The sequence below is a fragment of the Waterburya agarophytonicola KI4 genome (genome assembly GCF_020640915.1).
In the GTDB taxonomy this organism is placed as follows: domain Bacteria; phylum Cyanobacteriota; class Cyanobacteriia; order Cyanobacteriales; family Xenococcaceae; genus Waterburya; species Waterburya agarophytonicola.
Genome location: NZ_JADWDC010000028.1, coordinates 1 through 48,685, shown reverse-complemented (window position 1 = coordinate 48,685; position 48,685 = coordinate 1). Strand labels below are relative to the sequence as shown.

The window sequence follows — 48,685 nt, the reverse complement described above, 5'->3', positions numbered from 1 at the left end:
GGTTCGGGTGCTGGTTTAGGTTCGGGTACTGGTTTAGGTTCGGGTACTGGTTTAGTTTCGGGCTTGGGCTGAAGTACTGGTTGGGGTTTTTCGGTAGGTTCGGTTTTTTCTTTCGCTTTTTCTGCTTCCTCTTGTCTGCGAATTGAAGGGAGAGTTATAGAAGGACAAATTTCTGCATCATACTCATAATTAACAGTCACTTGATAAGGCTTTGGTTGTTCCGTATCGTTATCCAGAACGCTTTTAATAATTTCTTCTCCTGCTGCTTCGTCGAAAACAGGATATTTTGCTCCCTTAATCAAATCTAAAGCAACTACGTTACCTTCCCTATCTACTACTACACCATAAACGCTGGTGCCTTTGAGCCTTCTAATACAAGCATCTCTAGGATAAGTACCTTTTACTTCTATACTTTCTGGTTTTACGTCTTCGACTTTGGTCAACCAAGCAATATAATTTTTTCTAGCTTCTTCATCACTCGTACCGTCTTGATTCTTTTTGAGGCTTTGACTGAGTTTGCGAATGCGTTGCTGACTTTGAATAACTTTTTGAGCAGCAATTTGTTCTGGAGTAAGTTTCGGAGGCTGGTTTGCTTGAGGTTTATCTGTTGGTTTGACCTCAGGCTTGGTAGCTGTTTGATTGGGGGTTGTTGGTTGTTTTGGCTGTTGGGTTGGAGAATTGGTTGGTCGATCTGGTTTGTTCGTGTTGGATGGAGGTAATTTAGCAGGATCTATTTGAAAATCTTCAGGTCTAATTTCTGGAGGTAAGGGAAGATCAGATAGATCCCCCAAAGGAGGTAGGGTGATATCTGTTATGGGTGGAAAATTATCAAAATTAGGGGGAGGAGGAATGAGTAAAGGACTTAGATCCGAGGGATTTCCAATACCAGGAATTAAATCCCGAGGTATGGCAAAAGGTGCTGCGGGTTGACTATTATCCACAGAAGGCAGATTGCCAATATTTGGTACTGGTAGATCGTTACTATTTAGTTGCGGATACAAATCAGGTAGACGAGCCTGTTGTTCTGGATTGAGTTCAATGACAGAAACTTCTCTTTCGCCAGAATTATTATTAAATTCTATTGTTGGTAAGCCAAATTTGAGAACCAATAAATGTAAAGCAATAGAAAGCAATAGACATAACTGTGCTGGGTTGATTAATTTGCCAGATTTATGATCTAATTTCGATTCGTAAGACATAACCCGCAACAATAAAAATAAAATCTAGTCTTCTAGTTTACAGAAAAAAACAAAAAAATAAGATGATTACAGAATCAGATTATGCCCTATTAGCAAAGATGGCAATCTTTTTTAGTAAAAGCTCGATCAAAAGCGATCGCTATGTTCGCTAACAGACAGACAGACTAAAAAATGCAATGTCCCCAGGCAACCGTATATACCCAGGGACAGGTTTGTTTCTAAGATTTACTCTTGGGAACAAACCCAATAATTTTAAGCTAATTAAGGCGATCTTGTAAAATATTTTAACTTTTAAGAACTGGGGGAATCCAGCAGTCGAGATAAGAAATGTATTAATAACGCCAATTTTGATGTTGAAATAAATACCGCGATTAATTACAAGGGTTCAAATAGCGATCGCATACCCTAATAACTCGATCTGCTAGGATTTTCATTTCAAAAGGCTTGCTAATAATTTCTACATCTCATTGATGGTAACTCTCTTTAGGACCACAACTACTAGATTGAATCCAGCGATGGGTAGACAAGGGAGTCAAGGCAACCAACTCTAATTCTCCCCCAGCATCGATGATAGTTGCTGTTGCTTCTTTCAAAGGCGTAGGTAAAGAAGCAACTTCGGCTTTCTCCTGTTTAACTGGTCTTAAATCATACCAAGTTGCGCTCAAAGACTGAGTTTGATATGGACTACTAGGAATTCCGCCATTACCCGTCACCGCAAAGGTATTTTCATCACTTATAGGACAAGAAGCGCTAATCAATCCTGTAGGGTCTTCAATATTTTCTGGGAGGATAGCAGTATTGAGTTCTTTATCTGATTCAGGACTGCTAATTTCTACGACTCCATCAAGTCCAAATTGGGATGAAGCGTCAATATCGCTAGTTAAATCAGTAAAAATTAATTCCGTAGAAATATCAATATTACCTCCAGGACCAAATACAGCATTGGCTCTAATATCGCTATTATTTCTCGCCAAAATCAGATTCGAGTTATCAATAGTAATATTTCCACCACCACCATTACTATCTAACACGCTAGTACTGATTAAACTATTGTTTCGGAGACGGATAGATTTACTAATAACATTAATATCTCCACCACCAGTTTGTTCTGAGGTAGCAGTAATAAATCCTTGATTAGCTTGAATTTGATTGCTATCTAAATTAATATTTCCTGCCTGTCCTTCTCCAATACTGCTAGTAGTAATTTCACCTTGAGAAGCAAGTTGTAATAAATTACTAGTTAAAGCGATAGTTCCTCCATTCCCCGAACCAGCGGTACTAGTATTAACCGTAGCTTGCTTACTGAGTTGAATGCGATCGGCATCGAGAGTAATTAATCCGCCTTGTCCAGAAGAATCAGCCGTAGCTTGGCTAAATATACCTGTATTTTCATCTGTTAAATCAATTTTGTCAGCAGAAACCTGAATTGTACCTGCATCCCCAATATCACTGGTACTAGTACTAAAAAAAGCACCGTTTTCTAAATCAAAATTTTTCGCTAAAACTTGAATTGACCCTGCTGTACCTTCTCCTTGAGTTTCCGCAGTAACTCGACTATTATTTAATGCCGTAATTGAATCAGTATCAAGAATTATATTGCCACCACCTGCATTGAAAGTGGAAGCAGTAATGGAAGATTGTTCGTCCGCTAACGTACTGTCTAACAAAATAGATTTAGCTTGAATTTCAATATCGCCAGCTTTTCCTTCTCCTGGAGGAAAATCAGGGTTACGAGTTGAGAAGTTGCTAGCTGAAATAGTTGCACCTTCTTCAATTACTAAATTATCACTAATAATTTGAATATCACCACCATCTCCTGTTCTCTCAATAGCAGAGGCTAGTATGGCACTTTTAGCTTCTGCATTAAATCCTTGTAAACTTAGATTTTGAACATTAATATTAATTGAACCACCGTTACCAAAACCAGAAGTAGAACTTTGAATTTGCGCCCCATTGCTAATACTCAATTCATTTGCCGTAATATCGATAGCTCCCGCATTACCTAAAGTATCCAGGTCAGAAGTACTAAAAATACCTGTAATAAAATCTTGAGTAGGGTCTGTCGAACCAACTAATTCAATAGTATCGGCATCTAGACTAACGATTCCTGCATTTCCATCACCAAAAGTCGTGGCAGAAATTTGTCCGCCATCAACTAAAGATAAATCATTTACTTGAATATTGACGTTTCCGGCATTCCCAAACGAAAATGCTTCCGCATTACCCAAAATCCTCGCAAATTCGGTAGCGGAAATTTCTTGTGCGTTAATATTAATATCACCAGCATTCCCCTCACCCCAAGTTAAAGCTCCTATTTGAGCCTCGTTAGTCATGTTGAGGGTTTGAGCATCGATATTGATATCGCCTCCCCTACCAAAAGCGGTAAACTCTGCTGTGGTATAGATTCCGCTACTACCGAGTATCCCCAATTCATCCTCATTAAAGCCACTAAGATTAATATTTTCTGCAGTGACATCAATATTTCCCCCATCACCTTCACCATAGATAACGCTGGTAATTTGCCCTCCATCAATTAAGTTCAGGTTGCTGCTATTAATTACTATCTCTCCACTCTTACCAGTGCTACCTTCCACACTATCAGCCAGAAAGCTCGTCCAAAAACCTGTATCGGGATTATCTCGCAGTAACTCTAGATTATTAGTAGCTCGTACATCTAATAAACCACCATCACCATCACCCAGAGTTTCTACAGCAACTAGCGAACCATCAGCCAGACTAATATTGTTGCCTCTGAGTTGAACTGTTCCCCCTCCATCACCACTGACATCAACAGAAGCAGCCTCCGTAAAGTTTATATCTGCAAAGTTTTCGATATTTTCATAGTTAAAGGCAATGCCCGTGTCAGTTTCAGCGATGGTTACTACTCCAGCTTGATTGACGCTGCCCAAATCAACTCGACCCTGTTCGGCAGTAAGATTCCCTCCTGCTAATGAAATACCATTACCCACTAAACCCAGAGTTTGCCCCGAACTGACTTCTACCCCCGTCGGACGTTCGATGACTGGAACAAAAAAATCAAAATCAAAAAAACTACTATTCCCAGTTCCTTCCACTACTATTTCTCCTGCATTCCCACCCATATTCAAACCAGCAGGAGCATTAATAGTTAATAGTGGAGGAGTATTGGGATTAACTGCGCTAAATTCACTGCCATCTTGGAAAACAATACTATTAGCGGTACTTCCTATAAATGAACCGCCGATATTTAAAGCTGCATTTTCACCTAAAACAATACCGTTGGGATTAATAAAAAATAGGTTGGCCGAACCATTAGCATTGATTAAGCCATCAATAGTAGAAATATTATTCCCTGTAACGCGAGTCAGTATATTTTGGATATTTGCCAAATTATTGAAACTGGCAATATTGCTTTGAGGCAAGGAAAATTCTTGAAAAGAATGAAATAAGTTATTGCCAACAGTAGTTCCCCCTGTGATTTGCACGTCAATACCAGAACCTGTTGTTAAATTATCTGCATTGGGAGTAACTACAGAATTATTCGGTAATGTATTGTCAGGAATAATTTGGGCTGTGGCAGAAGAACCTATTAAAGGCAGGGACAAGCATACTAAGTAAGCTAATACAGATCTGCTGTTAACTTTGAGGCAAAACATTTCTAAAAATTGTGGCAGCATTATCATTTCTGGAAATAATTGCAGTGCGTAGAATCACTATGTTTTATAGAATGCCCAAAACCAGCTAATAAATTACTATGGAAACTCAAATCAAGCCTATTTTACTTACAATAATTTTAATTTAGCTTTATCAACAGCCTAGATTGTTTATCAAATATTTATTAAGTTTACTTCCAATAAATCCGTGTATTTTAAGTATCAAAAGCCACAAAAAAACATTGTACCTTTACCTAATAACTTGACTTGTAACACACAATAGTTGGTAATCAAGAAGTTTTTAAAATACACATTGTTTTAAATTATGGTTTCTCTAGCTAGCAACGAAGTAAATTGGCAAGCAGATCAAGATATTTCTGCCACTAGTCTTATTTTTATTGATACTAATTTAAGTAATTATCAATCGCTGATTCCCGATGGTAATGAAAATCAGGTCATTCTAATAGACTCTCAGCAAAACGGCATCGAACAAATCACTAATGTTCTAGAACAATACAGTAATTTAGCAAGTATTTCTATTTTTTCTCATGGTGACGAGGCAACAATTCAATTAGGTGATGCTTATTTATCTACTGCTAATTTAGATAGCTATCAAACTGATTTAGCAGCTTGGGGAGATGCTTTATCTCCAGAAGGAGATTTATTGCTTTATGGCTGTAATGTAGGAGCAAATAATGCAGGATTTGATTTTATTAATCAAGTTTCTAGTTTAACTGGTGCAGATGTAGCAGCTAGTGATGATTTAACTGGTAATTTCGATTTAGGTGGTGACTGGACTTTAGAAGTAGTTACGGGAAATATTGAAACGCCAACTTTCATTGTAACTGAATATGGTAGCTTATTAGACCTAAAATTCAACTTCACCTACGATACCAATGTCACTACGGCTCAAAAAACCGCTTTTGAATATGCAGGTAAGGCTTGGTCTAATGTTTTAAGTGATAATGTAACAGTTAATCTCCATGTCAGCATGGTTAACAACAGCGATTTACCCAGCAATACTCTTGGTGGTGCTGTTCCCTTTTTCCATCAGGGTACAAGTTATACAAACTTCCGAAATAAATTGCAAAGTGACATCAAGTCTAGTGATGATACAACGGCGGTCAATAATTTAGAAAATGCCTCTCAATATCCAGTAAGAATGTTAACTGAAGCTCCAGATAGCATTACTTCTAACACAGGAACTCTAGTCGGCATGACAAGCTATAACTTGAACCAAGTGGCTATGACTAGGGCTAATGCAAAATCATTGGGGTTGATTAATGCTAATGACAGCACTTTAGACGGTATTATTGTCATGAACAACTTAGTAGGCACTAATGTTGGTTGGCAATACAATTACTTCAATAGCCTTGGTTCTAATCAAATTGACTTCACCACTGTAGCGATTCATGAAATTGGTCATACTCTCGGCTTTGTTTCCTTAGTTGATGGTATAACCAATGAAAACTATCAAAATAGAGAAATGCTTAATAGCAGTGCTACCAGTTTAGACCTCTATCGTATTCAGAATCGAGATTATAGTCATCTTTCTCCTTCATTCCGAACCAGAATGGAAAGTCGTCCTCATAGATTTATTGGAACACTCGACAGTAATTTTTCCCTCGATAATAATAAAACCTCAATTGCCAAATTCTCCATAGGTTCTGAAGATATTGGAATCAAAACATTTGGTGGTACATATGATCCTAATTACTATAGTGATAGTTATCAAGGTAGTCATTGGCGCAACCAAGACAACGCAGGAATTATGGATCCTCTTCTAGAATTGGGTGTGAGACGAGGAATTGCTGAAGTTGATTTGCGTGCTTTAGATGTTATTGGTTGGGATCGTAAATCAGCATCTAGTTCTTCATCAAATTTGTGGTCACAAGCTCAAACGGAAGCTAATGCCACAGGCAATATCAATCGCAACGTAGAAGTAGGTCAAATGCTGAAAGATTGGCGCTGGGCGCGTCGGGGAAGCAGCAATAGATTACGCCAAGAAGGTAATATCGCTCAACTCCTGGCACAAGAAGGTTTCTTCAGCGTCGGTGCCTTCCGTGAAAGTTTTGACTTTAGTACTGTTAATTCCCCAACGGAATCAAATTACCGCACAATTGTCGATAATTCATCCCATGTTCCAGTCTGGGAATTTAACTATGACTCTAATGTAGAAGATTCTGAGCCAAATTCTTCATCAATTGAAATTCAGAATATCGCAACAGAAAATGAAGGTTTAGATTATGAACAAATGCTTGCCATAATAACTGAAGAGTTATCGGAAGATGAATTAAGCCAATTAAGTTTAGAAGATTTGAGTAAACTGATTGAACAACAATTAGCAGGTTCGCTGGTTTAAATTAAGGTTTAATTAAGCAAAATATTTGACCAACTTGATTTTCTCAATTAATTAAAACTTAGAAAATTATAATCTATCTCTCATAATTAAAGAGGAGTTTTAACAATAAAGCTTCTCTTTTACTGTTGAAAATATTTTAGATTAGGAAGTATAAATATGACTTAATAAAAATACTTAGGTAATTAACTAATTCTTTATGAAATATCAAATTACAAATACGTTTATTTTAAGTATCAAAAGTCACAAAAAAATATAATAGCTTTACCTGATAAGTCGTTAACCAATACATAATAGTTAGCAATAAAGAAGTTTTTAAAATACACATTGTTTTAAATTATGGTTTCTCTAGCAGACAAGGAAGAAACTTGGCAATCGAGCAGAGACGATTCTGCCAATAGTCTCATTTTTATTGATACTAATTTAACTAACTATCAATCTCTGATTCCCGATGCTAATAAGAATCAGGTAGTTCTCATTGATTCCCAAGAAAATGGCATTGAACAAATTACTAATGTCCTGGAACAATACAGTAATTTAGCCAGTATTTCTATTTTTTCCCATGGTGATGAGGGAACAATTCAATTAGGAGATACTTATTTATCTGATGCTAATTTAGATGCTTATCAAAGTGATTTAGCAGCCTGGGGAAATGCTTTATCTCCAGAAGGAGATTTATTGCTTTATGGCTGTAATGTCGGGGCAAATAATGCAGGATTAGATTTTATTGAAAGAGTTGCCAGTTTTACTAGTGCAGATGTAGCAGCATCTAATGATTTGACTGGTAACTTTAATTTGGGTGGTGACTGGACTTTAGAAGTTGTTACGGGAAATGTTGAGACTCAGACTTTTGTTTTGACTGAATATGGTAGTTTACTCGCTATTAGTCGTTCTGATAGATTAACAGGAATCACTGCCGACTTTAATGGGGATGGTAAAGCAGACTTGTTGCGTCAAGAAAAAGGAGATTGGGATGATGATGATTCTGAAACAGCACAGCTTTTAATTTCTACTGGAAATAACTTCACTCCTATCAATTTGCCAGAAAGTTTGATGCTTAAAGGGGACTATACCAATCTCTATGTGGGAGATTTTAATGGCGATGGTAAAAGCGATATCTTGCGTCAAGAAAAAAGTGTTTGGGATAATGATAATTCTTGGACTGCTAGTTTATTGATCTCCAATGGTACTAGCTTCAGTAATATACATCTTTCTGAAGATTTATATCTCCACGGCGATTACAACAACATCTATGTAGGAGATTTTAATGGCGACGGTAAAAGCGATCTTGTCGCTCAAAAGAAAGGTAGCTGGGATAACAATCATAATGATAGTTGGAATGCTAAGTTGTTAATTTCTAATGGTACTGGTTTTACTCAGTATGCAATAGATCCAGGGGGAAGTCACTCTTTAAGAGGAGATGACACTAATCTATATGTGGGGGATTTTAACGGCGATGGCAAGAGCGATTTGCTTCGCCAAGAAAAAGGCGGTTTTGACGACGATGATTCTAATACTGCCCAACTTTTAATCTCAACAGGGACTGGTTTTAATATAGTTGCTGTTTCTGAAAGCTTTGGTTTGAAAGGAGATTATACCAATCTCTATACAGGGGATTTTAATGGTGATGGTAAAACTGATGTCTTGCGTCAAGAAAAGAGTACTTGGGACAATGATTCTAACAGCACCGCCCATATTTTACTCTCTAATGGCAGTGGCTTTAATGCCTATGGACTGTCAGAAAGTTTAGACCTTAAAGGAGACTTAACCAATCTTTATGTAGGAGACTACAACGGCGACGGTAAAGATGATGTTCTGCGTCAAGAAAAAGGAGATCGGGATAATGACCGTTACAATACTGCCAATTTATTAATATCTACAGGGACAAATTTTAATAAGATAGTTCTTTCAGAAAACCTTAATATTGGCGGAGACTATACTAACCTCTATGCAGGAGACTTTACTGGTGATGGCAGAACAGATTTAGTTCGCCAAGAAAAAGGATGGTTCAATTACGATGACAATATAACTGCCCAACTTCTAGTTTCTACAGAAAGTAATTTTAATATAACCTCTATTACTCCTAGTTCTGTACTTAATGGTAACTACACTAATCTGATTACCAATAATGCTATCACCAGATATTTAAACTATAAAGACGATGGCTTGAAATTTAATTTCACCTACGATAACAATGTTTATTGGGAACAGAAAAAGGCTTTTGAATTTGCAGGTGAAATGTGGTCAGAAATGATTACAGACAATGTGACGGTTAATATTCATGTCAGCATGGTCAACAATAGCGATTTACCTGACAATACTTTAGGTGGCGCAATTCCTTTCTTCCATCAAGGTACTAGCTATACAGAGTTTAAAAATAAACTAAGTCAAGACGTTGATTCCAATCAGTCTAGTGCTAGCGGGAATAACGACGACCAAATAGCAGTGAATAATTTAGATGCTGGTTCTACTTTTAGGGTTGCCTCTCCCAATGATACAAACTCTGGAACTTGGCGAGATTTTGATAAGGTAGCAATGACTAGAGCTAACGCTAAAGCTGTGGGGGTTTTGGATAGTGATAATCCTATGTTAGATGGCACAATTGTGATGAATAATCTAGTTGGTACTCCTGTTAGTTGGCAGTACGATTATTTCAGCAACAGTGTGGGTAGTTCTAAAATTGATTTCACTACCGTTGCTATGCACGAAATCGGTCATACCCTCGGTTTTGTTTCTGTAGTGGATGGCTTAAATACTAGTAATTATAAAGATCAGGCAATACTGAATGATAGTGTCACTGCTTTGGATTTATTCCGTTTTCTCCAAGGTTCTCAAGGAGTAAGAAGTATTCGTACAGGTTATAATTTCCTTTCTCTTGATGGTGGTACAAATAATTTAACTAGAACTTCCAACGGTGTTAATAATATTGGTGGTGACTACTATGCGGATGGTTATCAAGCTAGTCACTGGAAAAACGAAGATAACGCAGGAATTATGGATCCCGTATTGGAAACTAATGTTAGAAGACAAATTGGCGAACTAGATCTTCGTGCTTTAGATGTAATTGGTTGGGATCGTAAGTTTGCCGCCAATTCCTTGGATACTTTTGCTTCAGAAGCTTGGAATAAAGCTGATGATACAGGTAATGTCAATCGCAATGTGGAAGTCGCTGGGATGCTTTCAGATTGGCGTTGGGCGCGTCGGGGTAGTGCGAGTACATTGCGTCAAGATGGTAATATAGCTAACTTCTTAGCACAAGAAGGTTTCTTTAGTATTGGTTCTTTCCGCGAAAGTTTTGATTTTAGTTCGGTAAATGCTGTTATTAAAAATGATTTTATAATTGTTGTTGATAATCACTCTTTACCTCAAGGATTTGAAACTAATAACGACTTGGATCTAGAAAATGACTCAGGGGTTATTTTAGACATCAATCTTGAAGATGTTGTGACCGAAAATTCAGGCATTAATTACGAGGAGATGCTCGCTTTAGTTACGGTCGGATTATCTGATGATGAGTTGGGTCAATTGAGCCTTGATGATTTAGCTAAATTAATCGAACAACAATTAGCAGAGCCTGTAATTTAGTCTTTTAGCTCAAAGACTTTTATTGTTCTTGCCACAAGACAGCGCGATCGCGTCCTTGTTCTTTGGCTTGATATAAAGCGCGATCGGCACATTCAATCAGTTCTTCGGGAGAATGAACTACACTAACAGTGGTGCAGGTAACACCGCAACTAATACTGACATATTCGCTGGCTTGAGAACTGACATGGGGCATTTGTAATGACTTAAGGCGATCGCAAATTCGTTGGGCGATCGCTATTGCCGCATCTGGAGGGGTATCGGGCAAGACAGCGACAAATTCTTCTCCACCATAACGAGCAGCCAGATCGCTATCTCGTACTGATTGGGCTAAAACTTTTGCTACCTCTTTAAGACATAAATCTCCTGCTTGATGACCATAGGTATCGTTGTATTTTTTGAAAAAATCTACGTCGCAAAGGATAATTGATAAACTTCTTTCTTTTTGTCGGTTCTTTTGCCACTGTTCTTTGAGAAATTCATCAAAGAAACGACGATTAGGTATTTCAGTTAAACCGTCGGTGAAAGCCAGCTTTTTTTGCTGTTCTTCTTGATTTGTTTTGCAATACCAACTAATTAAGATTCCTGAGACTGCTACAGAAAATACAGGAGTAATTATAGGCAGCCACAAACCACCTAAGAACAAAAGATAACCACTACCAACAATAGCAAAACAGGTCATGAAAGTAGCGAAGGGAGCAGAGGTAAAAATATTTTTTTGACCATCGGATTGACGATCAAGCAAAACTATATTCAGCATTGATACACTATAAGTCCAAGCAAAAATCCAGATCCATTCCAAAGGTTCATTAACAGTTTTAATTGAATTTCTGCCATCTAATGCACTGCTAATAATTTGACTAGCAATATTAGCGTGAATCAGGACTCCAGGTAAATCTTTAACTAGGCTCTCCCTAGAATCACTATAAGGAGTCGGAAAAAAATCGTTTAAGCTAGGAGCAATAGATCCGATTAAAACTAGGCGATCGCTAAATAGATTATCGGGAATTCGATCGTTTAGCACATCGTTAATACAAATGCGATCGAAACTAGTTTCTGTGCCACGATAATTAATTAAAATCTGGAAGCCTCCAGCATCAGCGCGAACGTATCCACCGTCATTACTGTTAAAAGGTATTATCCTTCCTTTTCCCAAAGCTAATGTTCCCGTTTCACCAATAGGTTCGGGTGCAATTCCTGCTGGTGCTAAATACATTAAAGCTAACCGAGTACCCAAACCAAGTTTAATTTGACCGCTATCTAATTCAACGGAAAGTAAACCCCGTCTAATTGTGCCATCTCCGTCTCTAACTAAATCTGATAGAGCAGTTTGATTTTTTTCTTGGAGAATTGGTGATGGTTGAATTTTTTCGCCAATAATTTTTTCGACCCCAACTAAATTAGGGGTAGACCGTAAAACCGTTTCTAATTCTTTAGTTCCAGGGGCAACAGGCAAATCGCGATAGATATCTAAACCTATAGCTCTGGGCTGCTGTTGGTGGATTTTGTCGATTAATTGACTCAGAGCAATATCAGACATTGGCCATTGTCCGAGTTTGCCAATATCTGATTCGTTAATAGTCACGACAACAATGCGCTTTTCTTTGGCTTCAGTCGAACGCAGCCGAAACCAAGTATCGTAAGCTGACCATTCTAGGGACTGAAATATTTTTAGATAGTTTAAGGCGATCGCTAATCCTGATATACCAAATGTTAGAAATAACACAAAGATGAATAGCTTAGTCTTATTGAATTTTTTGAATTTCATGCTTATTTTTCATAGATTATCTATTCAATTGAATGAAAAATTTAATTGTTATTCAATATGACTATCTTGCCTATTTTTTAAGGGCGCATTTATTTAATAATATTGGTAATTTTGCATATTGTCAGGCACAAATTAGATTGAATTACGATAATTACAGAGAGATTATCCTGACTCGAATTATCTGTATGTTTCTGAAAGGGATGTCGCTAACATCTTCACAAGTTCCTCAAATTATTAATTTACAAAGTAACTATCAACTTCAACGGATCACCGAATCTGTGCAATGAGGCAAATAGTTAGGAGGAACTAGAACTTATGGTCGTAACCGCAGATCTCAATCTCCACTTAGAGGTACTCACCATGATAAACAAAATCCTAATCGCCGTAGACCGAACTCAAAACAACAAATTTGTCTTTGATACTGCCGTATCTTTGGCTCAAACCACAGGAGCGGACTTAATGTTGCTGCATATTCTCTCTAAAAAAGAACCAGAACACCCCATAGCACCAACTTATACCTACTATCCCATAGTAGAAGAAATGAACTACGAAACCTATCAACAAGAATATGCCAAGTACGAACAACACGGCATTGAATTTCTCAAAAATCTTACCGAAGAAGCTACCGCAGCAGGAGTTTCAACAGAGTTTAGCCAATTGGTTGGCAATCGGGGGCGTATGATTTGCGAACTAGCAAACAACTGGTCGGCAGATTTGGTCTTAGTTGGTAGCCGTGGACTCAAAGGACTAAAAGAAATGTTTTTAGGTAGCGTCAGCAACTATGTTACCCATCATGCACCCTGTTCGGTTCTAATCGTTCGCCAGCCAGTCGATTCTCAAACAGATAGAGCATCTCCTGACGAAACAGTAAATGACCAGCAACTATCTCACTATTAACTTCTCCAAAAGGTATTCATTATGATTAACAAAATTTTGGTAGCTGTAGACCGCTTGGAAAACAATCAATCTATTTTTAATACTGCTGTATCTTTAGCTCAAACTAACAATGCAAAATTGATGCTGCTTCATGGCCTGTCCCAGACGGAAGCGAACTATCCAGCATTACTCACATATACTTATTATCCAATGATGGACGATCGCGAACACAAGACATATCAAAAACAGCTAGAGAAATATAGACAATGGGAACTTGATTTTCTTCAAGACCTAACTGAAAAAGCGATCGCAGCGGGTATAGACGCAGAATATACACAATTAACTGGAAATCCAGGACATACTATCTGCGAGTTAGCAGAAACTTGGTCGGCAGATTTGATCTTAGTGGGCAGTCGCGGACTCAAAGGTTTAAAAGAAATGTTTCTTGGCAGCGTTAGCAATTATGTAACCCATCATGCACCCTGTTCGGTATTAATTGTTCGTCAGTCAATAAATAATGAGTCAGAGCAAACATCTTCAAAATCAGCAAAAGCAGATGGCGAACTCCTGACTCCTGACTTGACCCGCAACTAACCTTACTCCTTAGGGCTAACTTCGCAAAGAGGTATTTATCATGTTAAACAAAATTTTAGTAGCACTAGACTATTCCGAAACCAGTCAGACTGTCTTTAATTCAGCATTGTCTTTAGCTAAAACCACAGGTGCAGAATTAATGATCATGCACATTTTGGGTGAAGACGAACCTAATTATCCCGTAATCCCTAGCTATACTTACTATCCAGTGTTGGACGATTACGATTACAACCTATATCAGAAGAGATATCAGGATTACAAACAAGAAGGAATCAAATTTTTACAGCAGAAAAATAAAGAAGCCCAAGCAGCTAGTATCAAAAGCGAATTTGTTCAATTAACTGGCAATCCTGGAAGAGAAATATGCAAGTTAGCAAACACTTGGTCAGCCGACATTATTTTAGTTGGTAGTAGAGGATTGAAAGGCTTGAAAGAAATGTTCCTCGGTAGCGTCAGTAACTATGTAACTCATCATGCTCCTTGCTCGGTTTTAATTATTCGCACCTCTATCGAAAACGAATCCGAGCCTACATCTTCTGAAGAAGCAGAGACAGATCGGCAATCAATACCCACTAACTAACCAACGATAACTATTAAAGACCAACCCCGTAAAGAGGTTTTATAAATGATTAATAGAATACTGGCAACAATAGACAATTCCCTGAGAAGCCAATCGGTTTTTGATACATCAGTATCTCTAGCTCAGGCTACGGGAGCAAAATTAATGCTGTTACACATTCTTTCAGACGAAGATATTGACTACCCAATACTACCAACTTATGCCTATTACGCTGTTTTAAAAGGGAAGGATGACAGTGTATTTCATAAGGCATTTGATGAATACGAACGAGGGGAAGAAGAATTGTTACGCAATTTGGCGCAGAAAGCGATCGCTTTGGGAATAGACACTGAATACGCTCAGTTAAGCGGTATTCCTGGATGGACAATTTGTGAAATAGCAAGTGAATGGTCCGCAGATTTAATTCTGGTAGGCAGTCGCGGACTCAAAGGTCTGAAAGAGATGTTTCTCGGTAGCGTGAGCAACTATGTAACTCATCATGCCCCCTGTTCGGTATTAATCGTTCGCACTGATACAGATTTAGTTTCTTATGGTGTCGACTTCCCTTATGAGGAAGCAGAAGAGGCAGAAAGCACACAAGAAGTCTTGAAGCAAAATTAATGGGTAAATAATGATGTTGATATTTAGTTTGCTCCTTGATTAACAAGTAGTAGAGGTTATGTAAAATGTTTCAAAAAATTTTAGTGGCAGTTGACCACGAACCAGGCAGCAAACAAGTATTTAACCAAGCTTTATCACTAGCTAAAGCTGACGGGGGAAACCTAATTTTATTGCACGTTGTATCGGTTGAAGAAGAAAATAGCCCGTTTATGTCTCCGTACCTGGTGTACCACAAAAATCGTTGCATTCATGTCGATCCTCGAATAATGCGTCAGGCAAACGAAGAATTTGATCGCGAGTGGGCAAATTTTAAACAACAGGGTATGGAGTTGCTACGTACTTTTACCAAAAAGGCGATCGCAGCGGGGGTTTCAACCGAATTTACTCAGATTACGGGGCAACCCAGTTCGACCATCTGTGAATTCGCTCAATCCTGTCATGCTGATGTCATTACTATCGGCAGGCGAGGACGTTCGGGTTTCCAAGAAATGTTGTTGGGCAGCGTCAGTAACTATGTGGTTCATCATGCCCCCTGCTCGGTATTGTTAGTTCAAACTCCAATTTTAGAAGAATCGACTTTACCCAATAGTGCTGAAACTACTATTTATGCCTGACCTAAGCTCAATCTAGTTAATACAGGAGAAGAATCATGACTGTTAAACTTATAACTCACAAACCAGACCATATAATCGCCTTAGAAATCGATGGCTGGATTGATGCTGAAGACATTGATCGCATCACCAAACTAATTGAACCAAGGATCGATGCTGGCGAGAAACTGAGAATTTATGCAGAGGTGAGCAGTTGGTCTGGAATGTCTTTAGGAGCATTTATCAAAGACCTCAAATTTAGCTTACAACACCTCAATAATTTTGAAAAAGAAGCAATTGTTAGCGATCGCAAATGGCTTGAAGCTCTGGCAGCATTGAGCAACACCTTGTTTTCGAGTATTGAGGTTAAGCACTTTACTCCAGATGAAAAGGATAAAGCATTGGAATGGGTTATGAGTTAGGACAAAGGCGCACAGTTCGCCACATGCAGTCAGAATTAAATGTTTAGTAGCTTGATATTGGTTTTCTGGCAATAGTTTGCGGGGTAATGATTGACAATGTGTGTTTGGGTTTACCACGAGTAGTTAGCGATCAAAGTATACTAAAAACCGTTAATTTAGATCTAAGTCACAGAGAAGGAAAACAGCTTCGCCATTCGGCTCAAGTTCTCCCAGAAGTGTTTAATAATTTGAATTTGTAAACTTTTCATAGATTTAGTAAACAACATTAGTTTTATTCAATCAACACAATTATGGTATCTACTTCCTCTTCTCAAGATTCAGTAGCAACAAAGACTTTAACGGCAGAAGAACTAACAAAGATAGACGCATATTGGCGTGCCTGTAACTATCTGGCAGTAGGCATGATTTATCTGCGGGACAACCCTCTGCTCAAAGAGACCTTACAAAAAGAACACATCAAACAAAGACTATTAGGTCATTGGGGATCTTCACCAGCCCTTAGTTTTACCTATATCCACCTCAATCGCCTCATCAAAAAGTACGACCTCAACTCCATTTTTCTCGCAGGACCAGGACACGGCGCACCAGGAGTATTAGGACCCGTATATCTTGAAGGGACGTATTCCGAAGTCTATCCCGATAAGGGTGAAGACGAATCAGGAATGCAGAAGTTCTTCAAGCAATTCTCTTTCCCTGGCTACATCGGCAGTCATTGCACTCCTGAAACCCCTGGTTCAATTCATGAAGGAGGAGAACTAGGCTACAGTATTTCCCATGCTTTTGGTGCAGTCTATGATAACCCCAGTTTAATTGCCGCCTGTGTTGTGGGCGATGGAGAAGCAGAAACAGGTCCATTAGCAACCGCCTGGCATTCTAATAAATTTCTTAATCCCATCCGTGATGGTGCTGTATTGCCCATACTCAACCTCAACGGATACAAAATTGCCAATCCGACGATTCTTGCTCGCATCAGCCCTGAAGAACTAGAGAACTTATTTAAAGGGTATGGCTATACTCCTTATGTAGTAGAAGGTTCAGACCCCGAAACTATGCACCAAAAAATGGCAGAAGTCATGGAAGAGTGCATACTTAAAATACGGGAATACCAACAGGAAGCACGGACTAAAAATAAAGCCTTTCGCCCTCGTTGGCCGATGATTATTCTCCGCACTCCCAAAGGTTGGACTGGTCCTCAAGAAGTAGATGGACACAAGGTTGAGGGATTTTGGCGATCGCATCAAGTACCCATGGGAGGAATGCACTCTAATCCCGAACACGTAAAGCTGCTGGAACAGTGGATGAAGGGTTACAAGCCAGAAGAATTGTTTGATGATAATGGTGCTTTGATTCCCGAATTGAAAGAACTCGCTCCTGTAGGAATTAAGCGCATGAGTGCCAATCCTATAGCGAATGGCGGTTTACTACGCAAAGATCTCAAGCTGCCTGACTTTACTGAATATGCGGTGGCAATGGATAAACCAGGCACAGTAGAAGTTGAAAATACTAGAGTTTTGGGTAAATTTCTGCGAGATGTGATGAGAAATAACATGACCAACTTCCGTGTCTTTGGTCCTGATGAAACCGCTTCCAATCGCTTGCAGGATATCTACGAAGTTACCAAGAAAACTTGGATGGCGGATTATCTCCCCGAAGACGAAGACGGCGGACAGCTTTCTCCTGACGGTAGAGTGATGGAAATGTTGAGCGAACATACTCTAGAAGGTTGGTTGGAGACTTATTTATTGACAGGCAGACATGGTTTTATTCATAGCTATGAGGCTTTTGTTCACGTTATCGACTCCATGTTTAACCAACACGCTAAATGGTTGGATATCTGCAAGAAGCACGTTCCCTGGCGCGCGCCTGTTTCTTCTCTCAACCTGATGCTTTCTTCTCTGGTATGGCGACAGGATCATAATGGCTTTTCCCACCAAGATCCAGGCTTTGTCGATTTGGTGACAAACAAAAGTGCCGACGTGACGCGTATCTATTTCCCCCCCGATGCTAACTGTCTGTTGTCTGTTGCCGATCACTGTTTGCGGAGTAAAGACTATATCAATGTTATAGTCTCCGACAAACAAAATCACCTGCAATACTTGACGATGGACGAGGCAATTAAGCACTGTACCAAAGGTATTGGCATCTGGGAGTGGGCGAGTAATGACGACTGCGGCAAGGCAGCAGATGAACCTGATGTAATTATGGCTTGCTGTGGCGATATTCCCACAATGGAATCTTTAGCTGCTACTGCTATATTGCGCGAAGAATTCCCCGAACTCAAAGTTAGGTTTATTAACGTCGTCGATCTCTATCGCTTGCAGTCAGAGAAAGAACATCCCCACGGTTTATCTAATAAAGAGTTTGATATTCTGTTTACTCCCGACAAGCCAGTAATCTTTAACTTCCACGGCTATCCCTGGTTGATTCATAAACTAGCCTATCGTCGTACCAAGCAAGAACGGATTCACGTTCGAGGCTATAAAGAACAGGGCAATATTAATACACCTTTGGAATTAGCAATTCTCAATCAAATAGATCGCTTTAACCTAGTCATTGATGTCATAGATCGGGTAGAAAAACTCGGTTCTAGAGCAGTGTATGTTAGAGAACGGATGAGAAACGAGATTATTGATAATCTCAACTATGCTCACGAACAGGGAATGGATAAGCCTGAAGTTGTTAATTGGAAGTGGCAGTTTAGTTAGTCCCTAAAGGGATAAGCTTCGCAAATAGTTAGTGATTATTAGTAAGGTGGGCAATCTAGTTTTAATGCCCACCTCAAAACCATAGATAATAAATGAGCAAAGCACTAGAACATATCGCAAAAGTTGAAGTTAAGACACGCAGCGATCTTAGAGAATGGTTAGAAAATAATCATCTACAGAAAACAGGTATTTGGTTGGTTACTTATAAAAAGGTTCATAAATGCTATCTTCCTTATCAAGATATAGTTCAAGAATGTCTATGTTTTGGTTGGATTGATAGCTTGCCTAAAAAACTAGACGAGACTCGAACAATGTTATATATTTCTCCCCGTAAAAAGGGCAGTAATTGGTCTGGAGTTAATAAAACCCATATAGAAAAGCTACAAAATCTAGGTTTAATTCAGCCAGCGGGATTAAAGAAAATAGAACAGGCAAAAAAGGATGGTTCGTGGACTTTTTTAGATGATGTCGAAGCATTAATAGTTCCAGAAGATTTACAGCTAGCCTTGGCACAGAACAAAACAGCTTTGAAAAACTGGAATGCTTTTCCTCCATCTGTCAAACGGGGCATTTTAGAGTGGATTAAAAATGCTAAACGATCTGAAACTAGAATCAAGCGTATTCACAATACTGTTGATAAAGCAGTGCAAAACGTTAGGGCTAATTATTAAAAATTTTGAGCAATTATGTTTGTTTTGGTTCTTAACGCTGGCTCTAGCAGCCAAAAAAGCTGTCTCTATAGTTTGGAGGAGTCTATTCCAGACACTCCTCCAAAACCCTTGTGGGAAGCTCATCTTGATTGGACTGTAGCTCAATCTGGCGGTGTTTTGACAGTTAAAAGTAACGATATTAGACAGAGGATTGAGGTTGAGAAGAAAGAGAGTGCGCTACAAATTCTTCTAGATACTTTAACAACTGGAAAAACCAAAGTATTAGAAAGCTTTAATGATATCAATGCAGTGGGTCATCGGGTGGTACATGGTGGCGCAAAATATAGTCAGGCGACTGTAATTGATGATGAGGTTAAAAAAGCGATCGCATCATTAATTCCCCTCGCACCCAGTCACAACCCAGCGAACTTAGAAGGGATTGAGACTATCGAAAAATTGTTACCAGAAGTTCCTCAAGTAGCGGTATTTGATACGGCTTTTCATACGACAATTCCTCAAGCTGCCAAAGTTTATCCCTTACCTTACGAATATTATCAAAAAGGAATACAGCGATATGGCTTTCACGGTATTTCCCACCAATACTGTAGTCAGCGTACCGCACAAATTTTACAACAGCCTCTTGAGTCTTTAAAAATAGTTACTTGTCATTTAGGAAATGGTTGCTCTTTAGCTGCGATCGATAAAGGCATTTGCATCGATACTACAATGGGTTTTTCTCCCCTAGAAGGATTGATGATGGGTACTCGCTGCGGTTCAATCGATCCCCAAATTCCAATTTATTTAATGCAAAAATATGGTTTAAATGTAGAAAATGTAAATCATCTACTCAACCAAGAATCTGGATTACTTGGGGTTTCTGGCGTTTCTGGAGATATGAGAGCAATCTGTAAAGCGATGTCTGATAATAACGAACAGGCACAGTTAGCTTTTAATATTTATCTTTACCGTTTAAAAAAGGCGATCGGCGCAATGGTTGCTAGCCTCAATGGTTTGGACGTTTTGGTTTTTACGGCGGGGGTGGGTGAAAATTCGGCTATTGTGCGTGAAAAAACCTGTGGGGGTTTGAGCTATTTGGGTTTGCAGTTGGATCTAGATAAAAACAATGCTAATCCAGTAGACAAAAATATTGCTGCTGAAGATTCGATGGTAAAAATATTAGTAATTCATACTCAAGAAGATTGGGCGATCGCACAGATGGCATTTAACTGGACGATATAAACTGTGGGGATCGCTTTAAATTTCCGTCACAAGTTTCTCAAAGTAATTAACAATTATATAAAGCAAATAATTAGACAGTCCTCACAAATTCTTCAAGATCGATCGCTATTCTAAGACCATAGGAGAAAAAGTAATTCTAAATAAATTGCTTACGCACAATATCAGGAGAAGAAGATAATGAAAGAGTCGAGCAAAACTTGGTGTCCCGCGATCGAGTTAAATCAAACAGATAGAGATTTAATTCTTAAAGCAGAAATCCCTGGAGTTGACATTAAGCACCTGAATATTAGTGCCGAACCCAATTCAATCGCCATTTCTGGAGTTCATGATCGCCATCAATCAACAGTAGAACAAGAGGTAATTCCTTCTGAACTCCACTACGGACAGTTGGATTGTAGTGTTCCTTTACCCGAAGCAATCCAAGTAAACCATGTCAGGGCAGAACTGATCGATGGAGTCTTAACGATTACGATGCCGAAGGTAAATATAGCTAACCCAGCCAAAATTTAGGCAAGCAGGCTATCGAGTCAGAAGATCGAGGTCAAAACTATGAAAGCACACGAACGATCGCCCAATACCACACCGATATTAATCGGACTTTCTCTATTATTGATTGGGGTAGCCCAAATTACTGCTTTATTGGCATTGAGTAAAATAATAATTCCAACTGTTATTGAATCCTCTGCCGTAGAAGATTTACAGCCAGCTAAGTTTAGTCCTCAAATATATCAGTTAGAATTAGTTGATAATCGAATTCGACTAGTACCAAGGACTCTGCATACCGCTGCAACTTCTCCCAAGCTAGCTTTGACCGAAGCTTTAGAAAAATTACTGGCTCAATCAACTGTTTTCGATCCTACCAGCACAATTCCGAGCCAATCTCGTTTACTAGACTTGCATATTAACGAAAATGGAGTACACGTAGATTTATCTAAGGAATTTACTCAAGGTGGTGGTAGTAGCTCAATGATTTATCGAACCGCTCAAGTGCTTTATACCGTCACCAGCATCGATCCTCAAACACCAGTGTTTTTTTCTATTGAAGGGCAACCTTTAAACGAAGACTATCCATTGGGAGGCGAGGGATTAATCTTAGAATACCCCATCACAAGACAACAATTCAACCAAGAGTTTTTAGCTGAATAACTTAGCTAAATAACTTAGCTAAATAATTTATTTAAGAGGTAATAGATATGAAGATTTTTACATGGATACAAAATATAATTCAATATTTATTGAATGGCGTATCAAGACTTTTTAAACCTACAGACGACGATTATCCAAAAACTGGAGTGCAGCCTTTTAGTGGAGATCCTGGCGATGACCCTAATAAATATTCTTAGAATTTATCTCGTTGCAGATAGATGAATGTGTCGTTCATGTCTTAGCCAGTAGAGTTTGCTTATTTCTACTGGCTTTTTTTACTCTAATATTTTAATTTAACTGCGGAATGTCAGTTTTAAAATGACGAATATTACTTTTGACCCATTGATAAGACACTACATTCAGTAAGATTCCAATCAAAAATAGCAACAGCATCAGCACAATTTGATACCAAAAAATTGTATCGACTATTAAATCTGCAACCAGATGAATGAAGTTGAGAACTGAGTAAACTAAGGTAAGAGCAAAATGAAACGTTCTATAGTGCTTAAACTGATAAAAAGCCGTAGCAGCGATCGCCATAATTGGTAAGATAAAAAACAAGAGCATTCCCCACAGAATAGGCTGTATTTCTGCCATAGTGACTGCTTCTTGGTGCAGATGGCGCATCATTGCTACATCAATCCCATGAAATAAAGGGATCAAAGCCAGTTGAGTATGAAACAATGTTCCCAACAGAAATACCGTCCACAGTGCAATAATCTTTTCTCGATAGTTAATTGGATTTATTCTAGTCATTTTGATACCTCGATCAACAGATAAACTTATTTACTGAACCTCTACCGCATCCTCCAATTCAACAGTTTCGGAAGTTTTACTTCCTTGAACTACCAAAATTGAACAGGGAGCATGATGAATCACATAGTTGCTAACGCTACCTAATAATATTTCCGAGATATTTTTGTGATCCCGACGACCAATTACCAACACATCTGCTCCCCAATCCTTAGCGCGATCGCCAATTCCAAGATTGCAATTTCCTATATGGCATTCATGCTTGCAGTCAACGCCAAACTTATCGGCTTTTCTGACCAAGATTTTTAGCCAATCATTAACTGTATCAACTTCTTCTTTTAAACGTTTACGACCCCAATCGTAACTTTCTCCTGACATATCTACATCGTATAAAGTACCAATTCCGACCCAGGGGGATACATCCTGCATTTGCCAGTCTACAAAATGCACTAGTAATATTTCACTTATTTCTGGTTGCGCTATAGATAGAGCAAAGTCAAAAACTGCTGCTGCTTCTAATGAACGGTCTAATGCGACTAATATTTTTTTGAACATGATTATTTCCTCTTTATGAAGTGAAGAGTCTGTTATGATATGACTAATTAATTCCCCAGGTTTCTTCGGGGAAAGTAGCGATAGGGCGATCGCGAAATTTATTCCAATTCAATCCAAACCTGCACCTAAAATTACATAATCAAAAGAGATAGGCGCAACTCAAGTTAATATTTGCTAACTGGGCTTTTTGCAGACATATGTTTTGCAAGTGAGAATAAGAAAAATCTTTTCTACCCAGTTTGTAAGCTATTTTGAGTTCTTCTGTCGTCATTGCCGTCTTGTAGAATGAACTTATTTGCACCATCAATTTCCCACTCCCTAATCTTCTGACCATTCATCTTTAGCTAAAAGATCGCAGATATGATCTCTTAATAAATAATCGTTTCTTTCCAATTCACATTCAGCGCAAATCCATTCTCTTGGAGAAATAAAATCGCAAAGAACACAAATTGATTGATGAGAATTGATCTTGCCAGTTTCAACTAGATGGCGAGCTTCATCTTTAATTTCATCAAGAGAAAAATTTACTGTAGCAACCATGATGTACCTCACTATTTAATTCAGTTTTCATATTTAAAATAATCAAAAATAATCAATCAGACACATGCAGTTTGTTCCTTGTTTCTATTCCAAAAGATCTTTAATTGAATTTTGCATCAGGCGGTAGCCGTGAGCTTCAATTTCACATTCAATCAATGCCCATTCACCTGATGGAAAGAATTGACTCAAGTTATAAATTGCTTGTTGAGGATCTAAACTGTGCAGTTCGATCAAATGACGAACTTCATTTCTAATTTCTTTGAGGGAAAAATCATTTTTGACAGTCATCACGTACCTCACTGATTAATTTGTTTCTAGGTTCAAGATATAAGAAAAGCTTGAAGAACTTGTGAGGATTTTGAAATAGTGGTTCGTCCCAAAGCTAAGAAATACTGCGATCGCTAGTGAACTAGCCAACTTTGGTTTTTCCAACAAACAAACAAACATAAGTTAAAACGTAAATTCAGTACTGTTTAAGACTTTAGAAAATTTACTGAATCTCCGTCAGTAAAGTATTATTGTTTTGGATAAATCCTGATTCCTATACCGGTCAAGATATATAAAAAACTTCTACCTTGGGATAGAAGAATTGGGAAAGCGATCGCTTTAAGATAGTGACTAAATATATAATCGAAATTAATCATTAAATGGATAAAATTCAACAGCTAAAAAATCTCAATAAGATTCGTAAGATAGCAAAATTACTAGATTCTGCTATTGGCATCCCTGGGACTAAAATTCGCTTTGGATTAGATCCAATCTTAGGCTTGATTCCTGGTGGTGGCGATTTAATAACCGCAGGAATTTCAGCTTATATGATTTATTTGGCTGCACGTTTTGGATTAGACAATTCGGAAATATTCAAAATGATTAAAAACGTAACTATAGAAACTGCTATTGGTTCTATACCTATTGCAGGAGATATTTTTGATGCTTATTTCAAAGCAAATATTCGCAATCTAGAAATATTAGAAAATCATATTGCCAAAACTGAGTTTGACGATCCAACTATTGCAGAAAAAACCTTAACAGTAGTATCATCATAGACAAATATTCTTCTCGATCGTGAGCTTAAATTGACAAAATATATCCATCATGGGAGGGATTGAATTATTAAGTAGCTATGTAAATATAGCGACTATAGTAATAGTTGTTATCTAAAAATATGCTTCAAGGAATAGAATTAATTAATTGTGCTAAAGCTAGTGCCAAACAAGGAATTATAGTAGCTGCTCAAAATTGCGGCTACGCTGAAAACATTGGTTTATTTATTGAAAATTTGAATAAAGCTTGTCAAGAAATAGGTGTTAATATCAGCGAACTAAATGACTTAATTACCGACCAGCAAGTCGCTCAAGAAAACAGAAAAATAATAGAAATATCCCCCATACAGCCTACAAGTTATAATTAAATATCATGCATAACTCCTTAATAATTCCTTATTCATCAAAAAACTAAGACAAATAAGGAATCATATTCGTGGGATACCCGTGACTAATAACCAATGACTTCTAATACTTAAAGTCGTTTCTAGCAAAAGATATATTATTCCTTAGCTATCACCCATACCGCGTGAATAATACCAGGAAGATATCCAAACAAAGTAAGCAAGATATTAATTAACAATTGCTTGCTTACACCTGTTTGTAGAAAGACTCCCAAGGGAGGTAGAAATACAGCGCAAATAATTCTGACAATATCCATTTTATTATTAATGTTGTTTTACTTAGTTTAATTAAAATTTTGAACAATTAAAACTTAGCGATCGCATTTCTCCAGGCACTATCTAATTCCGTCCAAGCTTTTTCAAAACCTTGTTTAATTTCCGTCCAAGCTGCTTCCTTACTGTGTTGCAATTCTTGAAACTTTGCGCTTGCAGTATCTCTTGCTGTGTATAGTTGTGCCAGCTTATCCCGATATTCTATCTTAGCCTCAGCTTTAGCGCGACCGCTTTTAGCCTTTAATTCATCTATTTGAGCATTTAATTTATCAAGCTGTGCTTTAGCCTTCTCTTGATATGCTTGCCTAGTTTTATCTTCCATTGTTATCAGAAATATATTTTCTTGCTAAAAGATATCTGGGTATAATCATACCAAATACAAATAGGTTCAGAATCTAACTAAAGTTAGATATCCCTGGGAAATCTAAAGCTTCTCTGCTTTAATTCAAGGCGAGATCGAATATGCGGCTGTATTCCTGAATAATTTGCTCGATGTCATAATCTACCATCTTTACTTGAGCTTTCTGAGCAATAGCAGCAGCACTATCCGAATCACTAACAATATGTGCCATTGCTCGGGCTAAATCATCTGTATCCCCCAACTCAACCAACAATCCGCAACCATCCTCCAGCAAATCTTGAGTACCGCGAATATTAGTGCCAATCACAGGAGTATTAAGACACATCGCCTCCATAATACTACGGGGCAATCCTTCTTGTTGAGAAACCAATAATACCGCCGTGGCAGCTTGAATTAAAGTGGGTATATCCTTACGAAAGCCCAAAAAGTGAATTTGTTCATCTATGTTCAATTCTTGAGCAAGCTCCTTCATTTGCTCCATCAAAGGGCCTTCTCCAGCCAAAGCCAGATGCACCTGAGAGTTATCCAATTTAGCTAAAGCATTTAACAAATCTTGATGTCGTTTGCGGGGAGTAAATTCAGCAATAGACAGTAACAAAACATCAGTAGCACCCAAGTTCAATTCTTGACGCACTTCCATAACATCGGCTTCTGAAACTCGATTAGAAGCATAACGTTTCGTATCCACACCAATACCGCGAGTATAATAAATTCTCTCTTCAGGTAGAAAATTATGCTTTTTGGCAGCAGTTGCGTCTTCGTGATTAATCGTAATCAAATAATCAGTCCAACTCCCTGCTAACTTCTCCAAATTAAAGAAAATAGCATTCTTAATCGGACTACCACCACGATAGAAATGAAAACCATGAGCCGTATAAACTACTTTGGGTTTGGTCAAATTTCTCAAAGCGAAGCGGGTAACAAAGGCTGCAATGGGAGTATGAACGTGAACTAAATCGTAATCCCCTTGGGTTACTACTTCCTTAACCCGTTTGACTCCCGATAAAAGATTTTGTGGATCTAATACATTCCTCGACCATTGTATATCCCAAACGCGATCGCAAGCAGCCACACATTCTTCATCTTCGGAAACTCCTTGTGCCATACTATCAACTTGCCAACCCAAGCTTTTGAAGTGATGGACAAAGGGAAGCAAAAAACTGCGAATTGTAATTGGGACAGTGGTAACAATCAGTAGTTTATAGGTCATAGAATTTAATTTATTTAAATATTTAAACATAGATGTTATTAACTGTTCGATCGTAACCGTCTTGCTATAAATGTAAAGTCACAAGAGATCTTTTAGGCAAAAAAGCTGGACTCCTAATTTATTTAGTCCAGCTTTGCATCTATAATCAGTACAGAATTTACATATCGATGAAATTGCTCGCGCTCAAGCGATCCGAACTAACATTTTGTACGATGGCAAATTGACTGTCATTGAAGGACAAAATACTATCAACATCACCAGTAATTTCGATAGATTCAAAATTATATCCATTGCCCAAAGCAATACGATCTTCACCTAAATTGAAGTCTTGAATTGTGTCAGTGCCATAAATATGACCTTTAAAGACAAATATGTCTCGACCATCACCGCCATGTAATGTATCGTCTGCACTATTGCCAAACAAGATATCATTATCATTCCCACCTTTGAGGAAATCTTTTCCTCCACCACCTCTAAGGGTATCGTTGCCAATATTACCAATTAAAATATCGTTATCACTACCGCCGAATAGGTTGTCTCGATCTGCGCCACCCTTGAGAGTGTCGTTATCACTACCACCGAATAGAGTATCATGACCATCGTAACCAAGTAGGCTGTCTCTTCCTTCTCCTCCACCTAGAACATCATTACCCGCTCCAGCATCGAGTAAGTCATTACCTTCTCTTCCTTCTAAATAATCATTCTTTTCTAGACCTTCGATAGTATCATTGCCCAGACCCCCAAACAAAACATCATCTTCACTCGTTCCCACAATCATTTGGTCTAAAGGCTCAGTAACAGGGTTGCTAGTTTGACCAAACACTACATAGCTTTCTCCTGTATTAACTCTAGTCTCAGAATCTGCTCCACTCGCACCGATAATTACATCATCAATTCCATCGGCATTGATATCTCCCGCATCGCTAACAGATCTACCTAAATTATCATTAGTATCAATACCATTGAGGGTATAACCATTTGTTCCATCGAGAGCGGCTAAATCTATATTTTCACTAAATCCTTCATTGCTACCAAATACTATATAGCTTTCTCCCGCGCGATATAGATCGTTAGGAGCAGCATAAAATGCACCGATAATTATGTCATCGATACCATCAGCATTAACATCTCCCGCACCACTAACAGAAAGACCTGCGTTGTCGTTGCGGTCTATGCCAGTCAGGCTAAAACCATTTGTTCCGTCGAGGTCAGATAATTCTAGACTTGCACTAAGTGCTTCATTGCTACCAAACAATACATAACTTTCTCCCGCACTATTTATGCCGTTGGGAGAAGCTAAATTTGCACCAATAATTATGTCGTCAATACCATCAGCGTTGATGTCTCCTGCATGGCTGACAGATGCCCCTGATGAGTCGAATTCTTCTTTGCCATTGATGACAAAACCATTACTACCATCAAGAGAATTCAATTCTAAATTGCTACCAAATCCTTCGCTATTACCAAATACTACATAGCTTTCCCCCGAATCATCGGCATTAGGATCGGCACCATTTGCGCCAATAACTAGGTCGTCAATACCATCGGCGTTGAAGTCCCCTGCACTGCTGACAGATGAACCTGAGGCATCAGCAAAATCAATGCCGTTGATGACAAAACCATTGTTGCCATCAAGAGAACTTAATTCTAAACTGCTACTAAATCCTTCGCTATTACCGAACACTACATAACTTTCTCCTTCGGCATCATTCTCGTTGACAGAAGCAGAAGACGCACCAATAATTAGGTCGTCGATACCATCAGCGTTGAGATCTCCTGCACTGCTAACAGATGAGCCTGAAAAATCTTGAGGATCGACACCGTTAATGACAAAACCATTGCTACCATCAAGAGAACTTAATTCTAAACTACTACTAAATCCTTCGCTATTACCGAATACCACATAGCTTTCTCCTGACGCATTATTATCATTGGGAGAAGCAAATGGTGCGCCGATAATTAGGTCGTCGATACCATCAGCGTTAACATCTCCTGCACTACTAACAGATAAGCCTGAGGAATCACCCAAATCAATACCATTGATAAGGAAACCATTACTACCGTCAAGAGTGCTTAAGGGAAGACTGTCAGAAAATCCACTATTGCTACCAAACACTACGTAGCTTGTCCCCGAATCATTGTTATTAGGGTTAGCACCAAATGCACCAATAATTAGGTCGTCGATACCATCGGCGTTGACATCTCCTGCACCACTGACAGATGAGCCTGAAAAATCTGCTCCACTAATACCACTAATGATAAAACCATTACTGCCATTAAGACTAGATAGATCGAATGTTGGATTAGTCATAGTTGAGATAAGAAATTAATAAAAAACTATTTACTAGAGATAAATACATTAAAGACAATTAGAAACGATCTTTATTTACTGCAACTTGATATCCTTGGTAAGTATCAAATACATTAATTAATAGCGATCAAGCATGGTGTCGAATAATTATGTATAAACAAAAAAAATACTTTTAAGATTGGATTGTCATGTATTTTCACTAGCTTAGATCAGTATAGTTTATGGTATCTTTAAATGTAAATTGCTGATTTCACTTATACTATTGACTAGTGATATCACCTAATAATAGGTATTTATCTGGATTATTTTGACAAAATTCTCTATGTATTAATAATTATTGAAACGTAATTATATGGCTTTGTAAATTACAAGAGATAGTGTTTTTTTGTTGAATTACAATACTATTTTTTATCGAGAGTAACTTTATAATTCTTAGATTTAATTCCAAGAAATTTTGAAATTAAAACAAATCTTTCATCCCTCGAATGCGTCCAAACACCCTAACAGGTTCTTTTACTTTAGCAATAGTTTGTATGGCGGGAGTATCCCAACGCAAAAATGGATTAGTTTGTTTTTCGATCCCTAGAAGTGAAGGTACGGTTGCCATACCTTGCTTTCTAGCTTGTTGAACTGCTTGATATCGCTCTTGTAAAATCAGATTGTTACTGTCTACAGTTATGGCGAATTTGAGATTATTCAGAGTATATTCGTGAGCGCACCAAACACGAGTATTATCGGGAAGTTGGCGTAGTTTGTCGATCGAATTAAGCATTTGAGAAGGAGTACCTTCAAACAGTCTGCCACATCCTCCTGCAAAGATGGTATCACCGCAAAACAATTCTCCTGTTTCTTCTGTTGTAGAGGGGGGAAAGTAGTAAGCTATATGAGCGCGGGTATGTCCTGGAACAAAAAATACTCGTCCTCTATGGCGAGAAAATTGGACTGTATCGTCTTGTTGTAGAAAAACTTGCTGGTGAGGAATTCTACCCCTGTCTTTTATACCTCCATAAACGCAGAGATGGGGAAAATGCTCGATTAGTTGTTGGTTTCCTCCAACATGATCGTAATGATGATGGGTGTTGAATATAGCTACTAGCTGGCAGTCTATTTGAGTTAAATAATCTAAAATAGGTTGTGCCACAGCAGGATCGACTACTGCTGCTATTTTTTGTTGAGTATCGGATAGGACAAAGACATAATTGTCGGACAAAACAGGAATACGCTTAATTTCCATATTATGAGGATTATACTCTGGACGTTTCTAGGTAACGTATTCCATCATATTAGGTAAATATTCTATGGTGTGATTTTTAAACAGATATCCATCGCGAATATAGCGATCGCATATTCTCAGTCACTTGAGATCTGATGAGGAAATTATATGTTTAAAAATTCCACTAATAATTTTTTATTCGATCTGATAAAAAGTAAGCCAATATATTTTGTTGCTTCTTTGATTTTGAGTTTGGTTGGTATTATTCTAAATATTCTGGGGACGATATTATTAATTTCTATCTTAGTAATTGCTTTAAATAATGGGGATAATATTGCGATCGCCCACTTCACTTCCTTGTTGAAATACTTGTTTTTTTTAGCAGATTTTTTCTTCTCTAGCGATCGACTGGTTATTAGTTTATGTTTAATTGCTGTAATATTTTTTCTGGAAAAAATAATTAATTACATTAATGCAATTGTAAATATAAAGCATACCAATCATCTAGTTTATCAAATGAAGCGAAAGGGAATCGCCTTGCTGTGTAAACTAGATTTGAATTATTATACCCAAAATAAAACAGGTGATATTTTATTTAAGATTAATCGAGAGATTGATAAAACTGCTTTAGGGATTAAAAGTATTCAAACAATATTAATTACTGGGGGGACAATTTTAATTTTAGCGGTTGTTTTGGCTTCAATATCTTGGTCGCTAACAGCGATCACATTAGTTTTAATTGTGATATTGTTTATTGTTAATCATTTTTTTGTCAATCAATCTAAGCAACAAGGAGTTTTATTAGCCCATAAATATCAAGTATATAACCGTAAGTTGGTTGATTTCTTAACGGGAATTAATCTAATTAAAAATGCTGCTAATGAAGAGCAAGAATATCAACAGATCATCAATTTGGTTGAAGATAAAAATAGAACTGAATTAAGAAGTAGATCTACTTTACTTTTAGCTAATTCGATCAATAAAATTAATCAAATAGCAATAATTCTTACTTTGGTCATTAGTGGTTATTATTTATACGACCGCCATATTCAATCAATTATTCCTATTTTGTTAATATATTTAGCAGTTTTATTGAAGTTGCCATCTGCCATTAATCAGTTAAATAATGCTAGAAATCAATTTAAAAATAACCAACTCAGTATAGAAATAGTAGCCAAGTTTTTACGAGAAAAAGAGAAATCAATTATCCAATCGGGGAATATTACTTTTACTAAATTAAAAACTAGTATTGAACTGGATAATGTAACCTTTGCTTATCCCTATCATGGTCGAATAATTTTAGATAAAATCAATTTAAGTATTCCTCAAGGAAAAACCATGACCTTAGTTGGTTTTACTGGTGCGGGAAAATCAACTTTAGTTAGTTTACTATCTAGAATTAACGAACCAATTGAAGGCACAATAACCATCAATAATAAAGATATTAAAGAATATACTCTTAGCAGTCTGCGAAAGTCGATCGCGACAATCGATGGAGAACCATTTTTATTTAATAATTCCCTTTTATACAATCTTACCTATGGCTTAGAAAATATTACTGAATCTCAGGCGATCGCTGCTACCAAGATGATTGACCCTGATGATTTTATTGCTAAATTGCCTCAAGGCATCTATACCGAGATAGACGATCGCACAATTATAATTTCTGAATTTCAAAAACAACTAATTGCGATCGCACGAGCTTTATTATTAAAACCCGAAATCGTTATTTTAGACGAACCTCTCAAAAAATTAAATAAAGAAGAGGGAGAAATAGTTCAAAATGCTCTAGATAAATTATGTCGCGATCGCACCACCATAGTAATTACAAACAAACTAAATATTATAAAAAAATCCGATCTAATCGTTATTTTAAATAAAGGCAAAATAATCGAATCTGGAACACATCAAGAATTACTCAAAAATGGTAATTTTTATCAGCGTATGTGTTCGACACAGTTTAAAAGCAGCCAGCAATCTCATCAACAAAAACTAGCAAAAAAAATAGCTCAAAAATTAGCTCGTCAGACCAATAATAATCTCTCCTATGAAATTCATAACAATCTTAATTATTTACTCAACTATTTACAATTAGTTAATGACGTTGCGATCGACGATGATGGAGAACAAGAAAAAATTCTGGATGAATCCTATCAATCTGCTAAAAATATGTTAGCCAGTCTGCGAGAATACGAACGCAAAATTTCGCGAGGATTTAAGCAAAACGATTAAATAGAATTACAATAGATCATAAGAACCAATAAGAACTAAGTTAAGAAAAGATCTCAGTTCGTAAAATTAACATGACCGTATCTCATCCTGTAGACTTTCAAGACGCTTTCGACATCATTGTGGTTGGAGGCGGACATTCTGGCTGCGAAGCAGCATTGGCAGCAGCAAGACTAGGCTGTCGTACTTTAATGCTGACTCTCAACCTCGATCGCATTGCTTGGCAACCCTGTAACCCTGCGGTGGGTGGTCCAGCTAAGTCTCAGTTAACCCATGAAATAGATGCGTTAGGGGGAGAGATCGGCAAAGTAAGCGATCGCACTTATCTCCAAAAACGAGTGCTAAATGCTTCTCGCGGCCCCGCGGTATGGGCATTGAGAGCGCAGACCGATAAAAGGGAATATGCCCTAGTAATGAAGCAAATCGTGGAAAATCAAGAGAATTTGAGTATCCGCGAGGGAATGGTAACGGACTTAGTCTTGGGTAGAAATGATGAAGTAATCGGTATCGAAACCTATTTTGGGACTTGTTTTGCTGCTAAAGCAGTCATTCTGACTACGGGAACTTTCCTCGGTGGTAGGATTTGGGTGGGCAACAAATCCATGGAAGCTGGGCGATCGGGGGAATTTGCCGTTACGGGTTTGACCGAAACTCTCAATCGATTGGGTTTTGAAACGGGCAGACTCAAAACAGGTACGCCAGCTAGGGTCGATCGGCGATCTGTCGACTACAGCAAAATGACTCCCCAACCAGGAGATGAAACAGTCCGCTGGTTTAGCTTCGACCCCGAAGTCTGGGTGGAAAAAGAGCAAATGAGTTGTCACATGACTCGCACTACCGCCGAAACCCATAAAATTATTCGCGACAATTTACACCTATCTCCTGTATATGGTGGTTGGGTAGATGCCAAAGGGCCCCGTTATTGTCCTAGCATTGAAGACAAAATCGTTCGTTTTGCCGATAAAGAAAGCCATCAGATCTTTATCGAACCCGAAGGTAGAGACATTCCTGAACTTTATATTCAGGGATTTTCGACGGGATTGCCCGAAAAATTGCAGCTTGCTATGCTGAGAACTCTTCCTGGGCTAGAAAGCTGTGTCATGCTACGTCCAGCCTATGCCGTGGAATATGACTTTATTCCTGCTACCCAGTGTTTTCCTACTCTAATGACCAAAAAAGTAGAAGGGCTATATAGTGCGGGACAAATTAACGGCACAACAGGCTACGAAGAAGCAGCCGCCCAAGGTTTAGTAGCAGGGATCAATGCGGTCAAGTTTGTCAAAGGCGAATCAGAAGTAATCTTTGCACGAGAACAAAGCTACCTTGGTACGTTGATTGACGATCTATGCACCAAAGACTTACGCGAACCCTATCGCATGCTGACTAGTAGATCGGAATATCGCTTAATTTTGCGCTCGGATAATGCAGATCGCCGTTTGACTCCTTTGGGTCGAGAAATCGGTCTAATTAGCGATCGCCGATGGCAACTATATAGCGACAAGCAAGAGAAAATCACCGCCGAAAAAGCCAGACTAGAAAAGACTCGCATTAAAGAACAAGAAGAAGTAGGAATTGCGATCGCTCAAAAAACGGAACACAAAATAAAAGGCTCGATCGTCCTAGCAGATTTGCTGCGTCGTCCTGGTTTCCATTATGCCGATCTGCGAGAGTATGGTTTAGATACTCCCGATTTAACCATAGCCGAAACTGAAGGAGCAGAAATTGATATCAAATATTCTGGCTATATTAAACGCCAACAAACTCAGATCGACCAAATTAGCCGTCATACCCAACGCAAACTACCCCAAGACTTAGACTACCTGACAGTAGAAACTCTCAGGATGGAAGCCAGAGAAAAGCTCAATCAGGTCAAGCCCCTAACCGTCGGACAAGCCACCCGTATTGGGGGAGTAAATCCCGCCGATATTAATGCTTTGTTAGTTTACTTAGAAATCCAATCCCAAAAAAAAACAACACAACTAAACCGCGTCTGATTTGAACGGAGAAAATACTAGTTTCTCGTTTTTTATGATATTTTTACCTAATTACTGAATACTTGAAACCAGCAAGTTAACCTAGAGCTAATTAGTGTCAAAACAGCAAAATGTCTCTTCCCATACTCAAGTTCGAGACTACTTTAATACAGATCATTTAAAAGCAGACTTAAAACAGCGATCTGTTAAAGGTGGCATAGTTACCATTGCTGCCCAAGCCAGCAAATTTGCCTTTAAGTTTGGTTCGACTATTGTATTAGCTCGTTTACTTCTTCCTGAAGATTACGGTCTGATCGGTATGGCAACAGTAATAATTGGCTTTGTCGAATATTTCAAGGACTTAGGACTATCAACTGCAACTATTCAACGTCGAGAGATTAATCATCAGCAGATTAGTACCTTGTTTTGGATTAATCTAGGAGTTGGTTGCTTGGTTGCTTTAATGGTTGCAGGTTTAGCCCCTGCGATCGCCTCGTTTTACCACGAACCCCGTTTAAAAAGTATTACTCTAGCTTTAGCGATTAATTTTGTTTTTGGCGGTTTAACAGTACAACATCAAGCATTGCTAAGACGGCAAATGCAGTTTACTAGCTTGGCAAAAATTGAAATCATAGCCATGGCTATGGGAGTCGTTACGGCTATTCTTGCTGCCTATTATGGGCTGGGTTATTGGGCGTTAGTTGTGATGCTGATGGTGACAGCAATAGTCAATGCTATTGGTGTGTGGGTGGCTTGTCGTTGGCGACCGGGATTACCGCGAAAGGACTCAGAAATAGGCTCAATGTTGGCTTATGGAGGTAATTTAACTGGTTTTGGCTTAGTTAATTATTTTTCTCGCAACCTAGACAATGTTTTAATCGGTCATCGTTGGGGATCGTCAGCATTAGGACTTTACGACCAGGCATACAAGTTATTGCTCTTGCCAATTCTACAAATTAATGGTCCGATCAACAGCGTGGCATTGCCCACTCTCTCTAGTTTGCAAACCGAACCAGAAAAGTATAAAAAGTATTACTACAAGGCAATTTTGTTGATTTCTACTTTAGGAATGCCCATTGTCGCCTTTATGTTTGCCTGTACCGAACCCCTGGTTTTGACTTTACTGGGGGAACAATGGTCGGAAACTATACTTATTTTTCGCTGTCTCGCTCCTGCTGCTTTTGTCGGTACGATTAACGTTGCCGAAGGCTGGGTATATCAATCCTTAGCATCCACACACCGCATGTTTCGCTGGGGTATAGCTTCTTCCATTCTAAATGCGATTATCTTTGTTTGGAGCGTTCAGGGGGGAATCGTTCATTTAGCGATCGCCTATAGCATTTACTCGATGGCGATCAAGCCTATTTCCCTGATTTACTGTTACCAAAAAACACCTTTAAAGATAACCGAATTAATTAAGACCATTCATCGACCAGCCATCGCATCCCTTGGGGCAGCGGCTTTAGTGGCAATGATTGAATATTGGTCGATAATTCAGACTCAAGTTTTAATTGATTTATTGGTTTATCTAATTCTTTATGGTTTGAGCTATCTCTTTATTTGGTTACTATTACCAGGAGGTCGTTCTATATTATTGGATCTAGTGCAGATGGTAAAAAATCTGAAAAAGAACAAAAGATCAAGTTAATCGAGTTGTATTATCAAGATCGAATACGATCGCTTTGTAAAATTACGCTTTTGGAAATTATGAATACATCCCCTATTTCTCAGCCCCCAGACACTTTTTTTCCCACCCAAAAAAGTAAATTACACTTGGGTTGTGGCAATAAAATCTTGCCCGACTACGTTAACGTTGATATTTACGCAGCACCAGGTATAGATGTGGTTTGGGACGTCAATCAGGGAATTCCTTTTGCTGATAATTCTTTTGCTGAAGTATTAGCAGTAGACTTTATCGAACATATACAGCCAACTAATGCTATTTACTTGATGAATGAAGTTTATCGAGTTTTACAACCACAAGGTATCTTTAAAATTCATGTACCCGAAGCCCCAGGCATTACTGCCTATCAAGACCCCACTCATATTTGTTTTTGGAATGAAGAGTCGTTTGATTATTATATAGGCGGACATTTTCGTCGGGAAAACTATGGTGTTTACTATGGAATTACCGCCAATTTTGCCATGGTCTCTTTGCAAAGAACTAGACATCTGTGGAAAAAGTTTTTTAAAACTTGGAATATTAATTATTTAGCTAATTATTTATTGGATGTAGAACTAAAAGCTGTCAAATAAATAGTGCAGTTCCAAATTATTTCATAAAATGAAGCTCCAATAATTTTTCAAACTTAATTTAATTGCGATCGGGGAAATAAATAAAAGTGAAAAGCGTTCTAATATATACCGTTCATAAAGCAGCGTCAATGTTTTTACATAAATTGACGATAGATGTTGCTAAAGAGTTTAAAATCCCCTATTACTCGATCAATAACAATCGCTATTTTAATAAAATCAAACAACAATCTTGGAATAATTTTATCGATAGTTGTGAGGAACAAGCTTGCTTTGGCCCGATCAGAACGGGGTCGACAAAAACAATCTTTCCTGAAGCCTTAGGGGAATATTCAATTATCTTGCATCTACGAGACCCCAGAGATGTTTTAACTTCTTTATTTTTCTCTCATACCTACAGTCATGCCAAGAGAAAAGGGGGATTTAATCCAGACGACAATTTAAGAAATAAATGGGAAGAAGAAGGTATTGACAAATTCGCTCTCGATAATCTTCCAACCTATTTAGAAAGATATCAACTTTTAACTTCAACTTTGCTCGATCGCCCTAACGTTCGACTAATTAAATACGAAGATATGGTATCTAATTATCCCGAATGGCTCAAGAGTTTTTTGGCTGGATTCTCTCATCTAGATATTCCCCAAAAAAGCATCCTGGGATTAATTAATTCTCCCAATTCTATCGATAACATTCAGCAAAAGTTGGCAGACAAATACAATCATGAATTTACTATTCCTCAATCTGAAGATGTTTATCGTCATAAAAGAAAAATAGAGCCAGGAGATCACAAAGATAAACTAAAACCCGAGACAATTGAACTTTTAAATCGCCAATTTGCTCCGATTTTAAAATTATTATCCTATGAATAAAAAAGTAACTTAAATATTAAATATAATGCGAATTGCTTTTTTTATCGATAAGTTTCCCATCCTATCTGAAACTTTTATTTTAAATCAGATTACAGGATTAATTGATCGCGGTTATGAAGTGGATATATATTGCGATCGCGGTGGAAATCGGGCTGAAATGCACCCCGCAGTTGAAGAGTATCAGCTTTTACAGCGTACTTACTCCACCTTTATTCCCAGGAATATTATTTTACGCTGTTTGAAGGGAATTATTTTATTCCTCCTGAATTTTTTAAAAGCACCCCAAACCGTACTAAATTCTTTGACCATAAAGTCGGGAAACTCCCCCTACGGAGATTTGGCAGATTTTCTCAAACCTCTTTATCTAACCGTACCCCTATTAAATAAAAAGCCCTACGATATTATTCACTGTCACTATGGTCGTAATGGTCTTAAGGCAGTTTTACTCAAAGATTTGGGAGTAATAGAGGGAAAGATAGTGGTTGCTTTTCATGGCAACGATATATCTCGCTATCTCAAAATACACGGCGATCGCATTTATGATTATTTGTTTGAGCGTGGCGATTTATTCCAGCCTATCAGCCAGCACTGGTCAAAAAAACTAATCGCCTTAGGGTGCAATCCCGACAAAATTGTCATTCATCATATGGGGATTGATTGCGATAAATTCATGCCCCCTCAAGATAAAAACACCGATCCAGAAGAGATTTTAATTGTTAGCATTGCTCGTTTGGTTGAAAAAAAAGGCTTGTCTTATGGCATTCAAGCGATCGCCCAATTGATCCTTCAATATCCTCAATTGAAACTGCAATACCATCTAGTTGGGGATGGTGTTCTAAAACAAGAGCTAACCAAGCAAATAGAGCAATTAAAAATGAAGGATCGAGTCAAGTTACTCGGATGGAAAAAACAACAAGAAGTTCGGGCAATTATAGATCGGGCAGATATTGTTCTCGCCCCTAGCGTTACTAGTCAAGAAGGTGATTGTGAGGGTATTCCCGTATCTTTGATGGAGGCAATGGCGCAAGCTATTCCTGTTGTCAGCACCTATCACAGTGGTATTCCTGAATTGGTTGAAGATGGGGTAACGGGATATTTAGTCCCAGAGAAAGAAGTTGATTCTTTGCAAGACAAACTAGATAATTTAACTAATAATTTTGATTTACGACAAAAGATGGGTCGAGGGGGACGAGCTAAAGTAATGCAAGAATTTAATATCGCTTTATTGTGCGATCGCCTGAGCCAAATTTATCAAGAGCTTGTATCTTAATGATGTCAACACCCGAAAGACCATTAGTAAGTGTTATCATCCCGACTTATAAGCGTGGAGAGTTGGTTTCTAGAGCGATTAATTCAGTATTAGAGCAATCTTATCAAAACCTCGAAATCATCGTTGTAGACGACCATTCTCAAGACAATACAGCCGATGTTGTTGGGGAGATCGAAGACGATCGCCTCCGCTACTATTGTCATTCTACTAACCAAGGGGGATCGGCAGCTAGGAATACGGGTATTAAGTTAGCAAGGGGTCAATACATTGCTTTTCTCGATTCTGATGATGTTTGGCTGCCTCAAAAACTAACCATACAGCTACAGGCGATCGCCAATCGAGCAGTCAATAGAGATTGGGCGGTTAGTTATACTAAGTTTCAAAAGAGCAGTACGGTATTCTATCAACCATCTGTATTGCCCCGACGGGGTAAAAAACCCCAAGAAACTATTGCGGATTACTTTTGGTTGGGTGATGGAGAAACACTAACTAGTACCCTTTTGGTTTCTCGCTCTTTAGCCGTAGCCCATCTGTTTCAAACCAATTTACGCAAACATCAAGATTTAGATTTTGTCTTAAATTTAGATTTCCAGGGAGCAGAATTTATTTTCGTCCCCCAGCCATTAACTATTTGGCACAACGAATATAGAAGCGATCGCATTTCTCGTCTGAATGACTATCAACTTTCTCTAGATTGGATCGAAGCCTATCGAGGCAAAATTTCTGAGCGATCGTATCAAGGTTTTCTGCTTAAAGAAGTAGTACCCAAAATGTTGCGTGATGAGAAGACCAAACCAAGAGGAATTAAACTACTGAAAGAAGGTTTTTTTCAAAGAACTATTTCGATTAATTTCTTACTATTTTTGATGCTGCAACAAGTCGTACCCAAACAATACCAAAACTATGTAAAAATACTTTTTTCTAGAATTAAACTAATCAAAAATATCTAAATAATACCCCACATTAGATTTAAACTCTTGTCATTATGCTCGATTATTCCTTTGACAAAATTAAAAATATTAGCAACCTATCTGAATTAAGATTGCCCGTACTCTTTTTGGGTTTTGCTTTGTGGGTGACCGTGCCAATTATCGGTATTTTTCCACTTTTACTTTCAATTCAGCTTTATTTAATTACCCCAGGAAGTAAAAAGCCAAAACTGGTTTCTTTGACTAACATACTCTTGATTTTAGTAGTTTTAACCGTTAGTATTTATGCTTCCTCTATTGATGTTTTTGCCGATACAAAAAACTATTTAGATGTTTATCAAACTATAGATAACAAAGGAATATTTGACAATGAATACGTTAGAGATAGATTTGAATTTGTTCCTTTTGCCTTTCTGTATCTAATTCATATTTTAACTAATGGTTCGGAATACTGGTGTTTATTATTATTCTCTTTATCTATTAACACCCTGGTTACTTTTTTCATTAGCAAAAAATTTTCAGATCGATATTATCCAACTTTTCTAATTCTGGTATTTTCAACTTTTTTCTACTATTCCCATGTTTTCTATATGCGCCAATTTCTATCAATTGTCTTAATGTTAATGGCAATTGTTTATCTAGAATCAAATTGGCTGCTTTTCATATTTTGGTCTTGTCTGGCACTATTTTCTCATTTTAGTACCGCACTATATATTGCGCTGTGTACCGCATCCAAAATCTTCTTTTCAATTAAAAAGAGAATCAAAATAAAACACCACAAAAACAATAAAGTTTTCTTTTATATCTTTTTGGGATTTATTTTATTTATAGTACTTTTTCTAGGAATACAAACTTATAGCAATCCCAAGGCAATTTATAGTTATGTTAGCAGCATATTAGAATTCTTACCCCACAAGAGTCTTAGTACTTCCATACAAGATAGAGTAACCATCTATGATGGTCGAGATACAGCTTTGTTTACTTTAACTATTTTTCGTGTAATTGCGATCTTCTGTATCGGTGTTTTCATGGCGATCGCAGGATACAAAAAACTTACGCCAAAATTACTTTCCCTAGACTTAATTTATATTCTCTCTTTATTTCAAATAGCTTTTATTCTGGTTACGGGGTTTAATCAAAGACTGGCATTTTTTTTCCTAGCATTTTATGGCTTTTTGTTTCATATAGGATTAGACACAGAAAACAAGCTTAAACCCTTAGGAATAATATCCTTACTAACTATGTTTGCCGCAGCGGCAAATGTTTTTAACTTTTTAACAATTCAAGTAACAATGATTGACAGTGATGGTTGGTCTTTCTTTGATGGTCAACCTTTGGTCATGTCGCTGTACGATTATATCTTGTATTTCTTTCAATCTATCTAAACCTTTATGTATGTAGTTGGCTATCCAAAATCAGGTAACACTTGGCTTTGTTTTCTCTTAGCATATTGTCTCAATGCTGAATATGACGATCTTGATGCTCCTGGGATTCATCCCACCAATGACTATCAACGTCAGTATGTCAAAGGCGGCTTTGATCGCCCTAGCTATCAAAACCAGACTGGAAAAATCCTCAAAACTCATCGCCAAGACTTAGAAGAAATATCCCTAGAAGATCCTGTAGTATATTTGGTTAGGGATGGGCGAGATGTAATGGTTTCTTACTATTTTTTCAAAAATACTTACTTTTACGCTCGCAATTTACCTTTTTGGAAGAGGTTTTTATTTCAAATACGCAAATCACTTAAAATAAGTTCCAATAGTAAATCCAACTATAGAGATTTTTCTGCTTTCTTGCAGCAATATACCCCCGAGTGGATAACTCATATCTCAATTTGGCTGGAGAGAAAACCTACTGCAATTATCCGCTACGAAGATTTAAAAGCCGATCCCGAAGCAACTCTAAACAAACTATTTGCCCAGCTTAATGTCACCGTTGCTTCTGAGATAATCCAAGAAGCTCTATTTATATTTGATTTCAAACAGTTATCTCAACGCAAAGAAGGAGAAGAAGATCGAACTTCTTTTTTTCGTAAAGGTATTGTTGGGGATTGGCAAAACCATTTTTCTCGTGGAGATCTTAATTTTTTTCAACAACAAGCCGCTAAAGTAATGAGTCGGTTAGGTTACGATTAATTAGCTCAAATAGATTCCTCTTTTGATTATTTCATTTGACTGCCGTACTCAAACAATATAAAAACTGTCGTAGATCACACCTGGCGATCTTTACTGGGTGTTATCAATGTATTGTGTATTGAAACAATTCATAATATCTAATTTTTATAGACTTTAAGTTCTAGGCTAAATAGAAATGGAAAATGCAACATTAGTTAGTCAAAAATCGACTTTAGCAACCGATAATATTTTAATAGTCGATGATACTCCCGATAACTTAAGGTTGTTGTCCAAAACTTTAATTCAAGAAGGTTATAAAGTTCGATGTGCTGTCAATGGTTCGATGGCACTATTAACTATCAAAGCAAAGCTTCCAGATCTAATTTTATTGGATATAAATATGCCTGAAATGGATGGATTTGAAGTTTGCAAACAACTCAAATCATCAGATATTACTAAAGATATTCCTGTTATTTTTGTCAGTGCTTTAGATGAAATGTTTGATAAGGTCAAGGCATTTGAATTAGGAGCAGTAGACTATATCAGCAAGCCATTTCAAATTCCTGAAGTGTTGTCGAGAGTAACCAATCAATTAAGCTTACAAAATTTAAAAAAACAATTAATTCAAAAAAATCAGCTTCTAGAAATAGAAATTATTAATCGCATTGCAGCAGAAGCAGAAATACGTCAACTGAATTTTGAATTAGAGCAAAGAGTTATAGAAAGAACCCTACAACTCAGAACAGAAATAAAAGAAAGACAGGAAATACAAAAAGAACTAGAATATTTAGTGTGGAATAATTCTTTGACAGGATTACCTAATAGATTGTGGTTGATCAAAAAGCTGAAAAACATTCTCGGTAAAATTAGAATTGCTACAATTATTTTAGATTGTAATCGCTTTAAAATTATTAATGATTCTCTCGGTCGTCAAGCGGGGGATGTGTTGCTTCAGATGATCGCTCAAAGATTAAAATCACAAGTCTTGACTGAGGATCTAAATGTTTATTTAACCCACTTTGGAGAAGATAAGTTTGCTATTGTTTTAGAAAATATTCAAAATGATAGTTGCGCCATCACCGTCAGTCAAAAAATACATCAAATTCTAAGTTATGCCTTTTTAATCGAAGAAAGAGAAATTTTCATTACCTTTAATATCGGCATTGTTATTAGCGATCTTAACTATTCAAAGCCCGATGATATCTTTAGAGATGCAGATTTGGCAATTCAAAAAGCCAAAAGCTCTACCAATCACTATTACCAAGTTTTTGACGCGACAATTAAAAACAATACTTTAGAAATTTTAGAGCTAGAAACAGACTTACGAATTGCCCTAAAAAATCAAGAATTTCACCTCAACTATCAACCAATAATTTCCTTTAATACAGGAACAATTGTTGGTTTTGAAACCCTAGTGCGTTGGAATCATCCCCAAAAAGGCTTTATTTCTCCAGCCAAGTTTATTCCCGTAGCAGAACAAACTAATTTGATTTTGTCTTTGGGAATGTGGATCTTACAACAAGCTTGTCAGCAAATTCGGATTTGGCAAGATCGATTAAATCGCCAGTACATTGATTTTACAGTTAGCGTCAATATTTCGGGCAAGCAATTCGAACAGGAAGACTTTATTGAACAATTAGATCAAATAATTGCCGATACGGGGATTAATATCAAACATCTTAAATTAGAAATTACCGAAACCCTCCTAATGAATAATACAGAGATTGCCGATCGCATATTCAAGCAACTAAAAGCACGTCAAATACAACTTGCGATCGATGATTTTGGTACTGGTTATTCTTCTTTGAGCTATCTAGATCGTTTTCCTGTAGACACCCTTAAAATAGACCGTTCTTTTGTCAGTCGTTTAGATGAAGAAAATCAGGCTTCTACTATCGTTAGAGCAACTTTGGATTTAGCACATAATTTAGGTTTTAATGTCGTTGCTGAAGGAGTAGAAAATATACGACAAATCGAACAGCTAAAAAATTGGGGTTGTGAATTTGCTCAGGGATATTTCTATTCCAAACCGTTAGATCGAGATTCTGCTTGGCAATTTCTCCAGGAAAATCTCATCAATACCAACGCAATCCAAACAAAATTAATTATTTAGAGCGATCTCCAATTAGCAATCATTCATTGGTTATTTCAAATTCAATATCGCAAAACTCTGGTTTGAGATCTCGTTCCATCAAAGCTTGAATCGCTTCAACAGGGGTTATTTTGCCCCGTAACAAGCGATGTACCTGTCTGGCAATGGGAACGGCGATCGTTTCCATGTCGGCAATTTTAATCAGCACATTAGTAGTATTAACCCCTTCTGCCGTACCTTCCAATTCTGCTAAAATCTGCTCTAAAGTCTTGTCTTGAGCTAGTCCATAACCAACTTGGTAATTGCGAGAAAGAGGACTGTCACAGGTAGCAATTAAATCTCCTAAACCAGATAGACCAAAGAAAGTTTCCCCCGAAGCACCCAAATGAGTACCGATTCTAATCATTTCAGGTAAAGCACGAGTTAATAAAGCAGCTTTAGCATTTGTCCCCAAATTCATCCCGTCACAAACCCCCGATGCGATCGCAATTACATTCTTTAAAGTTCCTCCTAATTCTGTCCCGATCGGATCTTGATTGACATATACCCTAAAAGTATCTGAAGCAAAAATATCCTGCACCTTTTCCGCAGCAGCCAGATCGTTGCTAGCTACCACCGTAGCTGCGGGCAAACCTCTGGCGATTTCTTTAGATAAATTAGGTCCCGATAAAACTACCACGGGGTTATCTGGAAAGGCAGCTTGCCAAATTTGCGAAGGAGTGCGAGTTGTTTCGGGGTCTAATCCTTTGGTTGCAGTAACAATTATCTTATCTGAAGACAGATTGAGCTTTTTTAACTTAGCAATAGTCGCCATGACTCCTTTCATCGAAACTGCCGACAAGACAATAACTGCGTCTTTAACTATAGATTCAAGAGAATCAGTACCACGATGAGACCAAAAACGGATATCATGGCTATTACTTTTTGCGATCGCTCCCAAGGCAGAACCCCATACTCCTGTTCCCAAAATGGCGACAATATTCGATTTAATATTCACTCGTTACAATCTCAAATAGTACTTTTTATCTTTTGTTTATTAATACTTTAGAAGAGATTTCGCTTTTTATGAGAGGGGCATACAAAAATAAACACGCTTTTTGGTTTATTCCTTTATCCTCAAAGAACGTAGCTCGCCAACCGTCACCTCAAGGTTCGGAAAACTACACTACCTAAGAACTGTCTTAACCTTGCACTATGTATACAGATGATTAGACAACTGAGGGGAGATAAGCAAACCGATAGGAGTTGTAGATCGTCCAAAGCATTATATTTATATATTGCACTGCAAGAAAAATAGTTTTAGTTTTAGTTGTTAAATACGGAGTATTTGTTTAAAGTATGGCAAAAGTTGTTGGTATTGACTTGGGAACTACTAACTCTTGTGTAGCAGTGATGGAAGGGGGAAAACCCACAGTTATCGCTAACGCGGAAGGTTTTAGAACCACCCCCTCAGTTGTTGCTTACGCAAAAAACGGCGATCTTTTAGTAGGTCAGATCGCTAAACGCCAGGCTGTGATGAACACTGGCAACACCTTCTATTCTGTTAAACGCTTTATTGGACGCAAGTTTGATGAAGTTAATAACGAAACCAAAGAAGTAGCTTACGAAGTTACCAAAGATGGTAACGATAACGTCAAACTTAACTGTCCCGCACAAGATAAAAAGTTTGCACCAGAGGAAATTTCCGCTCAAGTTTTACGTAAATTAGTCGAAGACGCAAGTAAGTACTTGGGTGAAAAAGTTACCCAGGCGGTAATTACTGTTCCTGCTTATTTCAATGATTCTCAGCGTCAAGCTACTAAAGATGCTGGTAAAATCGCAGGGGTTGAAGTCCTACGGATCATCAACGAACCTACCGCAGCTTCTCTAGCTTATGGTCTAGATAAGAAAAGTAACGAAACTATCCTTGTCTTTGACTTGGGTGGCGGTACATTTGATGTTTCCATCCTAGAAGTAGGTGATGGTGTATTTGAAGTACTTGCTACTGCTGGCGATACTCACCTTGGTGGTGATGACTTTGATAAAAAAATCGTTGACTATCTAGCAGGGGAGTTCCAGAAAAATGAAGGAATCGATCTGCGTAAAGATAATCAAGCTTTACAACGTCTTACTGAAGCAGCAGAAAAAGCTAAAATCGAGCTTTCTAGCGCAACTCAATCAGATATTAACCTTCCTTTCATTACAGCTACTCAAGATGGACCTAAACACTTGGATGTGTCCCTCACCAGAGCTAAGTTTGAGGAACTATGCTCCGATCTGATTGATCGCTGTCGTATTCCTGTCGAACAGGCTCTCAAAGATTCCAAACTTGCTAAGGAAGCCATCGATGAAGTAGTAATGGTGGGTGGTTCGACTCGTATTCCATCGATTGTTGCTGTTACCAAAAAAGTGTTGGGTAAAGATCCCAACCAAACTGTAAACCCCGATGAAGTAGTAGCAGTTGGTGCAGCTATTCAAGCTGGGGTGTTAGCTGGAGAAGTAAAAGATATCCTACTTCTAGACGTTACTCCTCTCTCCCTTGGTGTTGAAACCTTGGGTGGCGTAATGACTAAAATTATTCCCCGCAACACTACTATTCCTACCAAAAAATCAGAAACCTTCTCTACCGCCGTTGACGGTCAAACCAACGTAGAAATTCACGTTCTACAAGGTGAAAGAGAATTTGGTAAAGATAATAAGAGTTTGGGAACTTTCCGTCTAGACGGTATTCCTCCCGCACCTCGTGGCGTACCTCAAATTGAAGTCACCTTTGATATTGATGCTAATGGTATCTTGAATGTAACTGCCAAAGATAAGGGAACTGGTAAGGAACAGTCCATCAGTATTACTGGTGCATCTACTCTTCCCGATGACGAAGTAGATCGTATGGTTCAAGAAGCAGAGTCTAATGCTACTGCGGATAAAGAGCGTCGCGAAGCAATAGACCGCAAAAACCAAGCTGATTCTTTAGTTTATCAAGCAGAAAAACAACTTACCGAACTCGGTGATAAAGTCTCTGCTGATGACAAAACTAAAGCAGAAGGTCAAATTAAAGATCTTAAAGAAGCTGTCGCTTCAGAAGACGATGAGAAAATCAAAACTCTTTTACCCGAACTACAGCAGACTTTGTATACCATTGGTAGCAATATCTACCAACAAGGTGAAGGTGCAGCAGACCCCGCACCAGGTGGCGCTCCTGATGGAGATGCTCCCACTGGTGATGCTCCAGAAGGCAGTAGCGAGGGTGGAGATGATGTGATTGATGCTGAGTTCTCTGAAACCAAATAGTCAATCGATTTGAGGATTGCATTGGGCTATTGATTACTCGATCGAGACACATTAATCAAAGGTGTGTCTTGATTAATTATCTAGTTCGATCTTTGAGTCAATATTATCAAAACTCGCAAGAGATAATGTATTAAAACGTACTGACATTTTTAAATAAATGTGTAACTTTAGATACAGCTAGAAAATAATTAAATATCTCGCGGAATAAACCTTAAGGGTTATGAGTTTCGCGATTTTTTGTGTTTTGAATAACATAGAGAGTTCAATCCCAAGTAAATTTTCTCAACGTGCTATGAATTAAAGTATTTTCCACGATCAAGTTGAGAATTAATTCAATAATTTGTTCTCTTTCCCAATTGTTTATTTTAATTTTATCTTTAATACTTTTTAGTTCGATCAATAACTCAAAGGGTAATTTATCACAGGTAATATGATGGTCGCTATCTTGATCGAATCCCAGAATTGTACCAATTTCTTGTTTGTTACAACACCTATCTTCTATAATTAAGGACTCGCAGTAGTAATAAATCATATTAGTTTGCAATAGTTTCAATAAATTAGATCGCAAATCTGAAACTGTATAGTCAGAAAACTGCTCGGTCAAGTCGTCATCGCAATATTGATCGAAAAGTAGATCTGAATTCATAATTAATTCTCTTTTTAGATATTTCAAGAGATTATAGTGATTATCAAAAATTAAACCCTCTGTAAATACACAGAAAAATTTGCTTAAAAACAAAATTATTTTAATCAGGGGGAACGCATCTTAAATGAGCGATCATAGCGAATTGAGCAAAAAACAGAGAGAAGTCGAGGAGCAACAAAAGTAGTACTATAAACTTCGTAGCAATTACAAGCGCGTAACATCAGTAAGTAATTTGAAATGGATAAAGTTTTCTTTTCATTGTCCAAAGTCTAATTAGTAGGATGCCGATCTAGTGAGTGTTATGCTCTGACTTGGGATGATATCAAAAAGAAAATCGATCGCCTTTATGTTCGGTTCAATAAAGTATGCTTTAATTCCTTTCCAAATAACGAGAACCTATCCCACTAATAGTTGATAAAATAATAAGGTCGTTTG

Annotated in this window: 43 protein-coding genes; 29 read left to right on the top strand and 14 right to left on the bottom strand. The window is 37.8% G+C overall.

The window, feature by feature from the left end:
- Positions 1–1,199 (bottom strand): energy transducer TonB (locus tag I4641_RS12405; protein ID WP_229640847.1); only part of this gene is annotated, 1,199 nt, incomplete at its 3' end.
- Between the two features lie 464 nt (positions 1,200–1,663).
- Positions 1,664–4,855, bottom strand: coding sequence for a two-partner secretion domain-containing protein (locus I4641_RS12400; RefSeq protein WP_229640846.1), 3,192 nt, complete (start codon positions 4,853–4,855; stop codon positions 1,664–1,666).
- 301 nt (positions 4,856–5,156) lie between these two features.
- Between I4641_RS12400 and I4641_RS12395 the strand changes: the two genes are divergently transcribed.
- Together I4641_RS12395 and I4641_RS12390 are read left to right on the top strand one after the other, a co-directional pair.
- Complete coding sequence (locus I4641_RS12395) at positions 5,157–7,193, top strand: NF038122 family metalloprotease (protein WP_229640845.1); 2,037 nt, start codon at positions 5,157–5,159, stop codon at positions 7,191–7,193.
- Positions 7,194–7,529: 336 nt separating this feature from the next.
- Complete coding sequence (locus I4641_RS12390; protein WP_229640844.1) at positions 7,530–10,775, top strand: NF038122 family metalloprotease; 3,246 nt, start codon at positions 7,530–7,532, stop codon at positions 10,773–10,775.
- A gap of 19 nt (positions 10,776–10,794) precedes the next feature.
- Here the strand turns inward: I4641_RS12390 and I4641_RS12385 are convergent, their stop codons facing one another.
- On the bottom strand, positions 10,795–12,498 hold the full coding sequence (locus I4641_RS12385) for a CHASE2 domain-containing protein (RefSeq protein WP_229640843.1): 1,704 nt from the start codon (positions 12,496–12,498) through the stop codon (positions 10,795–10,797).
- Between the two features lie 357 nt (positions 12,499–12,855).
- Here I4641_RS12385 and I4641_RS12380 point away from each other — a divergent pair, with 357 nt between their 5' ends.
- The 13 genes from I4641_RS12380 to I4641_RS12320 all read left to right on the top strand — a co-directional run bounded on the left by I4641_RS12380 (position 12,856) and on the right by I4641_RS12320 (position 22,139).
- On the top strand, positions 12,856–13,437 hold the full coding sequence (locus tag I4641_RS12380; protein WP_229640842.1) for a universal stress protein: 582 nt from the start codon (positions 12,856–12,858) through the stop codon (positions 13,435–13,437).
- A 21-nt stretch (positions 13,438–13,458) separates the two neighbouring features.
- Positions 13,459–14,010, top strand: a complete 552-nt coding sequence (locus tag I4641_RS12375; RefSeq protein WP_229640841.1) for a universal stress protein — start codon at positions 13,459–13,461, stop codon at positions 14,008–14,010.
- Between the two features lie 40 nt (positions 14,011–14,050).
- Entirely contained in the window at positions 14,051–14,590 is a 540-nt protein-coding gene (locus I4641_RS12370; protein WP_229640840.1) for a universal stress protein, read from the top strand.
- Positions 14,591–14,635: 45 nt separating this feature from the next.
- On the top strand, positions 14,636–15,190 hold the full coding sequence (locus I4641_RS12365; protein WP_229640839.1) for a universal stress protein: 555 nt from the start codon (positions 14,636–14,638) through the stop codon (positions 15,188–15,190).
- Between the two features lie 65 nt (positions 15,191–15,255).
- Positions 15,256–15,804, top strand: a complete 549-nt coding sequence (locus I4641_RS12360) for a universal stress protein (protein ID WP_229640838.1) — start codon at positions 15,256–15,258, stop codon at positions 15,802–15,804.
- A 35-nt stretch (positions 15,805–15,839) separates the two neighbouring features.
- Positions 15,840–16,202: a SpoIIAA family protein gene (locus I4641_RS12355; RefSeq protein ID WP_229640837.1), complete on the top strand. Its 363-nt coding sequence runs from the start codon at positions 15,840–15,842 to the stop codon at positions 16,200–16,202.
- An 86-nt stretch (positions 16,203–16,288) separates the two neighbouring features.
- Positions 16,289–16,441: a hypothetical protein gene (locus tag I4641_RS12350; protein WP_229640836.1), complete on the top strand. Its 153-nt coding sequence runs from the start codon at positions 16,289–16,291 to the stop codon at positions 16,439–16,441.
- Between the two features lie 51 nt (positions 16,442–16,492).
- Positions 16,493–18,907 (top strand): phosphoketolase family protein, encoded by a 2,415-nt coding sequence (locus I4641_RS12345; protein ID WP_229640835.1) that lies wholly within the window; start codon positions 16,493–16,495, stop codon positions 18,905–18,907.
- A 92-nt stretch (positions 18,908–18,999) separates the two neighbouring features.
- Positions 19,000–19,578 (top strand): YdeI/OmpD-associated family protein, encoded by a 579-nt coding sequence (locus I4641_RS12340; protein WP_229640834.1) that lies wholly within the window; start codon positions 19,000–19,002, stop codon positions 19,576–19,578.
- A gap of 15 nt (positions 19,579–19,593) precedes the next feature.
- The gene (locus tag I4641_RS12335) at positions 19,594–20,796 is read left to right on the top strand and encodes an acetate kinase (protein ID WP_229640833.1); all 1,203 of its coding nucleotides are present in this window, start codon (positions 19,594–19,596) and stop codon (positions 20,794–20,796) included.
- A 177-nt stretch (positions 20,797–20,973) separates the two neighbouring features.
- The gene (locus tag I4641_RS12330) at positions 20,974–21,306 is read left to right on the top strand and encodes an Hsp20/alpha crystallin family protein (protein WP_229640832.1); all 333 of its coding nucleotides are present in this window, start codon (positions 20,974–20,976) and stop codon (positions 21,304–21,306) included.
- Between the two features lie 39 nt (positions 21,307–21,345).
- Complete coding sequence (locus I4641_RS12325) at positions 21,346–21,942, top strand: GerMN domain-containing protein (RefSeq protein WP_229640831.1); 597 nt, start codon at positions 21,346–21,348, stop codon at positions 21,940–21,942.
- 47 nt (positions 21,943–21,989) lie between these two features.
- Positions 21,990–22,139: an isochorismate synthase gene (locus I4641_RS12320; RefSeq protein WP_229640830.1), complete on the top strand. Its 150-nt coding sequence runs from the start codon at positions 21,990–21,992 to the stop codon at positions 22,137–22,139.
- A 91-nt stretch (positions 22,140–22,230) separates the two neighbouring features.
- Here the strand turns inward: I4641_RS12320 and I4641_RS12315 are convergent, their stop codons facing one another.
- From I4641_RS12315 to I4641_RS12300, 4 genes are all read right to left on the bottom strand, one after another.
- The gene (locus tag I4641_RS12315; RefSeq protein ID WP_229640829.1) at positions 22,231–22,698 is read right to left on the bottom strand and encodes a hypothetical protein; all 468 of its coding nucleotides are present in this window, start codon (positions 22,696–22,698) and stop codon (positions 22,231–22,233) included.
- A 30-nt stretch (positions 22,699–22,728) separates the two neighbouring features.
- On the bottom strand, positions 22,729–23,250 hold the full coding sequence (locus tag I4641_RS12310; RefSeq protein WP_229640828.1) for a universal stress protein: 522 nt from the start codon (positions 23,248–23,250) through the stop codon (positions 22,729–22,731).
- 318 nt (positions 23,251–23,568) lie between these two features.
- Complete coding sequence (locus tag I4641_RS12305) at positions 23,569–23,790, bottom strand: DUF4327 family protein (RefSeq protein ID WP_229640827.1); 222 nt, start codon at positions 23,788–23,790, stop codon at positions 23,569–23,571.
- A gap of 84 nt (positions 23,791–23,874) precedes the next feature.
- Entirely contained in the window at positions 23,875–24,078 is a 204-nt protein-coding gene (locus I4641_RS12300; protein WP_229640826.1) for a DUF4327 family protein, read from the bottom strand.
- A gap of 359 nt (positions 24,079–24,437) precedes the next feature.
- Here I4641_RS12300 and I4641_RS12295 point away from each other — a divergent pair, with 359 nt between their 5' ends.
- Together I4641_RS12295 and I4641_RS12290 are read left to right on the top strand one after the other, a co-directional pair.
- Positions 24,438–24,836 (top strand): DUF4112 domain-containing protein, encoded by a 399-nt coding sequence (locus I4641_RS12295; protein WP_229640825.1) that lies wholly within the window; start codon positions 24,438–24,440, stop codon positions 24,834–24,836.
- Positions 24,837–24,955: 119 nt separating this feature from the next.
- Positions 24,956–25,201, top strand: coding sequence for a hypothetical protein (locus tag I4641_RS12290; protein ID WP_229640824.1), 246 nt, complete (start codon positions 24,956–24,958; stop codon positions 25,199–25,201).
- 134 nt (positions 25,202–25,335) lie between these two features.
- Here I4641_RS12290 and I4641_RS12285 read toward each other — a convergent pair whose 3' ends face one another.
- The 5 genes from I4641_RS12285 to gloB form a co-directional block, all read right to left on the bottom strand.
- Positions 25,336–25,494, bottom strand: coding sequence for a YqaE/Pmp3 family membrane protein (locus I4641_RS12285; RefSeq protein WP_229640823.1), 159 nt, complete (start codon positions 25,492–25,494; stop codon positions 25,336–25,338).
- A gap of 47 nt (positions 25,495–25,541) precedes the next feature.
- A complete protein-coding gene (locus I4641_RS12280) occupies positions 25,542–25,832 on the bottom strand; it encodes a sll1863 family stress response protein (RefSeq protein ID WP_229640822.1) in 291 nt (96 codons plus the stop codon).
- Between the two features lie 118 nt (positions 25,833–25,950).
- On the bottom strand, positions 25,951–27,081 hold the full coding sequence (locus I4641_RS12275) for a glycosyltransferase family 4 protein (protein ID WP_229640821.1): 1,131 nt from the start codon (positions 27,079–27,081) through the stop codon (positions 25,951–25,953).
- Between the two features lie 157 nt (positions 27,082–27,238).
- Complete coding sequence (locus I4641_RS12270) at positions 27,239–29,392, bottom strand: calcium-binding protein (protein ID WP_229640820.1); 2,154 nt, start codon at positions 29,390–29,392, stop codon at positions 27,239–27,241.
- Between the two features lie 460 nt (positions 29,393–29,852).
- Positions 29,853–30,626, bottom strand: a complete 774-nt coding sequence (gene gloB / locus I4641_RS12265; RefSeq protein ID WP_229640819.1) for a hydroxyacylglutathione hydrolase — start codon at positions 30,624–30,626, stop codon at positions 29,853–29,855.
- Positions 30,627–30,773: 147 nt separating this feature from the next.
- Here gloB and I4641_RS12260 point away from each other — a divergent pair, with 147 nt between their 5' ends.
- The 10 genes from I4641_RS12260 to I4641_RS12215 all read left to right on the top strand — a co-directional run bounded on the left by I4641_RS12260 (position 30,774) and on the right by I4641_RS12215 (position 44,358).
- Positions 30,774–32,837 carry an ABC transporter ATP-binding protein gene (locus I4641_RS12260; protein ID WP_229640818.1) on the top strand — a complete coding sequence of 688 codons (2,064 nt, stop codon included), beginning with the start codon at positions 30,774–30,776 and terminating at the stop codon, positions 32,835–32,837.
- 71 nt (positions 32,838–32,908) lie between these two features.
- Entirely contained in the window at positions 32,909–34,828 is a 1,920-nt protein-coding gene (gene mnmG / locus I4641_RS12255) for a tRNA uridine-5-carboxymethylaminomethyl(34) synthesis enzyme MnmG (protein WP_229640817.1), read from the top strand.
- A gap of 94 nt (positions 34,829–34,922) precedes the next feature.
- Positions 34,923–36,455, top strand: coding sequence for a lipopolysaccharide biosynthesis protein (locus I4641_RS12250; protein WP_229640816.1), 1,533 nt, complete (start codon positions 34,923–34,925; stop codon positions 36,453–36,455).
- Positions 36,456–36,514: 59 nt separating this feature from the next.
- Entirely contained in the window at positions 36,515–37,063 is a 549-nt protein-coding gene (locus I4641_RS12245) for a class I SAM-dependent methyltransferase (protein ID WP_229640815.1), read from the top strand.
- Positions 37,064–37,191: 128 nt separating this feature from the next.
- Positions 37,192–37,929, top strand: a complete 738-nt coding sequence (locus I4641_RS12240) for a sulfotransferase domain-containing protein (RefSeq protein ID WP_229640814.1) — start codon at positions 37,192–37,194, stop codon at positions 37,927–37,929.
- Between the two features lie 25 nt (positions 37,930–37,954).
- A complete protein-coding gene (locus tag I4641_RS12235) occupies positions 37,955–39,199 on the top strand; it encodes a glycosyltransferase (protein WP_229640813.1) in 1,245 nt (414 codons plus the stop codon).
- Positions 39,199–40,149, top strand: coding sequence for a glycosyltransferase family 2 protein (locus I4641_RS12230; RefSeq protein ID WP_229640812.1), 951 nt, complete (start codon positions 39,199–39,201; stop codon positions 40,147–40,149). The genes I4641_RS12235 and I4641_RS12230 overlap by 1 nt, the downstream gene beginning before the upstream one ends.
- Before the next feature lie 35 nt (positions 40,150–40,184).
- A complete protein-coding gene (locus I4641_RS12225; protein WP_229640811.1) occupies positions 40,185–41,513 on the top strand; it encodes an EpsG family protein in 1,329 nt (442 codons plus the stop codon).
- A 6-nt stretch (positions 41,514–41,519) separates the two neighbouring features.
- Positions 41,520–42,266: a sulfotransferase domain-containing protein gene (locus I4641_RS12220; protein ID WP_229640810.1), complete on the top strand. Its 747-nt coding sequence runs from the start codon at positions 41,520–41,522 to the stop codon at positions 42,264–42,266.
- 175 nt (positions 42,267–42,441) lie between these two features.
- Entirely contained in the window at positions 42,442–44,358 is a 1,917-nt protein-coding gene (locus tag I4641_RS12215; protein ID WP_229640809.1) for a two-component system response regulator, read from the top strand.
- 19 nt (positions 44,359–44,377) lie between these two features.
- Here the strand turns inward: I4641_RS12215 and I4641_RS12210 are convergent, their stop codons facing one another.
- Positions 44,378–45,334, bottom strand: a complete 957-nt coding sequence (locus I4641_RS12210; protein WP_229640808.1) for an NAD(P)H-dependent glycerol-3-phosphate dehydrogenase — start codon at positions 45,332–45,334, stop codon at positions 44,378–44,380.
- 32 nt (positions 45,335–45,366) lie between these two features.
- On the opposite strand from I4641_RS12210, the gene I4641_RS12205 reads away from it, so the two are divergent.
- Positions 45,367–45,510, top strand: a complete 144-nt coding sequence (locus I4641_RS12205) for a hypothetical protein (protein ID WP_229640807.1) — start codon at positions 45,367–45,369, stop codon at positions 45,508–45,510.
- Between the two features lie 165 nt (positions 45,511–45,675).
- A complete protein-coding gene (dnaK, locus tag I4641_RS12200) occupies positions 45,676–47,604 on the top strand; it encodes a molecular chaperone DnaK (protein WP_229640806.1) in 1,929 nt (642 codons plus the stop codon).
- A gap of 262 nt (positions 47,605–47,866) precedes the next feature.
- On the opposite strand, the gene I4641_RS12195 is transcribed toward dnaK, so the two are convergent.
- Entirely contained in the window at positions 47,867–48,250 is a 384-nt protein-coding gene (locus I4641_RS12195; RefSeq protein ID WP_229640805.1) for a hypothetical protein, read from the bottom strand.
- Positions 48,251–48,685 lie beyond the last annotated feature (435 nt).

Bases quoted from the DNA above. Each gene is read 5' to 3' on its own strand.
- I4641_RS12320 (WP_229640830.1), top strand. From the start codon at position 21,990: ATGAAGATTTTTACATGGATACAAAATATAATTCAATATTTATTGAAT.
- I4641_RS12335 (WP_229640833.1), top strand. From the start codon at position 19,594: ATGTTTGTTTTGGTTCTTAACGCTGGCTCTAGCAGCCAAAAAAGCTGT.
- I4641_RS12345 (WP_229640835.1), top strand. From the start codon at position 16,493: ATGGTATCTACTTCCTCTTCTCAAGATTCAGTAGCAACAAAGACTTTA.
- I4641_RS12220 (WP_229640810.1), top strand. From the start codon at position 41,520: ATGTATGTAGTTGGCTATCCAAAATCAGGTAACACTTGGCTTTGTTTT.
- I4641_RS12300 (WP_229640826.1), bottom strand. From the start codon at position 24,078: ATGACTGTCAAAAATGATTTTTCCCTCAAAGAAATTAGAAATGAAGTT.
- I4641_RS12380 (WP_229640842.1), top strand. From the start codon at position 12,856: ATGGTCGTAACCGCAGATCTCAATCTCCACTTAGAGGTACTCACCATG.
- I4641_RS12340 (WP_229640834.1), top strand. From the start codon at position 19,000: ATGAGCAAAGCACTAGAACATATCGCAAAAGTTGAAGTTAAGACACGC.
- I4641_RS12365 (WP_229640839.1), top strand. From the start codon at position 14,636: ATGATTAATAGAATACTGGCAACAATAGACAATTCCCTGAGAAGCCAA.
- I4641_RS12390 (WP_229640844.1), top strand. From the start codon at position 7,530: ATGGTTTCTCTAGCAGACAAGGAAGAAACTTGGCAATCGAGCAGAGAC.
- I4641_RS12350 (WP_229640836.1), top strand. From the start codon at position 16,289: ATGATTGACAATGTGTGTTTGGGTTTACCACGAGTAGTTAGCGATCAA.
- I4641_RS12260 (WP_229640818.1), top strand. From the start codon at position 30,774: ATGTTTAAAAATTCCACTAATAATTTTTTATTCGATCTGATAAAAAGT.
- I4641_RS12245 (WP_229640815.1), top strand. From the start codon at position 36,515: ATGAATACATCCCCTATTTCTCAGCCCCCAGACACTTTTTTTCCCACC.
- I4641_RS12360 (WP_229640838.1), top strand. From the start codon at position 15,256: ATGTTTCAAAAAATTTTAGTGGCAGTTGACCACGAACCAGGCAGCAAA.
- gloB (WP_229640819.1), bottom strand. From the start codon at position 30,626: ATGGAAATTAAGCGTATTCCTGTTTTGTCCGACAATTATGTCTTTGTC.
- I4641_RS12370 (WP_229640840.1), top strand. From the start codon at position 14,051: ATGTTAAACAAAATTTTAGTAGCACTAGACTATTCCGAAACCAGTCAG.
- I4641_RS12225 (WP_229640811.1), top strand. From the start codon at position 40,185: ATGCTCGATTATTCCTTTGACAAAATTAAAAATATTAGCAACCTATCT.
- I4641_RS12240 (WP_229640814.1), top strand. From the start codon at position 37,192: ATGTTTTTACATAAATTGACGATAGATGTTGCTAAAGAGTTTAAAATC.
- I4641_RS12305 (WP_229640827.1), bottom strand. From the start codon at position 23,790: ATGGTTGCTACAGTAAATTTTTCTCTTGATGAAATTAAAGATGAAGCT.
- I4641_RS12395 (WP_229640845.1), top strand. From the start codon at position 5,157: ATGGTTTCTCTAGCTAGCAACGAAGTAAATTGGCAAGCAGATCAAGAT.
- I4641_RS12325 (WP_229640831.1), top strand. From the start codon at position 21,346: ATGAAAGCACACGAACGATCGCCCAATACCACACCGATATTAATCGGA.
- I4641_RS12330 (WP_229640832.1), top strand. From the start codon at position 20,974: ATGAAAGAGTCGAGCAAAACTTGGTGTCCCGCGATCGAGTTAAATCAA.
- mnmG (WP_229640817.1), top strand. From the start codon at position 32,909: ATGACCGTATCTCATCCTGTAGACTTTCAAGACGCTTTCGACATCATT.
- I4641_RS12295 (WP_229640825.1), top strand. From the start codon at position 24,438: ATGGATAAAATTCAACAGCTAAAAAATCTCAATAAGATTCGTAAGATA.
- I4641_RS12275 (WP_229640821.1), bottom strand. From the start codon at position 27,081: ATGACCTATAAACTACTGATTGTTACCACTGTCCCAATTACAATTCGC.
- I4641_RS12375 (WP_229640841.1), top strand. From the start codon at position 13,459: ATGATTAACAAAATTTTGGTAGCTGTAGACCGCTTGGAAAACAATCAA.
- I4641_RS12310 (WP_229640828.1), bottom strand. From the start codon at position 23,250: ATGTTCAAAAAAATATTAGTCGCATTAGACCGTTCATTAGAAGCAGCA.
- I4641_RS12215 (WP_229640809.1), top strand. From the start codon at position 42,442: ATGGAAAATGCAACATTAGTTAGTCAAAAATCGACTTTAGCAACCGAT.
- I4641_RS12290 (WP_229640824.1), top strand. From the start codon at position 24,956: ATGCTTCAAGGAATAGAATTAATTAATTGTGCTAAAGCTAGTGCCAAA.
- I4641_RS12400 (WP_229640846.1), bottom strand. From the start codon at position 4,855: ATGCTGCCACAATTTTTAGAAATGTTTTGCCTCAAAGTTAACAGCAGA.
- I4641_RS12235 (WP_229640813.1), top strand. From the start codon at position 37,955: ATGCGAATTGCTTTTTTTATCGATAAGTTTCCCATCCTATCTGAAACT.
- I4641_RS12355 (WP_229640837.1), top strand. From the start codon at position 15,840: ATGACTGTTAAACTTATAACTCACAAACCAGACCATATAATCGCCTTA.
- I4641_RS12280 (WP_229640822.1), bottom strand. From the start codon at position 25,832: ATGGAAGATAAAACTAGGCAAGCATATCAAGAGAAGGCTAAAGCACAG.
- dnaK (WP_229640806.1), top strand. From the start codon at position 45,676: ATGGCAAAAGTTGTTGGTATTGACTTGGGAACTACTAACTCTTGTGTA.
- I4641_RS12285 (WP_229640823.1), bottom strand. From the start codon at position 25,494: ATGGATATTGTCAGAATTATTTGCGCTGTATTTCTACCTCCCTTGGGA.
- I4641_RS12230 (WP_229640812.1), top strand. From the start codon at position 39,199: ATGATGTCAACACCCGAAAGACCATTAGTAAGTGTTATCATCCCGACT.
- I4641_RS12270 (WP_229640820.1), bottom strand. From the start codon at position 29,392: ATGACTAATCCAACATTCGATCTATCTAGTCTTAATGGCAGTAATGGT.
- I4641_RS12195 (WP_229640805.1), bottom strand. From the start codon at position 48,250: ATGAATTCAGATCTACTTTTCGATCAATATTGCGATGACGACTTGACC.
- I4641_RS12315 (WP_229640829.1), bottom strand. From the start codon at position 22,698: ATGACTAGAATAAATCCAATTAACTATCGAGAAAAGATTATTGCACTG.